General features: G+C 73.7%; 50 protein-coding genes, 1 tRNA gene, 1 pseudogene and 1 riboswitch (1 of these 53 running past the window's edge). Of the genes and pseudogenes, 23 read left to right on the forward strand and 29 right to left on the reverse strand.

The annotated features are described in order from the left end of the window. The 4 genes and pseudogenes from ABZ312_RS09035 to ABZ312_RS09050 form a co-directional block, all read right to left on the reverse strand. A pseudogene (locus tag ABZ312_RS09035) lies at positions 1-190 on the reverse strand (ATP-binding protein); the annotation flags it as partial. Next, positions 171-533 (reverse strand): DUF742 domain-containing protein, encoded by a 363-nt coding sequence (locus ABZ312_RS09040; RefSeq protein WP_500322680.1) that lies wholly within the window; start codon positions 531-533, stop codon positions 171-173. The gene ABZ312_RS09040 and the pseudogene ABZ312_RS09035, both read right to left, overlap by 20 nt. Beyond that, positions 530-916, reverse strand: coding sequence for a roadblock/LC7 domain-containing protein (locus ABZ312_RS09045; protein ID WP_499600269.1), 387 nt, complete (start codon positions 914-916; stop codon positions 530-532). The genes ABZ312_RS09040 and ABZ312_RS09045 overlap by 4 nt, the downstream gene beginning before the upstream one ends. A gap of 23 nt (positions 917-939) precedes the next feature. Continuing rightward, a complete protein-coding gene (locus tag ABZ312_RS09050) occupies positions 940-2,511 on the reverse strand; it encodes a sensor histidine kinase (RefSeq protein ID WP_500322762.1) in 1,572 nt (523 codons plus the stop codon). A gap of 746 nt (positions 2,512-3,257) precedes the next feature. On the opposite strand from ABZ312_RS09050, the gene ABZ312_RS09055 reads away from it, so the two are divergent. Further along, positions 3,258-4,037: an SDR family NAD(P)-dependent oxidoreductase gene (locus ABZ312_RS09055; RefSeq protein ID WP_500322679.1), complete on the forward strand. Its 780-nt coding sequence runs from the start codon at positions 3,258-3,260 to the stop codon at positions 4,035-4,037. A 122-nt stretch (positions 4,038-4,159) separates the two neighbouring features. Further along, positions 4,160-6,607, forward strand: coding sequence for a SpoIIE family protein phosphatase (locus ABZ312_RS09060; protein WP_500322678.1), 2,448 nt, complete (start codon positions 4,160-4,162; stop codon positions 6,605-6,607). Between the two features lie 12 nt (positions 6,608-6,619). Here the strand turns inward: ABZ312_RS09060 and ABZ312_RS09065 are convergent, their stop codons facing one another. Further along, positions 6,620-7,024, reverse strand: a complete 405-nt coding sequence (locus tag ABZ312_RS09065) for a VOC family protein (RefSeq protein ID WP_500322677.1) — start codon at positions 7,022-7,024, stop codon at positions 6,620-6,622. 95 nt (positions 7,025-7,119) lie between these two features. Here ABZ312_RS09065 and ABZ312_RS09070 point away from each other — a divergent pair, with 95 nt between their 5' ends. Beyond that, entirely contained in the window at positions 7,120-8,106 is a 987-nt protein-coding gene (locus ABZ312_RS09070; protein WP_500322676.1) for a sigma-70 family RNA polymerase sigma factor, read from the forward strand. Here the strand turns inward: ABZ312_RS09070 and ABZ312_RS09075 are convergent. The 3 genes from ABZ312_RS09075 to rho all read right to left on the reverse strand — a co-directional run bounded on the left by ABZ312_RS09075 (position 8,008) and on the right by rho (position 10,349). Next, positions 8,008-8,415 (reverse strand): STAS domain-containing protein, encoded by a 408-nt coding sequence (locus ABZ312_RS09075; protein ID WP_500436916.1) that lies wholly within the window; start codon positions 8,413-8,415, stop codon positions 8,008-8,010. The two genes, ABZ312_RS09070 and ABZ312_RS09075, sit on opposite strands and share 99 nt — an antisense overlap. Positions 8,416-8,502: 87 nt before the next feature. Further along, positions 8,503-9,168, reverse strand: coding sequence for a histone deacetylase (locus tag ABZ312_RS09080; RefSeq protein ID WP_500436918.1), 666 nt, complete (start codon positions 9,166-9,168; stop codon positions 8,503-8,505). A 26-nt stretch (positions 9,169-9,194) separates the two neighbouring features. Beyond that, on the reverse strand, positions 9,195-10,349 hold the full coding sequence (gene rho / locus ABZ312_RS09085; protein WP_500322672.1) for a transcription termination factor Rho: 1,155 nt from the start codon (positions 10,347-10,349) through the stop codon (positions 9,195-9,197). A gap of 319 nt (positions 10,350-10,668) precedes the next feature. Between rho and ABZ312_RS09090 the strand changes: the two genes are divergently transcribed. Further along, on the forward strand, positions 10,669-11,466 hold the full coding sequence (locus tag ABZ312_RS09090) for a hypothetical protein (RefSeq protein ID WP_500436920.1): 798 nt from the start codon (positions 10,669-10,671) through the stop codon (positions 11,464-11,466). A 16-nt stretch (positions 11,467-11,482) separates the two neighbouring features. Next, positions 11,483-11,827 (forward strand): hypothetical protein, encoded by a 345-nt coding sequence (locus ABZ312_RS09095; protein WP_500322670.1) that lies wholly within the window; start codon positions 11,483-11,485, stop codon positions 11,825-11,827. 317 nt (positions 11,828-12,144) lie between these two features. Here the strand turns inward: ABZ312_RS09095 and ABZ312_RS09100 are convergent, their stop codons facing one another. The 3 genes from ABZ312_RS09100 to ABZ312_RS09110 form a co-directional block, all read right to left on the reverse strand. Next, positions 12,145-12,291, reverse strand: coding sequence for a hypothetical protein (locus ABZ312_RS09100; protein ID WP_500436922.1), 147 nt, complete (start codon positions 12,289-12,291; stop codon positions 12,145-12,147). Between the two features lie 203 nt (positions 12,292-12,494). After that, complete coding sequence (locus tag ABZ312_RS09105) at positions 12,495-13,337, reverse strand: hypothetical protein (protein ID WP_500359259.1); 843 nt, start codon at positions 13,335-13,337, stop codon at positions 12,495-12,497. After that, complete coding sequence (locus ABZ312_RS09110) at positions 13,330-13,851, reverse strand: SigE family RNA polymerase sigma factor (RefSeq protein WP_499512566.1); 522 nt, start codon at positions 13,849-13,851, stop codon at positions 13,330-13,332. The genes ABZ312_RS09105 and ABZ312_RS09110 overlap by 8 nt, the downstream gene beginning before the upstream one ends. A gap of 230 nt (positions 13,852-14,081) precedes the next feature. Here ABZ312_RS09110 and ABZ312_RS09115 point away from each other — a divergent pair, with 230 nt between their 5' ends. After that, positions 14,082-14,612 carry a TerD family protein gene (locus ABZ312_RS09115; RefSeq protein ID WP_499512567.1) on the forward strand — a complete coding sequence of 177 codons (531 nt, stop codon included), beginning with the start codon at positions 14,082-14,084 and terminating at the stop codon, positions 14,610-14,612. A 70-nt stretch (positions 14,613-14,682) separates the two neighbouring features. Here ABZ312_RS09115 and gdhA read toward each other — a convergent pair whose 3' ends face one another. The 3 genes from gdhA to ABZ312_RS09130 all read right to left on the reverse strand — a co-directional run bounded on the left by gdhA (position 14,683) and on the right by ABZ312_RS09130 (position 17,268). Then, the gene (gene gdhA, locus ABZ312_RS09120) at positions 14,683-16,029 is read right to left on the reverse strand and encodes an NADP-specific glutamate dehydrogenase (protein ID WP_500436924.1); all 1,347 of its coding nucleotides are present in this window, start codon (positions 16,027-16,029) and stop codon (positions 14,683-14,685) included. A 190-nt stretch (positions 16,030-16,219) separates the two neighbouring features. After that, positions 16,220-16,729 carry a hypothetical protein gene (locus ABZ312_RS09125; RefSeq protein ID WP_499512569.1) on the reverse strand — a complete coding sequence of 170 codons (510 nt, stop codon included), beginning with the start codon at positions 16,727-16,729 and terminating at the stop codon, positions 16,220-16,222. Next, positions 16,726-17,268, reverse strand: a complete 543-nt coding sequence (locus ABZ312_RS09130; protein WP_500436926.1) for an RNA polymerase sigma factor — start codon at positions 17,266-17,268, stop codon at positions 16,726-16,728. The genes ABZ312_RS09125 and ABZ312_RS09130 overlap by 4 nt, the downstream gene beginning before the upstream one ends. A 214-nt stretch (positions 17,269-17,482) precedes the next feature. Between ABZ312_RS09130 and ABZ312_RS09135 the strand changes: the two genes are divergently transcribed. After that, the gene (locus ABZ312_RS09135; protein WP_500436928.1) at positions 17,483-18,049 is read left to right on the forward strand and encodes an FxLYD domain-containing protein; all 567 of its coding nucleotides are present in this window, start codon (positions 17,483-17,485) and stop codon (positions 18,047-18,049) included. A gap of 210 nt (positions 18,050-18,259) precedes the next feature. Here the strand turns inward: ABZ312_RS09135 and ABZ312_RS09140 are convergent, their stop codons facing one another. From ABZ312_RS09140 to ABZ312_RS09170, 7 genes are all read right to left on the reverse strand, one after another. Continuing rightward, the gene (locus ABZ312_RS09140) at positions 18,260-20,665 is read right to left on the reverse strand and encodes a PA14 domain-containing protein (protein WP_500436930.1); all 2,406 of its coding nucleotides are present in this window, start codon (positions 20,663-20,665) and stop codon (positions 18,260-18,262) included. Positions 20,666-20,950: 285 nt separating this feature from the next. Continuing rightward, positions 20,951-21,027 (reverse strand) — tRNA-Thr (locus ABZ312_RS09145). A 113-nt stretch (positions 21,028-21,140) separates the two neighbouring features. Further along, positions 21,141-22,712 (reverse strand): alpha/beta hydrolase, encoded by a 1,572-nt coding sequence (locus tag ABZ312_RS09150; protein WP_500322662.1) that lies wholly within the window; start codon positions 22,710-22,712, stop codon positions 21,141-21,143. Positions 22,713-22,813: 101 nt separating this feature from the next. Then, positions 22,814-23,836, reverse strand: a complete 1,023-nt coding sequence (locus tag ABZ312_RS09155; protein ID WP_500322660.1) for an alpha/beta hydrolase — start codon at positions 23,834-23,836, stop codon at positions 22,814-22,816. Positions 23,837-24,092: 256 nt separating this feature from the next. Then, a complete protein-coding gene (locus tag ABZ312_RS09160) occupies positions 24,093-25,304 on the reverse strand; it encodes a DNA polymerase III subunit delta' (RefSeq protein ID WP_500360661.1) in 1,212 nt (403 codons plus the stop codon). Positions 25,305-25,442: 138 nt separating this feature from the next. After that, a complete protein-coding gene (locus tag ABZ312_RS09165; RefSeq protein ID WP_500322657.1) occupies positions 25,443-26,105 on the reverse strand; it encodes a hypothetical protein in 663 nt (220 codons plus the stop codon). A 145-nt stretch (positions 26,106-26,250) separates the two neighbouring features. Further along, positions 26,251-28,287, reverse strand: coding sequence for an asparagine synthase-related protein (locus tag ABZ312_RS09170; protein WP_500360663.1), 2,037 nt, complete (start codon positions 28,285-28,287; stop codon positions 26,251-26,253). Positions 28,288-29,059: 772 nt separating this feature from the next. On the opposite strand from ABZ312_RS09170, the gene ABZ312_RS09175 reads away from it, so the two are divergent. The 7 genes from ABZ312_RS09175 to ABZ312_RS09205 all read left to right on the forward strand — a co-directional run bounded on the left by ABZ312_RS09175 (position 29,060) and on the right by ABZ312_RS09205 (position 38,151). Further along, positions 29,060-30,472 (forward strand): NsdA family TPR-like regulatory protein, encoded by a 1,413-nt coding sequence (locus ABZ312_RS09175; protein ID WP_500436932.1) that lies wholly within the window; start codon positions 29,060-29,062, stop codon positions 30,470-30,472. A 595-nt stretch (positions 30,473-31,067) separates the two neighbouring features. Next, positions 31,068-32,288, forward strand: coding sequence for an L-2-hydroxyglutarate dehydrogenase (gene lhgD / locus ABZ312_RS09180; protein ID WP_500322653.1), 1,221 nt, complete (start codon positions 31,068-31,070; stop codon positions 32,286-32,288). A 12-nt stretch (positions 32,289-32,300) separates the two neighbouring features. Next, positions 32,301-33,059, forward strand: coding sequence for a tRNA (guanosine(46)-N7)-methyltransferase TrmB (gene trmB / locus ABZ312_RS09185; RefSeq protein WP_500322651.1), 759 nt, complete (start codon positions 32,301-32,303; stop codon positions 33,057-33,059). A 79-nt stretch (positions 33,060-33,138) separates the two neighbouring features. After that, positions 33,139-34,725, forward strand: coding sequence for a PrsW family intramembrane metalloprotease (locus tag ABZ312_RS09190; protein WP_500322650.1), 1,587 nt, complete (start codon positions 33,139-33,141; stop codon positions 34,723-34,725). 41 nt (positions 34,726-34,766) lie between these two features. Then, positions 34,767-35,417 (forward strand): DUF6230 family protein, encoded by a 651-nt coding sequence (locus tag ABZ312_RS09195; protein ID WP_500436934.1) that lies wholly within the window; start codon positions 34,767-34,769, stop codon positions 35,415-35,417. An 86-nt stretch (positions 35,418-35,503) separates the two neighbouring features. Beyond that, a complete protein-coding gene (locus ABZ312_RS09200; protein WP_500322647.1) occupies positions 35,504-36,160 on the forward strand; it encodes a DUF6230 family protein in 657 nt (218 codons plus the stop codon). Between the two features lie 20 nt (positions 36,161-36,180). Next, positions 36,181-38,151 (forward strand): DUF6114 domain-containing protein, encoded by a 1,971-nt coding sequence (locus ABZ312_RS09205; protein ID WP_500437186.1) that lies wholly within the window; start codon positions 36,181-36,183, stop codon positions 38,149-38,151. Positions 38,152-38,329: 178 nt separating this feature from the next. Here ABZ312_RS09205 and ABZ312_RS09210 read toward each other — a convergent pair whose 3' ends face one another. After that, positions 38,330-38,548, reverse strand: a complete 219-nt coding sequence (locus ABZ312_RS09210; protein ID WP_499512588.1) for a DUF2277 domain-containing protein — start codon at positions 38,546-38,548, stop codon at positions 38,330-38,332. A gap of 25 nt (positions 38,549-38,573) precedes the next feature. Further along, positions 38,574-38,957 (reverse strand): hypothetical protein, encoded by a 384-nt coding sequence (locus ABZ312_RS09215; protein WP_500322645.1) that lies wholly within the window; start codon positions 38,955-38,957, stop codon positions 38,574-38,576. A 107-nt stretch (positions 38,958-39,064) separates the two neighbouring features. Here ABZ312_RS09215 and ABZ312_RS09220 point away from each other — a divergent pair, with 107 nt between their 5' ends. The 3 genes from ABZ312_RS09220 (at position 39,065) to ABZ312_RS09230 (ending at position 43,116) form a co-directional block, all read left to right on the forward strand. Continuing rightward, positions 39,065-42,205: a DEAD/DEAH box helicase gene (locus ABZ312_RS09220; protein ID WP_500436936.1), complete on the forward strand. Its 3,141-nt coding sequence runs from the start codon at positions 39,065-39,067 to the stop codon at positions 42,203-42,205. A 238-nt stretch (positions 42,206-42,443) separates the two neighbouring features. Beyond that, positions 42,444-42,869, forward strand: a complete 426-nt coding sequence (locus ABZ312_RS09225) for a hypothetical protein (protein ID WP_500436938.1) — start codon at positions 42,444-42,446, stop codon at positions 42,867-42,869. Positions 42,870-42,885: 16 nt separating this feature from the next. After that, positions 42,886-43,116, forward strand: a complete 231-nt coding sequence (locus ABZ312_RS09230; RefSeq protein ID WP_500436940.1) for a hypothetical protein — start codon at positions 42,886-42,888, stop codon at positions 43,114-43,116. Between the two features lie 25 nt (positions 43,117-43,141). Here ABZ312_RS09230 and ABZ312_RS09235 read toward each other — a convergent pair whose 3' ends face one another. Continuing rightward, positions 43,142-44,011: a PfkB family carbohydrate kinase gene (locus ABZ312_RS09235; protein WP_500436942.1), complete on the reverse strand. Its 870-nt coding sequence runs from the start codon at positions 44,009-44,011 to the stop codon at positions 43,142-43,144. A 161-nt stretch (positions 44,012-44,172) separates the two neighbouring features. Here ABZ312_RS09235 and ABZ312_RS09240 point away from each other — a divergent pair, with 161 nt between their 5' ends. Both ABZ312_RS09240 and ABZ312_RS09245 read left to right on the forward strand, forming a co-directional pair. Beyond that, positions 44,173-44,937: a DUF6227 family protein gene (locus ABZ312_RS09240; protein WP_500322638.1), complete on the forward strand. Its 765-nt coding sequence runs from the start codon at positions 44,173-44,175 to the stop codon at positions 44,935-44,937. 110 nt (positions 44,938-45,047) lie between these two features. After that, positions 45,048-45,329 (forward strand): hypothetical protein, encoded by a 282-nt coding sequence (locus ABZ312_RS09245; RefSeq protein ID WP_499512596.1) that lies wholly within the window; start codon positions 45,048-45,050, stop codon positions 45,327-45,329. A 123-nt stretch (positions 45,330-45,452) separates the two neighbouring features. Here ABZ312_RS09245 and ABZ312_RS09250 read toward each other — a convergent pair whose 3' ends face one another. From ABZ312_RS09250 to ABZ312_RS09265, 4 genes are all read right to left on the reverse strand, one after another. Beyond that, positions 45,453-46,409, reverse strand: a complete 957-nt coding sequence (locus ABZ312_RS09250) for a M23 family metallopeptidase (protein WP_500322760.1) — start codon at positions 46,407-46,409, stop codon at positions 45,453-45,455. Positions 46,410-46,732: 323 nt separating this feature from the next. Then, positions 46,733-46,872, reverse strand: a riboswitch (cyclic di-AMP (ydaO/yuaA leader). 217 nt (positions 46,873-47,089) lie between these two features. Beyond that, positions 47,090-48,490 (reverse strand): extracellular solute-binding protein, encoded by a 1,401-nt coding sequence (locus ABZ312_RS09255; RefSeq protein ID WP_500322636.1) that lies wholly within the window; start codon positions 48,488-48,490, stop codon positions 47,090-47,092. After that, the gene (locus ABZ312_RS09260; RefSeq protein WP_500436944.1) at positions 48,487-50,964 is read right to left on the reverse strand and encodes a caspase family protein; all 2,478 of its coding nucleotides are present in this window, start codon (positions 50,962-50,964) and stop codon (positions 48,487-48,489) included. The genes ABZ312_RS09255 and ABZ312_RS09260 overlap by 4 nt, the downstream gene beginning before the upstream one ends. Positions 50,965-51,017: 53 nt before the next feature. After that, the gene (locus tag ABZ312_RS09265) at positions 51,018-51,386 is read right to left on the reverse strand and encodes an effector-associated constant component EACC1 (protein ID WP_500359181.1); all 369 of its coding nucleotides are present in this window, start codon (positions 51,384-51,386) and stop codon (positions 51,018-51,020) included. 191 nt (positions 51,387-51,577) lie between these two features. Here ABZ312_RS09265 and ABZ312_RS09270 point away from each other — a divergent pair, with 191 nt between their 5' ends. The 3 genes from ABZ312_RS09270 to ABZ312_RS09280 are packed head-to-tail and all read left to right on the forward strand — an operon-like array spanning position 51,578 to position 53,360. Further along, entirely contained in the window at positions 51,578-51,727 is a 150-nt protein-coding gene (locus tag ABZ312_RS09270; RefSeq protein ID WP_500322632.1) for a hypothetical protein, read from the forward strand. A 35-nt stretch (positions 51,728-51,762) separates the two neighbouring features. Continuing rightward, on the forward strand, positions 51,763-52,416 hold the full coding sequence (locus tag ABZ312_RS09275) for a hypothetical protein (RefSeq protein WP_500322631.1): 654 nt from the start codon (positions 51,763-51,765) through the stop codon (positions 52,414-52,416). Between the two features lie 59 nt (positions 52,417-52,475). Further along, entirely contained in the window at positions 52,476-53,360 is an 885-nt protein-coding gene (locus ABZ312_RS09280; protein WP_500322630.1) for a helix-turn-helix transcriptional regulator, read from the forward strand. Positions 53,361-53,445: 85 nt separating this feature from the next. Here ABZ312_RS09280 and ABZ312_RS09285 read toward each other — a convergent pair whose 3' ends face one another. Further along, the gene (locus ABZ312_RS09285) at positions 53,446-55,824 is read right to left on the reverse strand and encodes a DUF8508 domain-containing protein (RefSeq protein WP_500437188.1); all 2,379 of its coding nucleotides are present in this window, start codon (positions 55,822-55,824) and stop codon (positions 53,446-53,448) included. A 345-nt stretch (positions 55,825-56,169) separates the two neighbouring features. Between ABZ312_RS09285 and ABZ312_RS09290 the strand changes: the two genes are divergently transcribed. Beyond that, positions 56,170-56,750 carry the 5' portion of an Ig-like domain-containing protein gene (locus tag ABZ312_RS09290; RefSeq protein ID WP_500436946.1) on the forward strand. It continues 547 nt past the right edge of the window, so only the first 581 of its 1,128 coding nucleotides appear in the window; it begins with the start codon at positions 56,170-56,172; its stop codon lies beyond the right edge, outside the window.

The following is a 56,750-nucleotide window of genomic DNA, read 5'->3' on the forward strand; positions in this document are numbered from 1 at the left end:
CACCGGCCTGGGTCATCGTCTCCTCGGTGGACAGCGGCCGGATCTCACTGACCGATCCGACCAGGGTCGTCTTGCCGACCCCGAAGCCCCCCACGATCACTATCTTGACCGCGGCGGCTGCCGATTCCGGCAGAGCGTCCTCACTCCGCGGCCCCCTGACGCCGAGCGCGTCAGAGCCTTTCAAGTCCATGCATCACCGCCTCAATCAGTGCAGCGTCGGGAAGAAGTGCGGGCGCGATCGGCGGTCGTGCCTCCACCCGCTTGTCGGCCAGCAGATCCGCGAGAAGTACGGTCACCACGCTGACCGGGAGGTTCAGGTACGCGGAGATCTCGGCGACGGACAGGGGAGAGGTGCACAGCCGCAGGATCGCGGCCTGTTCGGGCGCCATGCCCGGGGGCGGCCCCGAGCGGGCCCGTACCAGGGTGACCAGGTCGATGGCGGTCTCTTCCGAGGATCCGCTGCGCCCTCCCGTCACCACGTAGAGCCGCTCGGGGTTTCCGTTGTCCCACTCCTCCGCAGGACCGTCGCTCATACGGCCTGCCCGTCCCGGCGCGGAGGACTGGTCAGATGCGCGCCGATCCGTGCGACCAGGTCCCGCATCCGATTGCCCATGAGCCCGGCGTCGACGCCCTCGTCGGCGAGGACCGCGAGGTACGCACCCGCGCCCGCCGCCATGAGGTAGAAGAAGCCGCCGTCCACCTCGATGACGACCAGCCGCATCCGCCCGTCGCCGTGCGGGAACTCACCGGCGATGGCCGCCGCCAGGCTCTGCAGGCCCGCGCAGGCCGCGGCCAGGCGGTCGGCCGCGTCCGTGTCGCCGCCGTACTGGGCCATGCGCAGGCCGTCCGAGGACAGCACCACGACGTGCCGGGTCTCGGGGACGCCCGTCGCCAGGTCCTTGAGCATCCAGTCCATGTTGGCCCGCTGCTGAATCACGGCTACTCACCCTTATCTAACGTTTCGTCACTGTTGCTGTCAGAGGAGGTGGCAGTGCTCTCACCGGACACGGCGCTGGTGAAGGCCGCCAGCCACATGCCCGGTTGCACGGGCTCCTTGCCCGGCTTCGGGTCCGACGCGGCAGTGACCGAGCCGTCGGCGGGCACGGTGCCCATCCGCGCACCGGGGGCGGGAATCGGGGCCGCAGCGCGACGCCGCCGCTGGGGAAGTCCGTTCGCGGTCCTCTCGTGCACGACCGGCACGTCGTCCTCCGCCCAGGCGTGGGCGGCGGGCGGGGAGGGCCGGGGACCCGTGGCGGGGGCCGGGGCGGGCACGGGTGCCGTCCCGGAGTCGGACGCGCGCTGGTCCGGCACCACGGGCCGGGGGCCCGAGACGGAGCCGATGCCGTGCGCCAGACCGGTGGCGTTCGCCACCGTGGTGATGACGTCCTGCGGGACGATCACCACGGCGCGCACCCCGCCGTAGGCGGAGGAGCGCAGGGACACCTGGAAGTTCCACGTCGCCGCGAGGCGCCCGACGACGGCGAGGCCGAGGCGGGGGGTCTCGCCCAGGTCACCCAGGTCGAAGCCGGCCTGGGCCTCCGCCAGGGCGCGCTCGGCGCGGGTCCGGGACTCCTCGCTGAGGCCGACGCCGCCGTCCTCGATCTCGATGGCGATGCCGGACTGCACCTCGACGGCGGTGAGGTGGACCCTCGTGTGCGGCGGGGAGTAGCGGGTGGCGTTGTCCAGCAGCTCGGCGACCGCGTGGATCAGCGGCTCGACCGCGGGTCCGACGACGGCCACCTCCGTCACGGAGTGCAGTTCCACGCGGGTGTAGTCGGTGATGCGCGACATGGCGCCACGGAGCACGCTGAACAGGGGGACGGCCCGGCGCCACTGGCGTCCGGGGCGGGCGCCGCCGAGGACGGCGATGCTGTCCGCGAGCCGGCCGATGAGGGCGGTGCCGTGGTCGAGCTTGAGCAGGTCCCCGAAGACGTCGGGGGTGCGGCCGTGCCGGTCCTCCATCTCCCGCAGGTCACTGGCCTGCTGGTGGACGATGGCCTGCACGCGCCGGGCGATGTTGACGAAGGCACGCTGCGAGGACTCGCGGACGTCCTCCTCCGCGGACACGGCTTCCAGCACCGAGCGCAGCATCCGCTGATGGGCCCGCTGGAATCCGGGGGTGACGCCCTCGGCGTCCTCTTCGATGTCCTTGAGCACGTCGGCGACGAACTCGCCGCGCTGCAACCGCGCCACCGCGTTCGGCAGCTGCTCCCGTGCCAGCCGTTCGGTCTCCGCCTCCTGGCGGGAGAGCCGGAACTGCAGTTCTTCCTCGCGCCGTACGAGCTGCTCGCGCAGCGCCCGTACGGCAGTGCCCCGGCGGGCGGTCTCGGCGCCGAGGACGGCCACGGCCACCGTGGCGGTCACCCCGCACCACAGCACCGCCTCCCGGGCGGCCGACGGGACGGTCCATACGGCGACGGCGGTCACCGCCGCGACTATGCCGACCGGCAATAACCACGCGGACGTGGCGGTAGGCCGGCGGTCTCCGGGGGACGATCCAGCACGAACCATCAGCATCCTCAGGTGATCGCTAGTCATGGAACGAACACGACACGAGCAGGCGGAGTCCGGCCGCAGCGACCTGGGCAATCGGCACTCGGTCGGCATATCCGCCTGACCTGGCGTAATTGCTACAACACGCTGAGCCGCAAGTAGCATAGCCGCTTCCATTCCCTGGCTGATGCCGCCTCACGATGCCTTTGGCACATGCCGTTTGACGTATGGTTATCGGTTCTTCACCGTCGGCGCAAACCCCTCCCGGGCGCTCCCTCACCATCTGTGCGCCCACGATTCGATCATGAGCAATGACCGATATAAACTGTTTGACCACGGATGGCTCGATCGACGGCGACGCCGGTCCCCGCGCCCCGGGAGGCCCTCATGGGCGAGCAGGAACACGCCGGGCCGAACCCCCCAGCGAGCACCCCGGAACGCCGCTTCCCCACGTCACGCGCCCCCCGCGGGCTGCGCACCGGGCCGGGCCGCGGACGCTGGCGGGCGGTACGCGCGGGCGCCGCGGAGGGCGGCGGGGCCGAACCGGAGCGACCGGCTCCACGGCATGCGCCCGGGCGGTACGGCGGACCCCCAGGCGGCACGGCGGGAAAGCCCCGGCGTGCGCCGTCCGGCCGCGCGCGGTGCGCCCGCGCCGCGGGACCCCGGAGGGGCGCGAAAATTGGCTTCACTCTTAAGAGTGATGGGTACTTGCGCCCGGCCCGTTCGGGGAGCAATGTCACGCGCGCGGAGACCGGGGCCGGCCGATGACCGCCGGGGAACTGCAGGGGCTCGCCGCGATCGTCACCGGCGGCGCCACCGGGATCGGGCTCGCCACGGCGGAGACCCTGGCGGCGCGCGGCGCACGGGTGGCCGTACTGGACCAGGCCCCCGGCCGGGCACCGGCACACCTGCACGCGCTCGCCGCCGACATGGCCGACGACGCCTCCGTGCGGTGGGCGGTCGGCCGTGCCGTGGAGGACCTGGGCGGGCTGGACATCCTGGTCAACAACGCGGGCACCGGGGCCGTCGGAACCGTGGAGGAGAACCCGGACGGCGAGTGGCGCCGGGTGCTGGAGGTCAACCTCCTCGGCGTGGTCCGGGCGAGCCGGGCGGCGCTGCCGTACCTGCGCCGCTCCCGCTACGCGTCGATCGTCAACATCTCCTCGGTCACGGCCACGGCCGGACTCCCGCGCCAGGCGCTGTACGCGGCGAGCGAGGGCGCCGTCCTCGCGCTCACCCTGGCCATGGCCGCCGACCACCTGCCCGAGGGCGTCCGGGTCAACTGCGTCACCCCCGGCACCGTCGACACGCCCTGGGTGGAGCGGCTGATCGCGGCCGCCCCCGATCCGACGGCCGAGCGGGCCGCGCTCCAGGCCCGCCAGCCCAGCGGGCGCCTGGTCACCGCCCAGCAGGTCGCCGACGCCGTCGCCTACCTCGCCGGACCCTCGGCCGCGGCGGTCACCGGCACCGCGCTCCCCGTGGACGGCGGCCTGCACGCACTGCGCCCCACGCCTCCGCCCCTTCCCCCGGGGCCACCGCCCTGAGCGGTGCCGGACCGGGCCGGGACCGGTCCGGGGCCCGTCCGAAGCCGGTCCGCGCGAGGAGCCCCCGCGGACGGGACGTCCTAGCATGAAAGACACGGATCAGCGGAAATGGGACGCCCCTGATGGTCATGCCGGAGGGAAGCGCGGCGGCGCCGGCGAAGGCGCCGTTCGACCTTGCCTACGCCGCGTCGGCGCTGATCGACGGCGAGGGGACGATCATCGGCTGGACGGCCGCCGCGGAGCACCTGCTGGGCTACCCGGCCGCGGAGGCGCTGCACCGCCCCGCCGCGCAGCTGCTCGCCTCCCCCGGCCAGGCCGCCAGGGCCGCGGAGGTCGCCGCCCAGTGGCACGACCAGGACATCTGGGGCGGCCTGGTGGCCGCCCGGCACCGCGACGGACGCCGGATCGAGCTGGGCCTTCGGGTGTCCGCGCTGGCGTCGCCCGACGGGCACGAGCGCTGGCTGGTGTCCGCGATCGACCTGGCCAGGACCCCGTCGTGGGCGGTGAGCAGCGCCATCCTGGAGGGCTTCCTCAGCCGGTCCCCGATCGGCATGGCCGTGCTCACCCCCGACCTGCGGTACGTGTGGGTCAACGACACCCTGGAGCGTTTGGCCGGCGTGCCGCGCGAGCACCGCATCGGGATGCGCATGAGCGACTCCCTGCCCGGTCTGGACACCGAGGCGCTGGAGAACATCATGCGCGAGGTGCTGCTGACCGGTGAGCCGGTGATCGACCACGAATACCAGGGCTGGACGCTGGCCGCCCCCTACCGGGAGCGGTCCTTCTCCACCTCCTTCTACCGCCTGGACGACGCCGAGGGCCGGGTGATGGGCGTCTGCTACATGGGCATGGACGTCACCGACCGCTGGCGCGCACGGGGCCGGCTCGCGCTGCTCAACGAGGCCGGGGCCTGCATCGGCAGCACCCTGGACGTCACCCGCACCGCCCAGGAACTGGCGGACGTGTCGGTCCCGCGGCTCGCCGACTTCGTCACCGTCGACCTGCTGGAGCCGGTGCTGCGCGGCGACGAGCCGCCGGCCGGCGGCGGGCTGGGCCGCGTGCCGCTGCGCCGCGCCGGGATGCGCTCGGTGCACCCGGGCACCCCGGAGTCGATCGTCGCGCTCGGTGAGCGGATCAACGCCGGCGAGACCTCGCCGCACGTGCGCTGCATGACCTCCGGCCGGCCCGAGATCGAGGCCGACATCGCCATCGACCGCGCGTCGTGGCTCACCGACGACCCGGCCCGCGCGGCCAAGATCCGCGAGTTCGGGATGCGGTCGGTGATGTGGGTGCCGCTGCGGGCCCGGGGCACGGTCCTCGGCGTGGTGACCTTCATCCGGCACCGCAGGCCCGGCGCCTTCGAGCCGGACGACCTGCTGCTCGCCGAGGAGCTCGTGGCCCGCGCCGCGGTGTGCGTGGACAACGCCCGGCGCTGGACCCGCGAGCACGAGGCGGCGCTCACCCTGCAGCGCAGCCTGCTGCCGCAGACCCTGACCGGTGGCACGGCGCTGGAGGTCGCCTCCCGCTACCTGCCCACCGACATCCAGGACGGCGTGGGCGGCGACTGGTTCGACGTCATCCCGCTGTCCGGGGCGCGGATCGCGCTGGTGGTCGGGGACGTCGTCGGGCACGGGCTCACCGCGGCGGCGACGATGGGACGGCTGCGGACGGCCGTCCACACCCTCGCCGACATGGACCTCCCGCCCGACGAACTGCTGGCGCACCTGGACGACCTCATCATGCGGCTCACCGAGGAGGAGAGCGCCGACGCGTCGGTGGCCACCACCGTCACCGGCGCCACCTGCCTCTACGCCGTCTACGACCCGGTGACCCGGCGGCTGACGATGGCCCGCGCCGGGCACCCGCCGCCCGCGGTCGTCGACCCCTCCGGCCGCGTCACCTTCGCCGAACTGCCCGCCGGCCCGCCGCTCGGCCTGGGCGCCATGCCCTTCGAGTCCGCCGAGCTCGAACTGGCCGAGGGCAGCATCATCGCCCTCTACACCGACGGCCTGATCGACACCTTCGGCGAGGACGTCGACGTGGGCCTGGAGCGGCTCGCGCACGCCCTGGCCCACCCCGAACTGCCGCTGCAGGACCTGTGCTCGGCCGTGCTGGAGCGTCTGCTGCCCGGTCCGCCCGCCGACGACGTCGCCCTGCTCGTGGCCCGTACGCACGCGCTCACCACGGACCGGTTCGTCGCCTGGGACCTGCCGGTCGACCCGGCGGTCGTCAGCCGGGCCCGGGCGCTGGCCGCGCGCCAACTCGCCGAGTGGGGGCTGGAGGAGCTGCGGACGACCACCGAACTGGTCGTCAGCGAGCTGGTCACCAACGCCATCCGGCACGCCTCGGGCCCGATCCGGCTGCGGCTGATCCGGCAGTCGGTCTTCATCTGCGAGGTCTACGACGGCAGCAACACCGTGCCGCGGCTGCGGCACGCCCGGACCACCGACGAGGGCGGCCGCGGGCTCTTCCTCGTCGCCCAGCTGACCCGCCGGTGGGGCACCCGCTACACCGCGGACGGCAAGCTGATCTGGGCGGAGCAGGAGATCCCGGACGTCCACCCGGGCTGAGCGCGCGGCGCGTCAGTCCTGGAGGGCGGCCGGGTCCATGTGCACGACCTCCCACAGGTGGCCGTCCGGGTCCTGGAAGCTGCGGCCGTACATCGGCCCCTGGTCCATGGGCTCGTTCGAGGGCGACCCGCCCGAGGCCAGGGCCGCGTCGGCCAGCTCGTCCACGCGCTCCCGCGACTCGACGCCCAGGCAGAGGATGGACTCGGTGGTCTTCGTGGCGTCCGCGACCTCCTTCTTGGTGAACTGCCGGAAGAAGGGCTCGACGAGCAGCATCGCGAAGATGCCCTCGCCGATCACCATGCACGCGGCGTTGTCGTCGGTGAACCGGGGGTCGAAGGAGAAGCCGAGGCCGCCGAAGAAGGCCTTCGACCTGGGCAGGTCCTGCACGGGGAGGTTGACGAAGATCTGGGTCGGCATGGTCCGCCTCGTTCCGTTCCGGGGTTTGTGTCAGTGGTCTGTGCTGAAGTAGACCCGTGGACGCTCCGGAACTCATCGGAAGGCGGAGGAGAACCATGAGCGATCTCGCTGCACCCCCGGACGTGGCGCAGGAGCTGGAGCGCTACCGCGCGGAGCTGACCGGCTACTGCTACCGGATGCTGGGCTCGGCCTTCGAGGCGGAGGACGCCGTCCAGGAGACGATGGTGCGGGCCTGGCGGGCGTACGACCGCTTCGAGGGCCGCTCCAGCCTGCGTTCCTGGCTGTACCGCATCGCCACCAACGCGTGCCTGGACATCCTGGGCGGCACGGGGCGCCGGGCCCGCCCGATGGACCTGGCCTCCCCCGGCAGCGCCGACGGCCCGCTGCCCGGCACCCTGCCGGAGAGCACCTGGATCTCCCCCGCCCCCGACGGCCGCGTCCTGCCCGAGACGGGCGACCCCGCCGACCTCGCCGACCAGCGCGAGAGCGTGCGCCTGGCGTTCGTCGCCGCCCTGCAGCACCTCGCGCCGCGCCAGCGGGCCGTGCTCATCCTGCGGGAGGTGCTGGCCTGGAAGGCGGCCGAGGTCGCCGAATTGCTCGACACCACCGTCGCCTCGGTCAACAGCGCGCTGCAGCGGGCCCGCGCCGCCCTCGCCGCGGCCGGCCCCGCCACGACCGACCCGGCCCGTCCGCTCGACGAGGAGCAGCGCGCCCTGCTCGGCCGCTACGTCGCCGCCTTCGAGTCCTACGACCTCGACGCCCTCACCTCACTGCTCCACGAGGACGCCACGCTGTCCATGCCGCCCTTCGGCCTGTGGCTGCGCGGATCCGCGGACATCAAGGCCTGGATGCTCGGGCTCGGCTCCGGCTGCCGCGGTTCGCGGCTCGTCCCGGTCACGGCCAACGGCACACCGGGCTTCGGGCAGTACCGGCCCAGCCCCGACGGGGGTCACGAGCCGTGGGCGCTGCAGGTCATCGAGATATCAGAGGGCCGGATCACCGGGCTCAACTCCTTCCTCGACACCGAGCGGCTCTTCCCGCTGTTCGGCCTCCCCGCGCGCCTCGCACCCGAGGCCCGCTAGCCCGCCCAGCCCGGTGAGCACCAGCAGTTCCCGCAGCGCGCCCCCGGCGCCCCGCAGCCTGATCCGGCCGCCGTGGCGCCGGGCGGTCAGCTGCAACCGCGCTATGGCGTCGACCAGCACGACGTCCGGAGCGCCGTCGAGCCCGCCCACGTCGCACAGCACCGTCCCGCCGCCCCGCTCGGCCAGCAGCGCGCGCAGCCGCTCGACCAGCGGCGGGATCCCCGCGCGGTCGAGCCTGCCGGTCAGGACGAGCACGGCGGGCCCACCGCCCGGTCGGGACGCGGGCGGGGGCGGCGCGGGCCGGGCCATGGGCGACCTCCTGGGGCGGATGCGGGGATGCGTACCGCGTACGTCCCTAGGACCGGCGGCGGCGCCGTAATCCATCGGCGCCGCGCGTCACCGTCCGAGCAGCGCCGTGATCTCCCGCGGGTCCCAGGCCCCGTCGGCGCACTCCGCGAGGTAGGCCGCGATGCCGGGCAGGTCCCAGGCGCCCGTCTCGGCCAGGCCCTCGGCGATGTGCCGCAGGTAGGTCCCGGACGGCCTGACGTGCTCGGCCCCGCCGGAGCCCCAGGGGGCGGTGAAGGTGAGCACCGGGTGCCCGTCCACGTCCCCGGGGTACAGCAGCGTCTCGTACCGCCCGTCGCCCAGCCGGGCCCTGCCGCAGCGGAGCACCTCGGCGAGGTCGAGGTCGGAGCCCGGCGACCGGTACATCTCCTGGGCGGCGATGTCCGAGAACTGACCGACCGTCAGCAGGTGGGCCCTGGCGCGCACCCCGCCGCCCGGCACGTCGCCGTCGTAGAAGGCCCGGCCGCCCGACCAGACCGGCGACCGCGTCGCGAAGTACATCCGCCCCGGCAGTTCCAGCGGCACCGACCGCAGCGGCGGGCGCGCGTCCCGGCAGCCCGGGTACTCCCGGCAGCCGCCGGGGGGCACCCCGCCGGCGAGGTAGCTGTTGAGGCGCACGAGGTGGGTGTTGGAGCCGTAGGCCGCGTACCAGACGAAACCGGGCGGCCGGTCCGGCCGCACGGCACCCCGGGGCCCCACGCGCTGCGGTGTCGTCACCGCTCCATGATGCGGGCGCCGCGGGATCAGGCGGCCGGCACCGTGCCGCGGATCTGCCGCAGGAAGGCCGCGTTGTCCGGGGTCGCCCGCATCCGCTCCAGCAGCGTCTCGAAACTCCCCGCGCCACGCAGCACCCGCCGCAGACCGCGCGCGGCCGCCAGCTCCACAGGGCTGAGGAGCAGTTCCTCACGCCGGGTCCCCGACGGGCCGACGTCCACCGCCGGGAAGACCCGCCGGTCGGCCAGCCCCCGGTCCAGCCGCAACTCCATGTTGCCGGTGCTCTTCATCTCCTCGAAGAAGTAGTCGTCGGCGCGCGATCCGGTGTCGACCAGCGCGGTGGCGAGGATGGTCAGCGAACCGCCCTCCTCCGCGAGGCGCGCCGAGCCGAACAGCCGCTTCGGGCCGAGCAGCGCCGCCGCGTCGACACCGCCGGACAGCGTCCGTCCGCCCGAGGACGCCGCGTTGTTGTGCGCCCGGCACAGCCGGGTGAGGGAGTCCAGCAGCACGACCACGTCCCGGCCGGTCTCGACCAGGCGCTTGGCCCGCTCGACGGCCAGTTCGGCGACGGCGATGTGCTGCTTGGGCGTGCGGTCGAAGGTCGAGGCGACGACCTCACCCCGCACCGCCCGCCGCATGTCGGTGACCTCCTCCGGTCGTTCGTCCAGGAGCACCACCATCAGGTGGCACTCGGGGTGGTTGTCCGCGACGGCGTCGGCCAGCCGCCGCAGCAGCATCGTCTTGCCGGCCTTCGGCGGCGCCACGATCAGCCCGCGCTGACCCTTGCCGACGGGGGCCAGCAGGTCCACGACACGGGTGGTCAGGCCGCCCTGCGGGCACTCCAGGCGCAGCCGCTCGGACGGGTGGAGCGGGGTCAGGTCCGCGAAGTGCCGCCGCCCGCGGGCCAGGCCGGCGGGCAGCCCGCCGACCTGGTCGGCCCGTACGAGGGCGCGGGAGCGACCGGCCGTGGCCACGCCTTCGACGGCGTCGCCCTTGCGCAACCCGTGCCGCCTGATGACCTCCGGCGGCACCGGGACGTCGTGCGGGCCCTGCGCGTAACCGGCGGTGCGCAGGAAGCCGCGCCCGCCCTCGACGTCGAGGACCCCGGCGACGGCGACGAGCCGTTCGCCCGAGGGGGAGGAAGCAGGAGCGGGGGTGGGGGTGGTGGTGGGAGCTGTGGACATACGTGGTCCTCGGGGGAAGGGCGCGTACGGCGGCGGAATCGGCCGGCCGCCGGGACACGCGGCGCAAGAGGCGGAGCCTCGGGGAGATCGCCGACGCGGGGCGCGGGCGAGGGGGAACACCGCAGTGACTGCGGGAGCGGACCGCCGGGCGGTCACGCGGGGAGCACCGGCGCCGAAGAGGGGCGCACAGCCGTGCTCCTCGCACTGTAGCACCACGACCCCGGGCGGGGGACCGCCGCGATGTCGCGAACCTGTCACACCCCGGTCCGGATACGGCACGGCCAACCGCCCCGGCCCCGGGGGCGGTTACGGTCGCCGGGTGAAGTCCGTGCCGATCGCCGCCGTCGCCGTGGCCGCGCTGCTGGCCGTCCCCGCGTGCACGGCGCCCTCCGGCGGACGACCCTCCCCCGCGACCGCCTCCGCCGACGGACAGGAGGTCAGGGCGGTCATGCCCACCTGGATCCACGGGCTGCGGGTCATCGGCGCCCGGGGCTCCGGCGGCGCCTGCCGCTGGTCGACGAGCTACCCGTCCGTGCCGGGCGCACGGCCGCTGACCCGGACGCTCGACCGCGAGGTGCGGCGCGGGCTGCGGGACTTCCTGGCCGCGCACGGCCACGGTGCCGGCTGCGCGGGCGAGTTCACCATCTCGTACACGTTCCTGGCCGCCTCCGGGGACGTGCTCGGCGTCCAGCTGACGACGGCCGAGGGCACCGCCGCCGGGGACGGCACCACCTCCGGGAGCGGCACCACGACGGCCACGTACTGGTACGACGGCCGCTCCGGCGAGGTGCTGCCCGCCCTCGCCATGGTCGCCCCGGACGCGGCCGGCGACCTCGCCGGGCACCTGGTCCGGGTGCTCGCCGCCCGCGCCGGCCACGACCCGCGCGGGCTCCGCGCGCTGCAGGACCCGGCGGCCCGCCGCGCCGTCCTGGACGACCTGGCCTTCACCGGCTGCGGGAACCTGGTCGTGACGTTCGACCGGGGCGAGGTGGCGGCCCCGCCCACGGGCCGGCAGAAGGTCGTGCTCCCGCGCGCCGCCGTGGAGCCGCTGCTGTCCGCGTTCGGGCGGCGCGTCCAGCGGCAGGCGATGCGTCCCCGCCACGAGCAGGACGGCTGACACCGATACTGGAGGCGTGCGCCGGACCTTCGCCCACGACGCGGTCGTGACCCTCGCCCCCGGCGGCGACGAGCGCGCCCCAGGTGCCGCGGTCACCGTCGCCCTGTGCGGTCACTGGGAGCACGATCCGCCGTGCCCCCTCGCGCCCCACCACACCGCCGTCACGGCCGGGCCCGGCGGCGCACTGCGGCTGCGCGTGCTGTTCGCGTCCGCGCCCGGCGACGAGGCCGAGGTCCGCCGCCGGATCGACGCCGCCCTGGCGGCGGGCGGACTCGGCGCCACCCACTGGGAGTTCGGCGGCTCCCGGCCGGGCGAGCCACGGCCCGACGAGGCCGCGCACGCGGCACGTCTCAGCGCGTGAGCGAGGCCGCGTCCCCCATCACGACGACCGGGTTGCAGGGCCGGGTCCAGCGTCCGCAGCAACTGCCGCATGTGGGCCTCGGACAACGCGACGCACCCCTGCGTGGGCCCCTCGTGGTCGACGTGGAACCAGATGCCACCGCCCATGTCCGCGCCCATCGGCCGGGTCCGGTCCTGCGGCGACGTGCCGGGCTCGCGGCTGTAGTTGATGGACACGCCGTAGTCGAACGAACCCGTCAGTGGTTCCCCTCCAGGCCGGTGCCCCTGATGAAGACCCACCGGAGTGGTCGTACGGGAGCCGGGTGCCCGGGTCGGCCATCAGGCCCCGGCGTCGGTGAGGCCGAACACCCCGATCGGCGAGCGCTCGTCGCCGCTGCGGTGGTCGTCGGTCCACCCGCGCTGCCCGTTGCGCGCGGGCCATCTCGCGCCGCCGCGCCAGCCGTCGGGGGTCCCCTCGTAGACCACGACCCGCGACCGGGACGCGTTCCGGCCACGCCGGTCACCACGACGACCTGGCGCGCGTCGTCCGGGGGTGACCGCGGCGGACGAATTCGGGCATGAAGGCGCCTTTCGTCTCGTCCACGGGAGAGCGCGATCAAGGAGAAGCGCCAGGCCGGAGGGACTCCGTGGAGCGGACGGCCCGGTCCCCGGCCGGTCAGCCCAGTGGGTCAGCCCGTGCCCGTACCGGTCGGACGGTCCGGACCGGTCGGCCCGCCGGGGGACGCCGAGGTGTAGCTCGCGGCCTTGAGGCCGGCCGTGACCGCGGCGATGGTGTCCTTCGCCGTACGGTTGAAACAGGCGCTGACCACGAGCCCGACGGAGGACGCGGGGTCCGGGTCCTCCCCCCAGGCCGTGAGCTCCCACTGGCCGCCGAGCGCGCGGCAGCCCTCGCCCGCGGACGCCACGCCCTTCACCACGAACCGGCCGGACCCCGTGCCGTCGCCCACGGGCGCCCCCACCTGTTCGAAGGCGATCAGCACCCCGCCCTCGGCGACCTGGTCCACGGGCGGGCAGACCGGGTAGCGGATCATCTCCTGCTTCGTGCACCCGCTGCGCTCGTGGAGCGGTCCGGAGCCGACGAACCCGACCACCAGGCCCCGCGGGTCGGTGGTCACGAGGGACCGCCAGCCCTCGCCGGGCAGTTTCAGCGTCAGCCCGGACAGCGCGTCCAGGCTGACCAGCGCGTAGTCGGCGTGCGTGCTCCCCGTCGACGTCGGCAGGGGGGACCCCGGGGCGGGCACCGCGCGGGACGGGGACGCGGCGGGGAGGACCTGCTGCCCCCGGGGCGTCACGGGACCCGCGGGCTGCAGCAACGCGGCGGCCACCACCGCCGCCGCCGTGACGCCGCCGACCGCGGCCAGCGCCCCGGCGGCCACCCGGCGCCGCCTGCGCCTCCGTACCCGCCGCCTGATCTGCGCCATCCGGTCGTGGGGCGCGGTCGGCTGCGGCACGGCGCGCTCCAGCAGCACGCTCAGCTCCCACTCCTCCTCCGGCTCTGGCTCCTCATCCACACCGCTCACCACCCTTCGCCAGGCTCGGCACCGCCGCGACCTGCCCCCGCAGCATGGCCAGCGCCTTGGCGGCCTGGCTCTTCACCGTGCCCGGCCGGCAGCCCAGCACCTCGGCGGTCTCCTCGACGCTCAGGTCCTCGAAGTAGCGCAGCACGACCACCGCCCGCTGCCGCGCGGGCAGCCGGCGTATCAGCACCGCGAGCGACTGCTCCAGGTCGACCGAGGCGAAGGGGTCCGCCACCGCCGTCACCGTGTCCGGCACCTCGCCGTGCGGCACCTCGCCCCGCCAGCGGCGCTGCCACCACGACGAGGCCGTGTTCACCAGGGCCCTGCGCACGTACGCTTCCGGGTTCTCCGCGGCTATGCCCCGCCACTTCGGCCACACCTTGGCCAGGACCGTCTGCAGCAGGTCCTCCGCCAGGTGCGTGTCCCCGGTCAGCAGCCAGGCGACCCGCAGCAACCGCGGCCCGCGCGCGGCGACGAACTCCTCGAAGTCCGTCTCCGCATCCCTCACCGTGGTGTCCTTGCCATCGTGTTCCTGTCCGTGCTCCCAGCAGCCTCACACCCGCATGAACCGTCTGGGACCCCGGACCGGTTGCCAGGAATCCGGGATCGCCCTCGTTCGTTGCCGCCTCGGACGGACGCGCGGCACGCGCTCGTCCCCCAACTGACGGCAGATGAAAGGGCGTTCCCTGTGACAGCCGCCTCCGCACCCGACCAGCCGGAAGCAAGGAGAGCCAGCCAGTGAGCAATGTCACCAAAGGCCTCGGCAAGGTCGAGGTCCGGCTCAAGTGGGACCCCAGCCCGCTCGGCGCACCCGCCAGCGACCTGGACATCGTCGCGGCCACCTACAGCGCCGCCGACCCGCACGGCGTCCCGGCGTACCTCGTCCACTTCGACAGCCGCTCCCCGGACGGCACCATCACGCTCAACCGCGACAGCAAAACCGGCAAGGGGCTGGGCTTCGACGAGATCATGACCCTCGAACTCGACCGGCTCGGTGCCGCCTACCACCGGGTCGTCGTCGGTGTCGTCGTGCAGCAGCGCGACGGCCGGATGACCTTCGGCGACGTCGCGGGCACCGGCGTGCACGTGGTCGAGGGCCACACCGACCTCGCCGCCTCCGACCTCGGCGAGGTCGCGGCCGCCACGGCCGCCACCGTCGGCGAATTCCGCCGGGGCGACTCCGGCGAGTGGCGCTTCCGCTCCGGCGTCCGCGGGTACGACGCCGATCCGGTGGCCTTCGCCCGTGTGATGGGCGGCGACGCCTCCTGATCGCCGCCGGGAACGCCCGTGCCCTCCCGCGCGCGTCGCGGGAGGGCACGGGCACCACTGGGGGCGGGCTCTAGACGACGCCCTGCGCCGTCATGGCCTCGGCCACGCGCAGGAAGCCCGTGACGTTGGCGCCGAGGACGTAGTCGTCCGGCGTGCCGCCGTACGCCGCGGCGGTGGCCCGGCAGTGGGTGTGGACGTCGCGCATCACCTGCGCGAGCCGGGCCTCGGTCCGCTCGAAGGTCCACAGCTCGCGGGAGGCGTTCTGCTGCATCTCCAGCGCCGAGGTCGCCACACCGCCCGCGTTGGCCGCCTTGCCCGGGCCGAAGAGCACGTCCGCCTCCCGGAACACCTCGATCGCCTCCGGGGTGCACGGCATGTTCGCGCCCTCGGCGACCGCCAGCACGCCGTTCTTCACCAGCGTCCCGGCGTCCTCACCGTCCAGCTCGTTCTGCGTGGCGCAGGGCAGCACGACGTCGCACGGCACGTCGAAGACCGAGCCGCGCTCGGAGTACCGCGCCGAGGGCTTGGCCTCCGCGTACGCCGACAGCCGCGCCCTGCGCACCTCCTTGATCTCCTTCAGCAGCTCCAGGTCGATGCCGGCCTCGTCGACGACGTAGCCGCCGGAGTCCGAGCAGGCCACCACCGAGCCGCCCAGCGCGCGCACCTTCTCGATCGCGTAGACGGCGACGTTGCCCGCCCCGGAGACCACCGCCCTGCGCCCCTCGAAGCCCTGCCCGCGCGTGGCCAGCATCTCGGCCGCGAAGTACACCGCCCCGTACCCCGTCGCCTCGGTCCGCGCGTGCGAGCCGCCCCAGGCGACGCCCTTGCCGGTCAGCACGCCCGCCTCGAAGCGGTTGGTGATCCGCTTGTACTGCCCGAAGAGGTAGCCGATCTCCCGGCCGCCCACGCCGATGTCCCCGGCCGGCACATCGGTGTGCTCGCCCAGGTGCCGGTGGAGCTCGGTCATGAACGACTGGCAGAAGCGCATGACCTCGCCGTCGGAACGGCCCTTGGGGTCGAAGTCGGAGCCGCCCTTGCCGCCGCCGATCGCCAGCCCGGTCAGCGCGTTCTTGAAGATCTGCTCGAAGCCGAGGAACTTCACGATGCCGAGGTCCACGCTCGGGTGGAAGCGCAGACCTCCCTTGTACGGGCCGAGCGCGCTGCTGAACTCCACCCGGAAGCCCCGGTTGACCTGCACCCGTCCCTGATCGTCCACCCACGGCACCCGGAAGATCACCTGCCGCTCCGGCTCGCACATCCGCTCCGCGATCCGGGTCCCCAGGTACTCGGGGTGCCGTTCCAGCGCCGGCGCCAGCGAGCGCAGCACCTCCCCCACCGCCTGGTGGAACTCCGTCTCGCCGGCATTGCGCCGGCAGACGTCCGCGTAGACGGCCTCGATGTGAGCACTGACGTTCATGCGCGCCTTCCCTCGTCCGATGTCCCGGACGCGCTCGCCGTGGCGCCGCGTCCGGCCGTTGCCGTGTCAACGAGTACGGATGGAAGAAAGCAAGGTGTCACCCGGAGCAACTCCGCACACCGAAAGCCACCGGGTCACCCGTACGGGCCGCGCCCTTTTGGTATGGGCGCGGCCCCGCGACGCGGACGGGCTACCCGACGGGAATCGGCCGGGCCCCGATGCGGGCGCAGGCCTGGTCCTGGTCGAGGCCGTCGGCGGGCCAGACGACCTTGCCGGCGGCGCCGGGGTGGTAGCAGGCCGCGAAGGACGTGGGGACGGGCTCGGACGGCCCCCACATCTGCTCCCAGCGCCCGGCGCAGGCCTTGCCCGGGTCCCTGGGGTCGAAGGCCTTGATCGCGTCGGACGGCAGACCCGAGAGGTCCGCGTCGCGCGACAGCGTCCGGGCGCACATCACCTGCGCCCCGGCGTCCTTCCCCCACGGCAGTCCCCCGGCGACGGCGACCACCCCGCCGCCGGCCAGCGCGGCGACGACCGCGCCGCCGGCCACGGCGACCCGCAGCGACCGCCGCCGCGTGCTCCGCGGCGCCGCCCGGTCCAGCACGGACCGCAGCGTCTCCCGCCCGTCCGCCGACCGCGCCCAGCCGTCGGCACCCTGCGGGCGCAGCTCCCGGACGGCGTCCAGGACAGGGTCGTTCGTCATGCGTGTACCTCCGAATCGAGCGGGGTGAAGGATGCGGGTCGCGGCTCCAGGGCCGCGCGGAACCTCTTGCGGGCCCGGTGCAGCCGCAGCGCGTAGGCCGCCCTGCTGCAACCCAGGGCCTTGGCCGCCTGCTGCGCGCTCAGGTCGTACCAGCCCGTGAGCAGCAGCACTTCGCGGTCGCTCTCGGACAGCGACATCAGCACCCGGAACACGCGCTCACGGTCGCCTATGCGGTCCTCGAACACCTCCTGCGGCGCGCGGTCCATCACCGCGGCCATCCGTGCCGCGAGCGCCTGCCTCCGCAGGTCCGACCGCACGCGGTTGGCGAGCAGCCGGCGCGCCGCCGCCAGCAGCCAGGGCAACGCGTCCTCCGGTGCGGACCGCTGCTTCCGCCAGGCCAGCAGGAAGGTCTCCGAGAGCACGTCCTGCGCGGTCTCGCGATCCGTACGGTGCATCAGGTAACCCATCACCTTGTCGGCATGGGCCTCGAACCACTCCTCCACGATCCCGTGCCCTCGCGGACCCTCACGTGCCGTCATGCGCACCCTTCCCTCCCAGAACAGGCTGTCACTGGGGAATGTCCGGCACGGCCCCGCCGATTACAGCGCCACCCCGGCGGCGCGTCGGCACGTCCGACGAGTACCGATCCGTCCCGGTTCGGTCACGACGACGTCACAGACCGCGATCGCGCCCGTGCGGACCGTGATGTTCTGGCACGGTTTCCCCCACACCTACACGACTCAGGGGGACGCCATGTCGACGCCTCAGCACCCGCAGCCACCCGGACCACCCGCGGGACCGCCGCAGCCGCCCGGCGGCTGGCAGGGCCCGGGATGGACGGGGCCGCCGCCGCAGCCGCGCAAGTCCAGCACGGGGAAGATCATCGGGTTCGGGTGTCTCGGCGTCGTCGTCCTGGTGATCGTCGTCGCCGTCCTCGCGACGGTGGCGAGCAGCGGCGGCGGCAGCAGCGACCCGAAGCCCGGTGCGTCGAAGGCATCGACCGACAGGGGCGGGAAGAGCGGCGGCGAGGGCCGCCAGGCCGGCCCCACCGGCGACGTGCGGATCGACTCATGCGAGGTCGACGACGTCATGCACTGGCCGAGCGCGAAGCTGACCATCACCAACCGCAGCTCGAAGACGTCCAACTACGCGGTCCAGGTCGAGTTCGTGGACGCCGGCGGCACACGCATCGGCGAGGGCTTCGCGGCGACGAACAACCTCGGCCCGGGCAAGGTCGCGAAGGAGACCGCGCAGGGCACCGGCGACGTGAAGGGGAAGGTCACCTGCCGCGTCACCGAGGTGACGCGCTACGCCTCCTGAGCACGGGTACAGCAGGGGGCACCGACGAAATGCGCTGATCGGGAGCTCGCTCCGAGCCGACGGAGATCGTTTCCCGTGAACGTCGCTGAGCAGCGACTCCCCCAGGTTCCAGCCGCGCAAGCACGCCACGAGGCAGCCGGAAGCAGCAGTCGCTGACGCTCACGTGCGAGAGGGGCCAGGAGAACGGCCCCTCTCATGTCACGCGTCCGGTCAGAGCCAGTCGTTCCAGATGCCGCACGCCACCGACCGGGTCAGGGCCTCGGCGCCGGAAGCGTCCTGGCGTACGACGCGGTAGTAGTACAGGCCGAGCCGGTCCTCGTGCACCGTGGTGTCCACGAAGAACGCCGTGTCACCCATCGTGCCCTCGGCCAGGGTGACGTAAGCGGCCGTGGCCGGGTCCCAGCGCTCCACACGGTAGCTCGCGAACCGGGAGCAGTCCCCGAAGCCGGAGCTCTCGGAGCAGCCGACGTACAGGTTCGGGTACTGCCCCTCACCGACCTCGGTCTGGGTCCAGCCCGGCGGCCGCGTGTCGGGCAGGGTGACCGAGACCTCGGCGGGGTGGAGGACGTCGAGCGGCTCGTCGTCGTACAGAAGCCGGTCGTCCGTGGCGGCCACCTTGTAGACGTGGGTGGCGCCGTCGGGGACCGTCGGGCAGAGGATCTCGGTCCCGGCCAGGGAGCTGCCCCTCCAGCAGTTCTCCTTCCAGACCGTCTCGCCGCTGTCCGGGTCCGTGATGCCCTGCCACACGTGGTAGCCGCGGACGTCGGCATCGGCGGGCGGCGTCCAGGTCAGGCGGACACCGAGCGGGACGCGTTCCGCGGTCAGGTTCTGCACCGGGGCGGGACGCTCGGTGTCCGGGGTGGTCTCCGTGGCGGCCGGGCCCGGCTGGGAGACGTGCCCGTACCGGTCGGTCGTGAGGACCCGGTACTCGTACGTCGTCTCCGACGCGCCCTGGACGTCCCAGCAACTGCCGTTGACCTGCTTGTCAGCCGACAAGGGGGCGTCGCCGCCCGTCCAGGTCCAGTACGTCTTCGGGTCCTGCGACGGCTCGTCCCACGAGGTGGTCGGCTTGCACTTGTCCACGATGCGGGTCTCGCCGGTCGCGGTGTCGGTCCGCACGATCTTGTACGAGGGAAGGGGCGTTTCGTCGACGGTCCACGGGTCGACGCTGCTCCACGAGACGATCACGCCCTCGTCGAACCTGCGGGCGGTGGTCTGGAACGCGGCGATCGCCTCCGGCCGGTCGGCCATCTTCAGCGTGATCTCCATCGGCGCGGCGGCGTTGCCCACGGCGTCCAGCGCGCGCACCGCGTACCGGTAGCTGTCGGCGACGGCGACCGACTGGCGGGGCAGCACGTCGGTCTGCGTGGTGGTGCTCGCGGCCAGGGCGTCGACGTAGCCGCCGCTCGCCGGGTCGTACTGGACGACCTGGTACGAAGCGGCTCCGGCCACGGGCGACCACACCAGATGCGGAACACCCGACCGGTACTCCACGCGCACCTTCTCGACAGCGGGCGGCGGGGTCCGGTCGGGGGTGGTGAACGTCGCGGCGGCCGAGTAGGCCGACCAGTTCCCGGCGGCGTCCCGGGCCCGGCCCCGGTAGGTGACCTTGCTCCCGTCGGCCCGGTACCCGGTGTCGCAGATCGCACCCTTGGCGCCGGCGTAGATGGTGCTCCAGCTGTTCGTGGCGGCGTCGAGCCGCTGCATCTCGTACCAGGCGATGTCGGCGGCGTTCGCCGCGGTGGTGACCAGCTCCGGGCCTGCGTAGGGCTGGTCGGCCGGGCACGAGTCCAACTCGACGAACGGCGCGGCGGGCGGCGTCTTGTCGACGGTGGTGACGAGCCGGTCGGCACTGCCGCCGGAGACGTTGCCCGTCTTGTCGACGGCCCGCACCTCGTAGTAGTAGGCCGCGCCGGTCTTCAGCAGGGTCCTGTCGGTGTACGACGTCGCGGTGGTCGTCGCGAGTGGCTTGGCGCCGTACGACGCGCCCTTCAGCCGCCGGTAGACCCGGTAGTTCGCGAGGTCCATCTCCCTGTTCCTGGACCAGGTGAGCTTGGCCGCGCCGGTGGTCGTGTCATAGGAGACGGCGGCACCCGTCGGGGCGAGCGGCTTGACCTTGTCGGTGTCGACGGAGGTGCGCGGCGTGTAGGCGTACTTGACGTTCGCGGCGCCCGTCCAGTTGACGAAGTCGACGCGAAGCGCGTGCTTGCCGCTGGGGATCGTCACGTTGACCGTCTTCTTGACGGTGGCGGAGACGTTCTTCCACACGTCGATCTTGCGGACACCGTCGAGGTAGACCCGTATGCCGTCCCGGGCGGACACCGTGAACGTGAAGGGGCCACCGGAGCCGAAATCGCGCGTCACCGACCAGCGCACGCCGAAGTTGTTGGACGGTACGCCGGAGACGGGTGCGCCCGTGCCCCAGTCCTGGTCGATCACGGAGTCGCAGTCCGTCTTCTTCGGTGTGCCCGAGAACGTCGTGTTCGCGAAGAACTGCCGTTTGAAGACGGGGGAGTCGCAGATCACCGCCGCGGAGGCGGGCGCGGCCGTGGCGGTGAGCCCGCCGCCCGCCGCGGCCAGAACCAGGGCGGTGGCGGTGATGCGTCGGGGCTTCATCGAGTCCTTCAGGCCTGTTCGGCGACAGACGTCGATCAGACGTCGCGGAACAGGACCGACAAGAGCGTCGATTGGTTGTACGAACCTCAGCCGTACACCGGAGCGATGACGGCCCGGTTCTTCGGTGCAAGGTCTCGTGCCGCCCGGGTGGCACGCCCCGGCACACACGGAAGGGCTGCCGGCCCGCCCGACGAGGACCTCAGGGACGACGGACTCGCCTCAGCCATGCGAAGTGCAGGAATGTCGAAGGGCCCAGCTCACCGAGGTGACCTGGGCCCTTCTTCGTGGAGCCGCCTAAGGGAATCGAACCCTTGACCTACGCATTACGAGTGCGTCGCTCTGGCCGACTGAGCTAAGGCGGCAGGCTGCCGAGACAGCTTCGCATCGGCAGCGGGCACAAGTCTACACAGTTCTTGAGGGGCCCCTGACCAGGGTGCCGTCGGGTCGGGGCGGGGCGACGGGGCCCCTCACGGGGTCAGCAGGTCTTGCCGTCCGCCGGGGGCGTGCCCTCGAGGAGGTAGCGGTTGACGGCGGAGTCGATGCAGCTGCTGCCGCGGGCGTACGCCGTGTGGCCGTCGCCGTTGTAGGTGAGCAGGACGCCGGAGTCGAGCTGGCCGGCGAGGGACTTGGCCCAGGCGTACGGCGTGGCGGGGTCGCGGGTGGTGCCGACGACCAGGATGGGGTCGGCGCCGGTGGCCTCGATGCGGTGCGGCTTGCCGGTCGGCGCGACGGGCCAGTAGGCGCAGATCAGGCTGGACCACGCGAGGTTCTTGCCGAAGTGCGGGGACTCGGCGGTGAACGCGGAGACGGACTGCTCGGCGGCCGGCGGGCCGGACAGGGCCGGCGGCAGGTCGAGGCAGTTCACGGCGGCGTTGGCGTACATGAGGTTGTCGTAGCGGCCGCGGTCGTCGCGCTCGTAGTACGTGTCGGACAGCGCGAGCAGACCGCTTCCGTCGCCCTTGTTCGCCTTGGTGAGGGCGGTGCGCAGGGTGGGCCACATCGACTCGTCGTACATCGCGGCGATCACGCCGGTGGTGCCGAGCGCCTCGGTCAGCTTGCGGTCGCTGCCGGTGTTCAGGGGCTTGGCGTCCAGCTGCTTGAAGAAGGCGTCGAGGCGGTGCCCGGCGTCGGCGGAGCTCTTGGTGCCGAGCGGGCAGTCGCGGTGGCCGACGCAGTCCCGGGCGAAGGCGTCGAAGGCGGTCTCGAAGCCGGAGGCCTGGCCGCGGCTCGCGTCGAGGGCCGAGATCGACGGGTCGACGGCGCCGTCGAGGACGAGCCGACCGGCCTTGTCGGGGAACAGTTCGGCGTAGGTGGCGCCCAGGAAGGTGCCGTAGGACTTGCCGACGTAGTTGAGCTTGCGGTCGCCGACCAGGGCGCGGAAGACGTCCATGTCGCGGGCGGAGTCCACCGTGCTGATGTGCTTGAGCAGTTTGGCGGAGCGCTGCTCGCAGCCGCCGGCGAACTCCTTGTCGGCGGCGACGAGGGCGTTGACCTCGGCGCCGTCGTCCGGGGTGACGTCGGTCGCCGTGAAGGCGTCCATCTGGCGGTCGCTGAGGCACTCGACGGGCTCGCTGCGGGCCACACCGCGCGGGTCGATGGCGGCCATGTCGTAGCGGGAGGTGACCGCCGACGGGTAGCCGAAGGCCGCGTACTGCAGATAGTCGATCGCGGAGCCGCCGGGGCCGCCCGGGTTGACCAGCAGGGTGCCGAGCCGCTTGCCGCCGTCCTCGGCCCGCTTCCGGGTGACGGCGAGCTTGAGGTCGCTCGCGGCGGACGGGTGGGCGTAGTCGAGGGGGACCCGCATGGTGGCGCACTGCATGCCCGGCATGTCCTTGCACTCGCGCCAGGACAGACGCTGCTCGTAGTACGGCCGGAGGTTGCCGTAGGCGTCCGCGGCAGCGCCCGAGGGCGGCGGCCCGCCGAGCGAGCCCGCCGGGGACGAGGCGGCGGCACTGTGCGTGCTGCCACCCGTCGTGCACGCGGACAGCATCAGCCCGGCGACCGCGAGGACGGTGCCGGAGGTACGGAGCAGGCGCGGGGTGTGCATCGGAGCCTCGGTTCCTCGTGGTGGTCATCTGGAGCGTATCCGGAGGGCCGGTGGCGAACCGTCCTCCACAGTCCTCATACGGGTGATTCGGGCCCGCGCCGTCAGGGACGGTCCGGACCGTCGAGCTTCTCGGTCGCGTACCCGGCGACGAGGGCGAAGAGCCGCCGCCGCGGGGCGATGCCGTCCAGCACCCGGACCCCGGCGGACACGCCACGCACCCGTTCCCGCAGGGCGAGGGCAGAGCGCCGCGCGTCCTCCTCTCCGGAGGGTACGGCGAGCAGCAGCGCGGGGCGCGGCATGTCACCCCCGGGGTATCCGCGGTCGGTGGAGGAGTAGTACGGCGGCGGGCCGGACCGGTCGATCCCGTCGTAGCCGCCCGAGACGCCGATCGCCGCGGTGTACCCCTCGGGGTCGGTCAGCTGCTGCCGTACGACGCAGGCCGCGTTCCCGTCGGCGCCCAGCAACGCCCGCGCGGGGCGGCCGGGCAGGACACGGTAGAGCCGGGCGACCGCGACCGGGACGGCCGCGGGACGGGCGCCCGGGCCGGTGTCGCAGTGGGCGGGCAGCACGACCACGAAGGGGTCCGCGATGCCCCGCAGCGACTGGGCGGCGAAGCCGGCGAACAGATCCGGGTCGGCGGGGTCGATGTGGGCCACGACCAGGGGGAAGTACACCCCGACGGAGTCCGGGTAGTCGTACTGCGGGGGCAGCCAGACCCGCGTGCCGTCGGACAATTCCTGGAGCGTGCCCCCGGCCGGGTGACCGAGGGTGCGCGGCGGCTCCAGCCCGGCGTCCACGGGGTCGGACGGCACCGGCCGCGGGGGTGGCGCGGACGGCGGCCGGGACAGCGGGGGCGCGGCGGCGGTGACCGGGCGGGGCGGCGGGAGCGACGGATCCGCCGGGCCGGACGGCGACCAGACGGCCAGCGTGACCGCCCCCGCGGCGGCCAGCACGGACCCTGCGCCGCGCAGCACCGTGCCGGTGCGCTCGACGGGCAGTTCGTACGCGCGGCCCGCGCGCTGCTCCCACCAGTGCCGCAGCGCCGAGCGGGCGAGCGCCACCGCCACGGCCCCGGCCGCGGTCAGCAGCGCGTACAGAACGACGACCTCGGCCACCTCGGGCACGTGCGGCACCACCTCGGCAGGTCCCCCACGGCGCTTCGGGCACGGGCGCGGCACCCGCGCCGGAGGCAGGGGGGAGCGCACCCCGTGCGCTGGGATCACCCCCGCGGGGACAGCGGCCGGGGGCACCGCACAGCAGCCTGCGGCAAGGCCGGGCGCACCGGGGAGCGGCGACGCGCGAGCGCCGCAAACGATCACCCGTCCGCCGGATGATCAAGGCGCGGGGGCGGTCCGCGCGGCCCGTCCCGCGCGCCGGCGGTCAGCCCGCGCGCAGGGCCAGCGTCATCGCCTCGACGGCCAGCAACGGCGCGACGTTCCTGTCCAGGGCCCCACGGCAGGCGAGCACGGCCTCGATGCGGCGCAGCGTGTTCTCCGGCCGCGAAGCCGCCGCGATCCGCTCGACGGCGTCCCGCGCCTCGACGTTCGCGATGGCGACGGACGTGCCGACCTGCACCGCCAGCACGTCCCGGTAGAAGCCCGCCAGGTCGGTGAGGGCCAGGTCGAGGGTGTCGCGCTGGGTACGGGTGGACCGGCGCTTCTGCCGGTCGGCGAGCTCCTTCATCACGCCCGCCGTGCCGCGCGGCATCCGGCTGCCCGCCCCCGCGGCCGCGCCGAGCGCCGTGCGCAGCTCCTCGGTCTCCTTGGCGTCCATCTCCTCGGAGACCTGCTTGGCGTCCTCGGTCGCCGCGTCCACCAGCTCCTGCGCGGCCTTGAGGCAGCCCCCCACGTCGTCCACGCGCAGCGGCAGCCTCAGCACGGCCGCGCGGCGGGTGCGCGCCCCCTCGTCGGTGGCGAGCCGGCGGGCGCGGTCGATGTGCCCCTGCGTGGCACGGGCGGCGGCCTCGGCGATCACGGGGTCGATGCCGTCGCGCCGGACCAGCACATCGGCGACGGCGTCCACGGGCGGGGTGCGCAGCACCAGGTGCCGGCAGCGCGAGCGGATCGTCGGCAGCACGTCCTCGATGGAGGGCGCGCACAGCAGCCACACCGTCCGGGGCGCGGGCTCCTCCACCGCCTTGAGCAGCACGTTGCCGGCGCCCTCGGTGAGGCGGTCGGCGTCCTCCAGCACGATCACCTGCCAGCGGCCGGAGGCGGGCGACAGCGTGGAGCGGCGGACGAGGTCGCGGGTGTCCTTGACGCCGATGGAGAGCAGGTCGGTGCGGACCACCTCGACGTCGGCGTGCGTACCGACCAGGGTCGTGTGGCAGCCGTCGCAGAAGCCGCAGCCCGGCGCCCCGCCCAGCGCCCGGTCCGGGCTCACGCACTGCAGCGCGGCGGCGAAGGCGCGGGCGGCCGTGTCACGGCCCGCGCCGGGCGGGCCGGTGAACAGCCAGGCGTGCGTCATCTTCGACGCCGTCGGCAGCGCGCTGCGCGCGGCAGCCGCCGTCACGAAGGCGTCGGCGTCCCGTGCGGCGGCGGCCAACTGCTCCGTCACCCGGTCCTGGCCGACCAGGTCGTCCCATACCGCCATCTGCCCGCCCGTCCTGTGGTGCCGCTGCCCTTGCGTTGTCCGGCCCCACCATTGTCGGGTACGCCACGGACACCCTGCGGGGCGGGCGGGGGGTGCGTGCCCCTTGCGGCCCGTTGTTGTGTGCGGGCCGCCGACAGGTCAGCCGGAGGCGCGCCGGTGGCGGCGGGGCGCGGCAGGGGCCCGGACGGGCTTGCGGCGGAGCATCACAAGTGCCGCCACCGAGGCGATGCCCAGGGCAACCAGTACGGAGGCCACGCCCGCGGTGACGTCGGACGGGCCGGTGGAGGTCGACGCGGAGGTGAGCCCCGCGGCGGGCAGGCCCGTGCCCGGGCCGGTGGACGCCGCCGCCGTCACCCCGGGCACGGCACCCGCGGGGACGGAGGGGGCGGTCGCGGCGGTGCCCGGCGACGGGGTCGCCGTCCCGGCCGGGCAAGCCACCGTGAAGCGCTGCGGGTCCGCGTCGGAACCGGCCCACCGGAACCGGTAGTCGCCGTCGGCGAGGACGACGCGGCCGGTGCTCCCGGTGCCCCGGGCGCCGGTGACCAGGGTGCCGACGACCGCGTCCTCGCCCCGGGCGTACGAGACCGTCCAGTTGACCGGCTGGTCGGGGCCGAAGCCCTCGGCCTTGAAGTAGAAGGTGCACACCGTGGCGCCGTCTTCGCGCGTCCTGCCCAGTGCCTCGTCGTAGAGGCGGACCCCGGACCGGTCTGCGGGCGCGCCGGAGGCGTGTGCGGCCAGGCCCAGGAGGGCCGCGGCGGCGGCAGCGGCGGCGAGGGCCGCCGCCGTGGTACGGATGCGCATGTTCCGAGTGTCCCGGAGACTCGCGCGGAGGGCTGCGCCGGGGTCCTTTTCCGGCCAGTGACATATGTGGAGCAACGGCGTCCATATCCCCCCGGGCGGCGCATCCGTGGGGCGCACGTCCCGTCAGATGACCGCCGGCGCCGGCCTACAGCGACAGCCGCTGCACCCCGCTGGCGACCGCGCGCTGTTCCGGCACCTCCGTGCCCGTCCAGCAGGAGCCGCGCCGGGCCAGCAGCCGGCGCAGCCACACCTCCGTGGCGACCAGGTCGGTGAGGCCGTCGACGGGCACCGGTTCGCCGTCCGCCGCGGCACGCAGGGCGGCCCGTACGACGCGGGCCTCGACGAGCCCGGCGTCCGCGAGCAGCGGGGCCTCGAAGAGGTCGAGCAGGTCGTCGACGGCGGCCCGCAGGCCTGCGCGGACGGCGACGGCCGTGGAGACGTGGGAGTTGGCGCCCCAGCCGGGCGGCAGTTCGCGGATGCCCGCGCCCGCCAGGACGGAGCGCAGGATCGTGGTGCGGGCGCCCGGCTGGACGCGCAGCGTCTCGGGCAGCGCCCGGCAGGCCCGCACCACCTGGTTGTCCAGGAAGGGCGCGTGGAGCCGCTGGCTGCGCACCTCGGCGGCCTGCTCGAAGACCCGGTGGTCGGCGGCGTGCCGGGCGAGCGCGGCGCGCGCCCGGCGCTCTCCGGGGCGCTCCACCGTCGTGCCCGGCCGGGAAGCCGCCTCCTGCAGGCGAACCGATACTTCGGCGAGCGCCTCGCCGGTCAGCCAGCGCGCCGCGGGGCCCGGCCGGCACCAGGCGAGGGCCGCGAGCGACGCGGCCAGGGCGTCCCCGTGCTCCTCGAAGCGCCGGGCCAGCAGGCGTGCCGCGGCGTCCTCCACGCCCTGCCGGTAACTGGTGCGGGCCAGCCGCCGCGCCGCCCGGTACACCGTGAACGGCACGAACACCGAGCGCCCCGAGGGCCCGTCCGCCCGCGCCAGGGCCGTGACGGGACGCAGCAGGCCGCGCCGCCGACGGTCCATCAGCAGGTCCGCCAGGCGGGCCGGATGGGCGTCCAGCACCTGCCGGGCGCCGTGCCCCACGAAGTGGTCGGCGCCGCCGGCCGCCAGGCGCCGCCGGTGCCGTTCCGCGGTGACCAGCGAGGGGCCCGGCTCGTCGGTGAGCGGCCCGCTGTCCAGGAGGTCGGCGTACGGCAGGGATTCCGGCCCGCCCGGTACGACGACGTGGTGCAGCCGCGGGTCGGCGGCCATGCTGCGGGCGCGCTCCAGCTCGGCCTCGCGCCCGTGGACCCCGCCCGTGGCCAGGTCGTTGAAGGTCACCGCCAGCAGGCGCTGCCCCGCGGCGGCGCCGTGCCCGAGCGGTGTGCCCGGCATCCCCGGCAGGCCCGCGGCGAGCAGGGCGAGCGTGGAGGAGGCGCTGCCCCCGGACAGGTCGGCGCCGATGCCCGGCGCGGGGGCCTCGCCGGCGTCCGGTACGAAGCGGGGCTGTGCGAGCCGCGTCCGGACGGCGTCGACCAGGGCGTCCCGTATGCCGGCGAGCGCCCGGTCCGGGTCGGCGGAGGCCGCGGGGGTGCCGGCGACGGCGAGCGAGGCGGTGGGCTCGTAGCCGCTGACCTCGGGCACCCCGTCGCGCATGATGAGCGCGTGCCCGGGCGGCACCCGGCGCACCCCGGCGTACGGGGTGCCCTCGCCGAGCGCCTCGGGCGAGTCCGGGCAGGCCAGCAGCGCCGCCAGGTAGGTCACGTCCAGGGCGGCCTCGGTGAGGTCGGCCAGCGGCAGCGCGGCCGTGCCGTACGCCGTGCCCCGCGCCCACTGGGTGTGGAACACCGGCCGGGCGCCCGCGAGGTCGCCCAGCACCGTGACGCGGCGGCCGATCTGCAGGACGCAGGTGTAGCTGCCGGCCCAGGCCGTCAGATGGCGCAGCGCCCCGCCGCGCGCCGCGAACAGCCCCACCCGCAGGTCGGCGTCGGAGGCGGCGCAGCGGCCCAGCACGGCCAGCCGCGCCACGGAACCGTTCTCGGCGTGGACGATCCGCACCTCGTCGGGGCGCCAGTCACCCACCATCCACAGCGGATCGGGGTCGCCCCACAGGAGTTGTGCGCCGACGGGCTGCAGGGTGCGGCCGGCGCGCGTGCCGGGAACCTGTCCCACGGCAGCGCTGCTCCACCCCACCAACCACCGCATCGCCGCCTCCACAGGTCGTGGATTACGTGGGCCACCGTGGCCAACCGGCCCCGCGGCAAGCCGAACTGCCGCCCCGTCCGAGGAACATGCTGCCACGGAGCGGCGCACAAAGAGGCGCATGAGGACATGGTTGAGCGCCGGACCGCGCGTCACGCGCGGTCCGGCGCGGGCCGGTTCGGCCCAACTCCCCCTTGATCATGGTCACTTGGAACGGGCCACCGGATTTCAAACGTCATCTTCCGGTCAATGTCCGGGCAGCCCGCATTCGTCCGTTCTGCGACGCGTGGGGGTCGCGGTCCGGGAGGCGTGGCGCACCTCCCGGACCGGTCCGCCACCCGCGGGGATTGTGGTGGCGGAGCCCCCTGACCCGCCACAACCCCCCATAGCCGCACATGAGAGCCGCGGGCCAACCCACCCCACCATGGAACCCCTACCGCCCGAACCGGCACAGAGCGCGCGGATGGGCGCACAGCCGCATACGCCGGTAGCACGCGCCACCAGCAGGAGTCGCCAGGCCGCATTCAGGGCAGGAATCTCGCCATCCGGGACAACAGCTCTTAACGGGCGGGATACGGCGAACTACGCTGGGTTCACCCGAGAAGCGATGGTCCCGGCAGCTCGGGGTCCGGCGCATGCCCGGTGGCGGGCTGCGGCGGACCCGGCACGCCTCCACAAGGGGCGCCGGGCCAGCCGTTGTTGTGCGTCGAGAGGGTGTGACAGGCGTGGCAGGCGTACGCGGCCCTCGCGCTTACGGCGAGAGGTGGTAGTGGTCATGACCAAAGAACCCCGAGGGCCCAACGAGAAACTCGGCACCCTTCTCGCCCTGGCCGGCATCAGCAACGCGGGACTCGCCCGCAGGGTCAACGACCTCGGCGCCCAGCGCGGTCTGACCCTGCGGTACGACAAGACCTCCGTCGCCCGCTGGGTCACCAAGGGCATGGTGCCGCAGGGCGCCGCCCCGCACCTCATCGCGGCGGCCATCGGCAGCAAGCTCGGCCGTCCCGTGCCGCTGCACGAGATCGGCCTCGCCGACGCCGACCCCGCGCCCGAGGTGGGCCTCGCCTTCCCCCGCGACGTCGGGGAGGCCGTCAAGTCCGCCACCGACCTGTGGAAGCTCGACCCCGGCCGGCGCGGCCCGGGCGGCGGCGGCATCTGGCAGAGCCTCGCCGGCTCCTTCGCGGTCAGCGCGTACGTCACGCCGGCCTCCCGCTGGCTGATAACCCCGGCCGACGCCCGCGTCGCCCGCGAGGACCCCGCCCCGGGCACGCACCACGTCGGCCACTCCGACGTCGCCAAGCTCCGCGAGGCCGCGGAGGACGCCCGGCGCTGGGACTCCAAGTACGGCGGCGGCGACTGGCGTTCCGGCATGGTCCCCGAGTGCCTGCGGGTCGAGGCGTCCCCGCTGCTGCTCGGCTCGTACAGCGACGAGGTCGGCCGCTCCCTCTTCGGCGCCACCGCCGAACTCACCCGGCTCGCCGGGTGGATGGCCTTCGACACCGGTCAGCAGGAGGCCGCCCAGCGCTACTACATCCAGGCCCTGCGGCTCGCGCGCGCCGCCGCCGACGTCCCCCTCGGGGGCTACGTGCTGGCGTCGATGTCGCTCCAGGCCACGTACCGCGGCTTCGCCGACGAGGGCGTGGACCTGGCCCAGGCCGCCCTCGAACGCAACCGCGGCCTCGCCACGGCGCGCACGATGTCCTTCTTCCACCTCGTCGAGGCCCGCGCCCACGCCAAGGCCGGCGAGAGCGCCGCGTGCGCCACGGCCCTGGCCGCCGCCGAGTCCTGGCTCGACCGCGCCCGCGACGGGGACGCCGACCCGCCCTGGCTCGGCTTCTACTCCTACGACCGCCTCGCGGCGGACGCCGCCGAGTGCTACCGCGACCTGCGCGTGCCCGGGCAGGTGCGCCGCTTCACGGAGACGGCCCTCGCCCGGCCCACGGAGGAGTTCGTGCGCTCGCACGGGCTGCGGCTCGTCGTCTCGGCGGTCGCGGAGCTGGAGTCCGGCAACCTGGACGCGGCCTGCGCGGCCGGGGTCAAGGCGGTGGAGGTGGCCGGGCGGATCTCGTCGGCCCGGACCACGGAGTACGTGCGGGACCTCCTGCACCGGCTGGAGCCGTACGGGAACGAGCCCCGCGTCGCGGAGCTGCGCGAGCGGGCCCGCCCCCTGCTGGCGGCCCCCGCGTAGCCCTCCGGGGTGCGGGGGGTGCCCGCTTGCGGCCGGTTGTTGTGTGCGGGTTGTTTGCGCCTGCGGCGGGCATCCCCCGCCCTCCCGCCCGGATTGCCCGGCGCGAGCAGCGCGGGCCTGCGCAACGTATGCCTGGGGGTCGGGGCCGCGTCGGCGCACGTCCTCAGCGCTCGCGGTTTACGTCCACATCATTCGGCGCCCGGGTCCGCCGCTCGTCGCTTCCGGGCGCACCCCGCCACACCCCCTCCGGTTGTCAGGGCGCATGACGGCCGGTGGGGGTTCAGAAAGGCACTTGCGGCAACCCCGGACCGCCTCCTCACCCCATCCGGCCGTTAGTCGCCCAAGCCGGCAGAAGGGGGTGTGGCGGGGTGCGCCCATGGGGGTCCCCCCGGCCGAAGGCTGGGGGAGGCGGAGGGCGGGAGAACCGCCCGCCGCAGGCGCAACGCACCCGCACGCAGTCACCGGGCAGCCCGGCGCAGCCGCCCGCAGGCGCAAACGACCCGCACGCAACGACCTGGCGCGAACGACACGCCCCGCCGACAGGTTTGCACGCGGCGCGGACGGGCCAAGCCTTACGGGGGAGGTGACCGCGCGCATGGACACCACGGACGTCGTCGTCATCGGCGCCGGAATCGTCGGCCTCGCGACCGCGTACGCGCTCACGCGCACCGCCCCCGGCACGTCCGTCCTGGTCCTGGACAAGGAGGACGGCCCCGCCCGCCACCAGACCGGCCACAACAGCGGCGTGATCCACAGCGGCATCTACTACCGCCCCGGCTCCCTCAAGGCGCGGTACGCGACGCAGGGCGCCGCCGAGATGGTGAAGTTCTGCGCCGGCAACGACATCCCGCACGACGTGACGGGCAAGCTGATCGTCGCCACGGAGCGGGACGAGCTCCCCCGGCTGCACGCCCTCGTCCAGCGGGGGCGGCAGAACGACATCCCGGTGCAGGAGCTGGGCCCGGCCCGGATCGCGGAGCGGGAGCCGCACGTACGCGGCCTGGCGGCGATCCACGTCGGCACGACGGGGGTCTGCGACTTCACCGCGGTCGCCGCGGCCATGGCCCGCCTCACGACCGAGGGCGGCCGCGCCGACGCGCGCATCGCGTACGGCACGGAGGTCCGCGCGATCCACCGCGACGGGCCGAGCGTGATCGTCGAGCCCCACGACGGCCCGCCCGTCCGGGCCAGGGCGCTGGTGAACTGCGCCGGCCTGCACTGCGACCGCATCGCGCGCATGGCCGGGGAGGACACCTCCGGCGTCCGCATCGTGCCGTTCCGCGGCGAGTACTACGAGCTGCGCCCGGACCGCGCCGACCTCGTCCGCGGACTGGTCTACCCCGTCCCCGACCCCGCGTTCCCGTTCCTCGGCGTGCATCTGACCCGCGGCTTCGACGGCTCGGTGCACGTCGGCCCGAACGCCGTCCCCGCCCTGGCCCGCGAGGGCTACCGGCGGCGCACCGTGCGCCCGCGCGACCTCGTCGAGACGGCCACGTTCCCCGGCACCTGGCGGATCGCCCGCCGCCATTGGCGCTACGAGGCCGGCGAGATCCGCCGGTCGCTGTCGAAGCGGGCCTTCGTGGAGTCCGTGCGGCGGCTGCTGCCCGCGGTGACCGCCGACGACATGGTGCCGGCCGAGGCCGGGGTGCGGGCGCAGGCCGTGCTGCGCGACGGGACGCTCGTCGACGACTTCCTCATCACGGGCGACGGGCCCTTCGTCCACGTGCTGAACGCCCCCTCGCCCGCCGCGACGGCCTCGCTGCCGATCGGCCGGGAGATCGCCCGCAGGGCACTGGCGGTGCTGGGGCGTACGTAAAATCGACGCATCATGTCGAAGCCCCGCACCCCCCACTTCCCGGGCGGCCCCGCCTCCCACCCGCATCCGGACGCGCACACCGAGCAGCGCATCCGCACCTTCCACCCGCGCCGCGGCCGGGTCACCCACGGCCAGCGGGCGGCGCTCGAGCGGCGCTGGGCGGACTGGGGCGTCGACCTCGACGGCACGCCGCTGGACCTGGACAAGCTCTTCGCCGACGCGGACCTCGCCCCGGACCGCCCGGTGGTCCTGGAGATCGGCTTCGGCATGGGCGACGCCACCGCCGCGATGGCCGCCGCCGACCCGGGCACCGGCATCCTCGCCGCGGACGTGCACACCCCCGGCCAGGGCAACCTCGTCCACCTCGCCGAGCGCGAGGGCCTGCGCAACGTCCGGGTCGCCAACGGCGACGCCGTCGTCCTGCTGCGCGACATGCTCGCCCCGGGTTCGCTGGCCGGCCTGCGGGTCTACTTCCCCGACCCCTGGCCCAAGGCCCGGCACCACAAGCGCCGCATGATCCAGCCGGAGTTCGTGGCGCTCGCCGTGTCACGGCTGCGGCCCGGCGCGACCGTGCACTGCGCGACCGACTGGGAGCCGTACGCCGAGCAGATGCTCGAGGTGCTGACGGCGGAGCCCGGCCTGGCGAACGCCTACCCCACCGGCAGCGGCTACGCCGAGCCGCGTCCGGCCTTCCGCCCGATGACCAAGTTCGAGCGCCAGGGGATCGCCAAGGGCCACGTCGTCCACGACCTGCTCTTCGAGCGCCGCTGAACGTCCGGCCGGGCGGTACGCAGGGCGGTTATCCGTAACACCATCGCGCCACGCGGCCACCGCCCCGTAAGGTCATTGGGTGTCCTCGTACTCGCATTCGCCAGACTCGCCCCTCCCGAGCCCGGCGGCCCGGCCGGCCGTACCCGAGTATCCGGATCACCAGCAGCAACCGCAGTTCGCACTGCCCGCGCCCGGGCAGTGGCACTACAAGCCGCGCCGGCACTTCTGGGAGAACCGGACGTTCCGGCTGGTGGTGCTCTTCTCCGTCCTGGCGCTGTGCGGGGTGATCATCCTCGCGCTGGTGCGCCGGCAGACCGGCACGGAGGGCCTCCTGGTCGGCCTCCTCCTGGCGGTCCTGCCGGTCCCGCTCCTCGGCGGGGCCTTCCTGTGGCTGGACCGGGTGGAGCCGACCCCGCTGCGCGACGCGGTCTTCGCCTTCGCCTGGGGCGCGTGCGCCGCCACGCTGGTCGCCATCCTCGCCAACGAGTACGCGACCGAGCTGCTCGCCACGACCTTCACGGCCAGCGACTCGCAGAGCGACATCTGGGGCGCCACCTTCGTCGCCCCCGTCGTGGAGGAGAGCGCCAAGGGCGCCGCCGTCCTGCTGCTCTTCCTCTTCCGCCGCCGTGACTTCACCGGGATCGTCGACGGCGTCGTCATAGCCGGACTCACCGCCACCGGCTTCGCGTTCACCGAGAACATCCTCTACCTGGGCTCCGGCTTCGCCGAGGACCAGGCGTACGGGACCGACGGCGGGCTGGGCACGACCGCGGCGATGTTCGTCGTCCGGATCGTCATGACGCCCTTCGCGCACCCGCTGTTCACCTCGCTCACCGGCATCGGCTTCGCCATCGCCGCCACCTCACGCCCCGGCCAGGCCCGCCGCTGGCTCGCCCCGCTGGGCGGCTGGCTGCTCGCGATGGTCCTGCACGGCACCTGGAACGGCTCCGCCTCGCTCAGCCCGCTCGGCTTCCTCGCCGTCTACGCGACGCTGATGATCCCGCTCTTCGGCCTGCTGGTCTGGCTCGCGATCTGGTCCCGCTCGAACGAGCTGAAAACCATCCGCACCCAGCTGCCGCTGTACGCGGTGGCCGGCTGGCTCAGCCTGCCCGAGCCCGCCGCCATCGGCTCCATGAAGGGCCGCAGCCTCGCCCGCTCCGCCGCCCGCGGCGCACAGGGCAAGGACGCCGCCCGCACCGTCCGCGAGTACGTGTCCTTCGCGACCTCGCTCGCCTTCCTGCGCGCCCGCGCCAACCGCGGGGCCGCCGGCGCCGACTTCCAGGCCCGGGAGCAGGAACTGCTCCACCACCTGTGGGAGCGCAAGGCCGTCGCCCAGCCCGCGCTCACCCACGCGGCCCACGCCATCCGCCCCGCGTTCCCGCCCCTGTACCCCTGGGCGGCGCTCCCGCCCGGAGCGCCGTACGGGCCGTACCCGCAGGTGCAGCCGTACACGCAGCCGTACACGCAGCCCTACGGGCCGCAGCCGTACGGCCGGCCCTGGCCGCAGCAGCCCCAGGGCCCCCACGCGTGGCCGCAGCAGCCCGCGCAGCCGGGGGCGCACCCGCAGCGGTGGGGCCCGCGCCAACCGCAGGTGCCGCCGCAACAGGGGTGGCACCCGCAGGCCGCGGCCCCCTACCAGGACCCCCGGGGCGGACAGCACCGCTGACTCCGGTTGCCGGGCCCCGTGGCCGGGGTTGCAATGACCGTGTGAGCCCGCTGATACGACGCACGAGCCGCATCGGCCGTCCGTCCGGCCGCACCAGCTGGACGCGGACGGCCGTCGTCCTGATACCGACCCTCGCCGTCTCCACCGCCGTGGCCGTCGGCGCGGGCGCCGGGGTGGTGCCCGTCTCCCTCGCGATCTCACCGACCACGACCGCCCTGTCCGGCCAGAACATCCAGATCGCCGCCGACCGCCTGACCGGCACCGGCTTCACGCAGTACGTAACCGTCGACCACACCGCCGAGGGCGACTTCCCCCAGGCGGTCTCCGCCATCAGCTCCGCCGAACTGCACAACATGTGCCAGTCCGTGGTCGGCACCGTCCCCGGCTTCGGCCAGGTCACCCTGCTGATCACCGCGGGCGGCGGCGACCAGCCCGTCCACGCGGACCAGCTGATCGTCGACACCGACGACCTGGCGGGCGACGCCGAGTTCCACGACATCCAGATCGGTGTGGACGCCTCCACGACGGACACCGAGGGCAGGGCCAAGGGCCCAGCCGGCGCCCTGGGGCAGCAGGCCGAGAGCGTCACCATCGACCACCTGCGGCAGACCACGAAGTCCGTGAGCGCGGCGACCTTCCGGCTGAACGGCCTGCACATGACGGTCAAGAAGGGCGCCGACCCCTGCTTCTGACCCGAATGGGCGAGTGCGTACGACCATCGGGGTGATTACGTACCGCCCCCGAGCGACCGATCAGACTGTCCCACGGTTGACGGGACGTGCTGACCACCGAGCCCACCGGGTACCGGCCCGCCACGTCCCAGGCCGCCGTCGCCGTCTCCGGCCGCACCAGCTGGAAGCGGCTCGCCCTCGTCATGGTGCCGACCGTCGCGGCCGCGGGCGCCGTCGTCGCGAGCCTGGCCACCGGCGCGCTCGCCGCCTCCTTCGGGGTCTCGGCCAACTCCTTCACCGTCGCCGGAGAGAGCTTCCAGATCTCCTCCTCCCTCCTTGAGGGCGACGGCTTCGTCCAGTTCGGCGTCCTCGACCGGGGGCGTGACGCGGTCTACCCGGAGGCGCTGTCCGCCATCCGCCGGGCCACCCTGCACGACCTGTGCCAGTCCGTCGTCCAGCAGGTGCCGGTCATCGGCCCGGTCACGCTGCGGCTGACCGCGGACCCGGCGAGCGCCGACCGGCTGATCGCCGACGCCCACGACATCAAGGGCGACGCCGTCTTCGAGAACATCCACATCGGACAGGACGCCTCGACGGTGGACCAGGTCCCCGGCGTGCGGGGCCCGGCCGGGGCCTTCGCCCAGCAGGCGACCTCCATCCGCGTCCGCGACCTGCGGCAGACGAACCGGTCGGTCAGCGCGGCCACGTTCAGACTGCCGGACCTGCACGTGCAGGTGCTGCGCGGCGACCACTCCTGCTTCTAGGAAAGGCCGCCGTGACCCGCATGCTGAGCCGTGCCGGAGCCCTCCGGTCCCGCTTCCGCGCCTGGCGCCGCAGCCGTCCCTTCTGGGCCGGCGTGTGGACCCTGCTCGCCGGTGTGGAGATCCTCTCCATCCCGCTCGCCCCGCTCGCGCTCATGATCCACGAGGGCATCGCCGGTGTCTCCGGCCTGCTCATGGGCGTCTTCCTGGTCATCCTGGGCCTCACCTTGTGGCTCGCCCCGCACTACCGCGCCTTCGCCGGCATCGCGACCCTGATCTTCTCCGTCGCCTCGCTCGTGCTGTCCAACTTCGGCGGCTTCCTGATCGGTTTCCTGCTGGGCGTCATCGGCGGGGCCATGGCCGTCAGCTGGGTGCCGGACGGGGACGGCGACGGAGGCCGCGGCAGGCGCGCCCGGCCGGTGCCCGACTGGGGCGGCGGGCACGGCGGCACCACGGGGCCCGGCGCGGGCGCACCGCAGGGCGGCACCCCGGACGTCGCCCCGCCCCCGGCGGCCCCGCCCGCCGCCCCCGCGGCCGGTACGGAGCCGGCGCCGCCCACGGCCACGGGCCCCGCCTCAGGTCAGGACGCCCCAGGTCAGGACCGTGCGGGTACCCCGGCGGTCCGCTCGGCCGTCCGCAACCGGGCCGTACGGCTGCGGGCCATCGGCGCCCTCCCGGTCGGCGGGGCGCTGCTCGCCGGCGGACTGCAGCCGATGGCACCCATGGCCATGGCCCACGACGCCGGCGCCCCCAAGGGCGACGGCACCGCGAAGTCCGCCGAGGGCTACCGCAGCGCGGGCGAGGCCGTGTGCGACGTACTGGACGGCCTCTACCAGGCCCGCAACCCCACCGTGCACGGCACCGGCACCGCGACCGGCAAGGCCAGGAACCGCGACCGGGGCGGCCTCCACGCCGGCGTCGAGACGCAAGGCCCGCTCCCGGTCCGCGGCTCGCTCGATCTCTCGCCCGGCGGCACCCCGAAGGGCGCCGGCCCGAGCCCCGTACCGTCCCAGCGCGCGGCCCCGCAGCAGCCGTCGGGCGGACTGCTCGGCGCGGTGGGCGACCTGCTGGGCCTGCGCGGCAAGCAGCCGTCGACACGGGCACCGGCGCCGCGGCGGCCGGGCGCCACCCCGTACGCGCCGCCCGTACCCCGCGCGGGCGGGTCCGCCCGCCGTACCCGGCCCGAGGTCCCCGCGCCGTCCGCGGGCGCACCGCCCACCGGCATCCTGTCCGGCAACAAGATCGGCCCCGACTCGCTGCTGGACCTGGTCGTCCCCCGCCACCCCTCCGACGGCGGCATGGACGAACCGCTCTCCCTGCTCCCCGCCCGCATCCGCCTGGGCAGCCCCAACTCGCCCTGGTGCCTGCCGAAGGTCTCCCTGGAGCTGTCGATCGGCGCGGCCCGCTACCGCGACCGCGTCATCACCGCCGAGCAGCCGTTCCGCGTGCGCACCCCGCTGCTGGTCCTGACCGGGCTGACGTACCACGGCATCACCGCCGTCCCCACCCGCGCCGGGGCGGAGCGGGTCCTGGTCTTCACCGCCTGGCGCGCCGACATCGCGAGCCTCCGCCAGACCGCGGGCCTGCTCTCCCCCGCCTGCGCCCGGCACCACGCCCGCGACTGGACCCCGCCCTTCCACGGCCTGCCCGGGATCGGCCTGCCGCTGCTGGACATGGGGCTGCCCGGCATCGGCCGCGTCTCCCCCGAGCCGCCGCCGTGGGCCCCGTGCCAGGGCGAACTCGAGTCCGACGCCCGGCCCTGGAGCACCACGACCGCCACCGGACGCCCGGTCGTCCTGCTCACCCGCGTCCTCAGCGGCAACCTCCTCGGCCTGCTCCCGGTCACCTTCACCCCGGACACGCCGCCCCCGCTGCCGCCCGGGCTGACGATCCCCATCCCGGTCTTCTTCACGCAGGTCGTGGCGTACAACCAGCTGCTGACCGCGCAGCGGCTCACGATCCCCGGCCTGCACCAGCAGGCATCACTCCGCTGACTGGCACACGACGGCGCTGGCCAGCAGCACGGCGGTGAGAGCGGTGACGACGAGGGCCCTACGGACAACGGACATGGCACACCTCAGTGCAGCGGCGGACTGTTTCGAGCAGGCCACAACCTACCGTCACCAACCCGCCACTCACCGTCACGCCGCTGCAGGGAACCACCCGCAGGGACTAGGAGGCCCTCTGGCCCCTCACCTGGATCCCGTCCAGCAACTCCCGCGTGGCCGCCGCCACCGCGTCCACCGCCTCCTCGAACGCCTCCCGGTTGTGCGCCGCCGGTGCCCGGAACCCGGAGATCTTCCGCACGTACTGCAGGGCCGCGGCCCGGATGTCCTCTTCGCCGACCTCGGGCGTCATCGGCGGGCGCAGGGTCTTGATGCTTCGGCACATGGCTCCAGTGTGCCCGCACCCACTGTCACGCCCACCCTGCGCGCGGCCGCCGCCCCCACCACCAGCCGCCTTCACCGCCGGGCGCGGCCGCGTCCTCCACCGTCAGCTCGATGTACCGGCCGTCCACCTCCCCCAGCGACTCCCCGCACAACTCCGCCACCGGCCCCGGCAACCTCCGCACCAGCCCGGCCACCCCGTCCCGGCACACCAGCTCCCCCCGCGCCACCCCCCGCCCCGCCTCCAGCCCCCGCACCACCCGCTCCCACGCCTCCAAATGCCCCCGCACCTCCCGCAACACGCTCCCCTCCACCTCCCACAACGCCTCGTCCACCGCCCCGTACGGCGCCCTCCGCAACGCCTCCATCGCCTGCTCGAACCCATCCGTGACCGGCGTCTCGCTCTGCCTCATGGCCCCATGCTCCGCCCGCGGCGCGTGCGCGTCGCGCACTGGGCGCCACACGTGTCAGTCGCTCCTGTTAGAACTGGATCACGCCGATTCGCCTCAGGGGGGCCTACGTGACGAATCCGAACCACGACCTCGATCCCGTCTCCGGGCTGTACGAAAGGCTCATCACCGACAGCCTCGAAGAAAGCATCAAGGCGCTCGGGGCCGACGGATGGAGCGCCGTCGACGAGGTCGTCGGCAGTGAGTCGGCGCCGCATGTGCTGTCCCGGCACATCGCGAGCAGGGTGGAGCGCGTCCTCACGGGGCTGACGCCGGCCGAGCAGGTGGTCGCCGCCAACCTCATCCTCGAGTCGATGAGCTCCCTCGAGGGCGCCCGGCAGGTGACGGACCTCATCTCTGACGGGCCGCGGCAGCTTCTGGCGCTGGCCGAGCGGGAGGCCGAGGGCGTCTACGCGATCCGCCCGGCGACCCCCCTCTCCGAGACCGCACTGATCACGAACTCCCCCGAGGACCCCAGCCTCGGTTACGAACTCCGCGCCGAGCTGGCGACCGCGGACCGCGTCGACCTGCTCTGCGCCTTCGTCAAATGGCACGGCCTGCGGGTCCTGGAGCAGTCCCTCCGGGCAGCGCACGAGCGCGGCGTACCGATCCGCGTCATCACGACGACGTACGTCGGCGCCACCGAGCGCCGCGCCCTCGACCGCCTCGTCCGGGAGTTCGACGCCGAGGTGAAGGTCAACTACGAGCTGCGCTCCACCCGACTGCACGCCAAGGCGTGGCTCTTCCGGCGCAACACCGGCTACGACACGGCGTACGTGGGAAGTTCCAACCTCTCCAAGGCCGCACTGCTGGACGGCCTGGAGTGGAACGTGCGGCTGTCGTCGGTCGCCACGCCCAGCGTGCTGCGGAAGTTCGAGGCGACCTTCGACTCCTACTGGAGCGAGCCGGCGTTCGAGTCGTACGACCCCGACCGGGACGCCGTGCGGCTCGACGAGGCACTCGCCACCGCGGGTGGCGGCAGCGCACCGGGCATCCTGGGACGCAGGCTCAGCCTCTCGGGTCTCGAGGTCCGCCCCTACCCGCACCAGCGCGACATGCTGGAGCGGCTCGAAGTGGAGCGCGAGGTCCACGATCGGCATCGGAACCTCCTGGTGGCCGCCACGGGGACGGGCAAGACCGTCATGGCCGCCCTCGACTACAAGCACCTGCGGCAGAAGCTCGGCCGGGACCTGAAGCTCCTCTTCGTCGCTCACCGCAAGGAGATCCTCGAGCAGTCCCTGCGCACCTACCAGGACGTGCTCGTCGACGCGAACTTCGGGGAACTCCTGGTCGGCGGCGAGATCCCGAACAACTGGACGCACGTCTTCGCGAGCGTCCAGTCCCTCAACGCCCAGTCGCTCGACCGCTTCGCGCCCGACCACTTCGACGTCGTCGTGATCGACGAGTTCCACCACGGCGTCTCCCTCACCTACCGGAAGATCATCGACCACTTCGCCCCGCGCGAACTGCTGGCACTCACGGCGACCCCGGAGCGCATGGACGGGCACAAGGTCCAGGACGACTTCTTCGACGGACGCATCGCGGCCGAGATGCGGCTGTGGGAAGCCCTCGAAAACGATCTCCTGAGCCCCTTCCACTACTTCGGCATCACCGACAACACCGACATGAGCGCCGTCGCGTGGAAGGCAGGCGCCTACGACCGCAACGGCCTGGACAACCTCTTCACCGGCAACGACGCTCGCGCACGCCTCGTCGTCCAGGCCGTCCGCGACAAGGTCACCGACCCCGGCTCCATGCGGGCCCTGGGCTTCTGCGTGTCCGTTGCGCACGCCGAGTTCATGGCCGGCTTCTTCTGCCGGGCCGGCCTCAAGGCCAAGGCCCTGTCAGGAGAGACGCCCCGGGACGATCGGAAGGCCGCCCTGGAGGAGCTGAGGGCCGGGTCGCTGCAGATCCTGTTCTCCGTCGACCTCTTCAACGAGGGGCTGGACATCCCCGACGTCGACACGCTGCTGCTCCTGCGTCCCACGTCCAGCGCCACGGTGTTCCTGCAGCAGCTGGGACGCGGCCTGCGCCGCAGCGAAGGCAAGGCCGTCCTCACCGTCCTCGACTTCATCGGCCAGCACCGCAAGGAGTTCCGCTTCGAGGAGCAGTTCCGCGCGCTCACCAACTTCACGCGCAACCGGCTGCTGAGCAACATCGAGCACGACTTCCCCCAGCTCCCCTCCGGCTGCCAGATCATCCTTGAGCCCAAGGCCAAGGAACTCGTCATCGACAACATCCGCAGCCAGATCAACGTCAACGTCACCCAGTTGGCGCGTGAGGTCGCCACGTACGCGAGCCCCACACTGGCGGAGTACCTCGCGGAGAGCCGCCGCGAGGTCAAGGAGATCTACCGCGGCGGCAACTCCTGGACCGGCCTCCTCCGCCGGGCCAGGCTCCTGCCCGCCACCCACCCCGAGGGCGAGGCCTCGCTCCTCAAGCGCGTTCCCGCGTTCCTCCACGTCGACGACCCGGCCCGGATCGCCGCCTACCAGCAGGTGCTGGCCGACGACGCCCCCACGTACGACGAACTCGACCCGTGCGTGCAGGACTACGCCCGCATGCTTTTCTTCTCCCTATGGCCCCTGGGCAACGGCTTCTCCACCTACCAGGACGGCCTGGACGCCCTCCACGCCCAGCCCCACGTCCGCGACGAACTCCGCCAGGTCCTCGCCCACGGCCTGGACCGCACCGACCACGTCCCCATCCCCCTCGGCGGGACACTCGGCGAACTGCCCCTGACCATCCACGCCTCCTACAGCCGCGAGGAGATCCTCCCGGGCTTGAGGCAGTCCGCACTGGGCGGCTTCCTGCCCGGGCATTTCCGGGAGGGCGTGAAGTGGTGCGAGTCGATTGGGACCGACGCGCTCTTCATCACGCTGGAGAAGGACGAGAAGGACTTCTCCCCGCAGACGCGCTATCACGACTACGCACGCAACGAGACCGAGTTCCACTGGGAGTCCCAGAACCAGACCTCCAGCACGTCCCCGACGGGTCTCCGCTACCAGCAGCACCGCGCCCGCGGCAGTCACGTCCTGCTCTTCGTCCGCCGCTACAAGAAGACGGACATCGGCGGCCCCCAGCCCTGGATGCTCCTCGGCCCGGCCGAATACGCCGAACACAAGGGCAGCAACCCCATGGGCATCGTCTGGCGCCTCCAGCACGAACTGCCCGCGGACGTCTGGACGTACTCCGCCATCGCCGCAGGCTGACGCCCCAACTCCTGTTGCGGAACTGATGCTTTAAGGTTCCTGCACCACTCCCTCGAGCGACCTTGTGTCACCGGCACGCAACACCACGTATCGCGCCGCGGGAGGGCGGCGTTTCCGATGCGTACGTAGGCAGCAAGCATCGGAGTGTCAAATGAGCCGTAATGAAGACCGCACCCTGCCGGTTCGGCGCGTTTTCGGGGGACGGGCCAGGCAGTGGGTCGCTTTGACGTCGACGGCCGTGACCGCTCTGGTGGCCGCGGCTTCGCCAGCATCGGCCACCGCTGTCGGATACGGCAAGGTGGGGAGCTTCTGCTTTGACGTGAAGGGTGTGCAGCTCTGCGCGCCGGGCGCCACGATCGGTCACATCATCAAGGGCCAGGGCCTGAGCATCACAAGGGAAGAAGCCTCCGTACAGGACATCTTCGGCGCGGACTCCGCAGGTGGAAAGTGGTGCAACTGGCGGATCGACTGGCGCTACGCGGACACCGACGGCAAGACATACCTCATTCGGCGGGGTCCCATGCACCACTCGTGCACTTTCATGAAGTCCGTAGGGCGTGTCGACGACTCTAGGCGGACGTTGAAGCACTACGGGAAAGCATGCGCAGACTTCTTCGCTAGCGGGGAGAAGCGCGGAACCCAGTGCCACAACATCGTCAAATGAGCGAGGCGGAACCCCGATGACCGATAAGTCGCCGAACGTACGAACAAGCCGGCTGCTGCGTTGGCTGCTGATGGCCGGGCTCAGCTACATGTTCGCGATGTTCATGGTCCTCGGCGGCTTGTCACTGCTGCCGAAACGCACCCAGATGACCGTGTCCGAGTCGGCGGTCGGCTGGCTCGTGCTCGGTGTCAGCGGGGTCCTGTTCGCGCTGATCGCCAACAAAACGAAGGACCGCGGGCGGTCCTGAACGCCGGTCCCGGGTACGGACGGGCTCACGCCCGCATCCACGCACGCGTGCCGAACGAGGCGCAGGAGCGGGAGGCGATGTCGGCCGCGCGGGCGAGGGCGGTGTCGAAGGCGGGTGGGGTGAGGCGGGGGGTGATGTGGGCGGCGAGGTGGTGGGCGAGGGCGCCGTGGAGGACGTCGCCGGCGCCGAGGGTGTCGACGACGGGGGTGACGGCGGGGACGGGGATCTGCCCCTCGGGCCGGAGGATGGGGGACGGGCCCTGGGTGACGGCGGTCCAGCGGACGCCGGCGTCGTGGAGGTAGGCGAGGACCTCGGCCGGGGTCGAGGTGCCCGGGGGGTGGAAGTCGGCGGAGCAGACGGCGACGTCGACGTAGGGGAGCAGGGTGGGCGTGGCGGGGCGCCAGCTGCCCGCGTCCAGGAGGGTGGGGACCCCGGCGGCGCGGGCGAGGCGGGCGGCGGGGACGGCGAGGGCGGGGTGGTGGGCGTCGACGAGCACGACGTCGGCGTCGCCGACGAGGACGGAGAGGTCTCCGGGCGGGGACACGGAGGTCCCTGAGGCCACGTTGGTGGAGGCGACGGCGCGGTCGCCGGTGGCGGCGGTGACCAGGATGGTGGAGACCGCGGGGGGTTCGGGGGAGTCCGCGGTGAGGTTGATGACGTCGACGCCGAGGGCCGCGAGGTCGGCGTCGATGGCGCCGGCGAGGGCGTGGCCGCCGAAGGCGGTGAGCAGGACGGCCTCGCCGCCGAGATGGGCGAAGGTGGCGGCGGCGCCGGTCGCGGGGCCGCCGGCGGCGACGGTCTGGGTGCGGGCGGTGAGTTTCTCGTTCGGGGCCGGGACGTGGTCGACGAGGGTGATGACATCGAGGGTGCAGAGGCCTACGAAGAGTGCGCGCATGGGCGCATAGTGGCAGCAGGGAGCGTGCGTTTCGCGTCTTACGCGCCTCCTACGGGTGGGGGTGCACCATTTTTCCGGGAGACCCGACGCGCAGAGCGTCGATGCCACTACGCTGAGTGCTCGCAATGGTGCGCGGGGAATGCCGTGAGCAGGAGGACCGCATGGGGAACGCGCGACCAGGTGGGGCGGGTCCGGCGGACGTCGAGGTGGTGCTGGCCAGAGCGCAGAACTCCTTCGACGTCGACGACCGCGTGCTGGGGCGGCTGGCCACCGCGCTGATGGGCTGCACGGAGCTGGCGTCCTTCCGCCAGCGCAAGGGCCCGCCGCGCAGGCTGAGCCGCAGGACGTTGCGGCACACGTTCCTGCTGGCCGACGGCAGTACGCAGCTGCTGTGGGAGATCGAGCACAACACCGGCCCGGGCGACGACGAACCGCTGTACGAGGTGTACTCCGACCCGGACGAGCTGGCCGCCGCCCAGCACGCGATCGACGCCCGCTTCGGCGAGCCCTCTCCGGAGGAGCTGGAGGCGGAGGCCGCGGACTGGCTGGCGCGGCTGCCGCAGATGGCGATGGACCTGACGCCCGGGCCCCGGCAGTACACGGCGGACCACTCCGCGGAGCACGCGTGGCGGGTGCTCCGGCGGGCCGAGAACACCGACGTACCGGGCGAGGAGCTGCGCAGCCGGCTGGGTTCGGCGGTGGGCCACGACATCGCGTACGTCACCGGCCGGCACATACGGATCGGCACCGGCCGGGTCGCCGGCTGGACGCTGTACGAGCACGCCTTCCTGCTCGAGACCGGCGAGGAGATCAGCCTCTGGGAGGTCGAGCACACGATGACCCCCGACGGACGTCCGGTGTGCGAGGTGTACTCCGACGAGACGGCGGCGTGCGACTCGGCGGACGTCCGGCTGGAGGCTCTCTAGCCTCGCCGGCCTCGTCGCCGGACCCCGGGCGGACCCCGGCCGGATTGCGGCCGGGGTGCAGCCGGAGGAAATTGGGGCGTAGGCGTGTCGGTGGGAAGCGGGAGGTCCCCATGCCGGTCCTGGCGGAGGTCGAGTTCCCCGGTGTGACGGCCCTGCAGTACGAGGAGGCGAACCACCGCGCGGGGTTCGGGCCCGAGCATCCTCCCGCGGGGCTGCTCTCGCATGCCGCCGTGATCACCAACGAGGGTCTGCGGCTGGTGAACGTCTGGCAGTCCGCGCAGGCGCTCGAAGCCTTCATGGAGATCATGTTGCCCGCCGCCAAGGAGTCCGGTTTCCCCGAACCGAGCGGACCGCCGAGGATCGCGGAGCTCTACAACTTCGTCGTCCCGTAAGCGTCCGCAGGCGTCCCGTAGGCATCCCGTGTAGGCGTCTCGTGGGCGTCCCGCGAAACGGACCGGCGGCCCTGGGTGACGGGGGGTGTCACCAGGGCCGCCGGAGTCCGTGGGGCCGGTCGCTCAGACGGACAGGCCCTTACTGCGCAGCCAGCCCATCGGGCCGATCGGGTCGCCGCCACCGGGGCGCACCTCGAGGTGCAGGTGCGGGCCCGTGACGTTGCCCGTGGCGCCGACACGGCCGATGGTGTCACCGGTGTTGACCTTGCCGGAGGTGACGATCATCGACGAGAGGTGGCAGTACCAGAGCTCGGTGCCGTCGTCGAGGGTCAGGATGATGCGGTAGCCGTACGAACCGGCCCAGCCGGCCTCGGTGATGGTGCCGCTGTGGATGGCCTTGACCGGGGTGCCGGTGGGGGCGGCGAAGTCCTGGCCGGTGTGGGTGTTGGCCCACAGCGAGCTGGACTCGCCGAAGCCGGCGGTCAGCGTGTACGAGGTGACCGGCTTGACGAAGCTCTTGGCGAGCTCGGCCAGGCGGGCGGCCTCGAGCTTCTTCGCGGCCTCCGCCACGGCCTTCTTCTTGGCGGCGGCCTCGGCGCGGACCCGTTCCGCCGCCGCGGACTTGGCGGCCTTGGCCACCGCCTCCTGCTGTGCGGCGTTCCTGGCGGACCGGTCGGCGGCGTTCCGCTGCTGCTGGGCCTGGTCGAGGATGCGGTTGCGCAGGGCCTCACCCGCGTCGGGGCTGAGTGCCTCGGCGACCTGCTTGGCCTCGGGGGCGCTGTCGTCGCCCACGAGGGCTCCGATGCCGGGCAGGTGGGACACCTCGGGCAAGGAGACGGGGAGCGGGTTCTTGCCCTCGGCGGTGGCGACCCCTCCGACGCCCAGCACGGCCACGGCCGCGACCCCGAAGACAGCCGAACCGCGGCCCATGGAGCGCTGTTTGGCGACGCGGTGCCGCGCGCGACGGGGGCCGGCGGACTCCTCGGTGGGGTTCCACGGCTCGGCCTGCGGGCCCTCGTAGGGCGCGCTCTCGAAGGTGTCGGGGTCCTCGAGGTCCCCCGTGCCGTCGAAGGCCTCGATGTGCTCGGGGAGGGGCTGGGCGGGGGCGGGGGCAGCGGCCTCGGGTGCCTCGTACCCCGCGGCCTCGTAGCCCACGGACGTGGTGTCGTGGGAGGTCGTCGCCTCGGCGGCCGGCGCGTCGAACCAGCCGGCGGCCATGTTCCACTGGCCGGTGTCCCAGCCGTCGATCGCGTTCTTCGTCGGCGGTGCCTGCTCGGCGGCCGGGGGATTCCAGCCGGCGGCGATGTTCCACTCGGCGGTGTCCCACTCGGAGTACGCGGTTGCGGACCCCTGTTGCTGTCCGGGTATCAGGGCAGGCTCGTTCGACGCCACGCGGGCGCGCTCCTTTCCTTCCTTCTCGCCTACCGGGTTAGCTGACGGGTTCGGAGCAGGAAGGTCTCCTACGAGGACCGCGGAGGGCCCCCGATTCACCCCAGGAAGTGGTTCCCCGGTTCCCGCGGACGGGATTCGGCAAGCGCACGGCGCCGCCCTGTCGGCGGCGGGATGACCGCGCTGCGTTATCGAACGTTAATAGAGGCGCCCGCCAATTCCAAGCCACTCAAGCGAGTTCATGACGGGAATCTATGGGGATGGACAGGACATACATGGACATTGGGCCGTGACTGCCGTGACCTACGGGAAATGTGAGTGTGCATCAGTCGTTATGCGGAAGGGAGTGCCGCGCTCACGAGGAGTGATGGTCACCCCGGACCCCGGCCGCCGAGCGCGCGCCCCAGACGGCCGCCCAGACGCTCCGCCGTGGCGTCGGCACTGCGGTGCGCCGCGAGCATTCCGTGCACTTCACGCTGCAGGACCCGGGTGAAGGTGACGTAGTGCGCGGTCGCCGGACGGGCCCTGGCGGCCTGCAACGCGCACCACAGCACGGTCGTGTAACCGGGGGTCGCGACGGACGGCGAGGGCGAGGGCTCCGAGCCGCGCCCCGCGGGACGGTCGTGGAACCACGCACGGGGGTCGTGAGGATCGTCACAGTTGACATCCCCGGCTCCGTATGCCGACCTCCGCGCGGGGGCGAAACCCGCCCCGAGCAGGGCATGTTGGGCGCCGCGTCCGGTCAGGAAGCGGATCAGGTCCGCGGCGTCGTCCGGGCGGTCGCTGGTCGCCGCCACGCCCAGGCTCTGGCCGCCGAGAGCGGCGACGCCGGGGAGCCGGGCCACGCCGAAGCGGACACCGGGGGCGAGAGTGGCGTCGAGCCGGTTGTAGGCGTAGGGCCAGTTGCGCATCAGCACGCTCTGGCCCTCGGTGAACTGGGCGAGCGTGACCGACTCGTCGGCCTCCAGGGACTCCGGGTTGAGGTTGTTGGCGGCGCCCAGCCGACCGAGCTCGTCCAGGCCCTCGCGCAGCCCGTCCTCGGTGCCGATGTAGCGGCCGTCGCCGTCGACGAGTGCGACGCCCGCGGTCCAGAAGGCTTCCAGGGTGTTGACGGTCAGCCCCTCGTACGCGCGCAGCTGGGTGGTGTAGGCGGGGTGGCCGAGCGGGCGGACGTCGGCGAGCAGGTCGCTGATCTTGGCGTAGCCGCGCAGGTCGGCGGGGCGGCGACCGGCCTTGGCGAGGTCGTCGGTGCGGTAGTAGAGCAGGCCGACGTCGGTGTTGAAGGGCACCGCGTACGTGCGGCCCTTCCAGCGGCCCGCGTCCGCGGCCTGGGGCAGGAAGTCCCCGTCGACAAGGGCGGGGTCGAGCGGGCGCAGCAGCCCGCTGTCGGCGAACTCGGGGATCCAGCTGATGTCGAGGTTGACCACGTCGTACGCGGCGGTGCCGGACTGGAAGGCGCCGATCAGCTCGCTGCGCTGCTCGTCGGAGGCGGAGGGGAGCTCGACGAGCCGGGCGGGCCGGTCCGGGTTGCGCCGGTTCCACGCGTCGATCAGGGCACGGCGGACGCCGGGCTGCCCGCCGGCGGTGAGATCGGCGTCGCTGGCGACGATCAGCGGCCGGGAGCGGTCGGGTGCCGGGCCCGGCGCCGCGGCGGGGCCGCTGCAGGCCACGGCGGCCAGCAGGAGCAGGACGCCCAGGGCTCGGCGCCGGCGGCGGACGGAGCGCGGGGGCGGGAGGGTGCCGCCCGTGCTCCTGGGGCCCGAGGCTGTCATGACCCTCCCGAGGTGAGGCGGGTGATCGTCTCCGCGACCCGGTCCGGAAGGTCCTGCGTGGCCGCCAGGCAGGCGCCGCCGCCCTCCGTCACCGCCTTGTTGAAGCGCAGCGAGCAGCCGTAGCTCTCCAGGGAGACCACCAGTACGGGGACGTCCACGTCCGGCGGCTCCGCTCGGGCACTGTCCTCGTCGTCGGTGATGAGGACGATCAGGGCGCCGGGGGAGCCGGCGAGCGCGCGGGACCACCGGCGCAGGGCGGCGGCCACGGGCGCGTCCCGCTCGACCGGTGCCAGCGCGCGGATCGCGGCGTCCCGCGCGGCCGCGTCGTTCGGCCCCGGCGCCAGCAACGTGCGGCCGGGCACCGCGGCGATGCCGTACCGGTAGCCGGACGCGCGGGCCAGGACGGAGCGCACGACGGAGACGTTCGCCCCGGAGTAGGAGGAGCTGGAGACGTCGATGGCGAAGAGGACGTCGCGCCGGGTGCCGGTGGCCTCGCCGTGGTCCCGCAGGGCGGCCTCGATGGCCCTCCTGGTGGGCGGTGCGCCGCCCGTCGGCGGATCGGCGACGAAGATCGCGCTGTCCAGCGGGGTGTCGCCGGCCGCGGCCGTCCCGGTGACGTCCGTGCGGAAGCCCTGTGCGGCCAGGGCCCGTTGTCCCGGACCGGAGCGCAGCCAGACGGCGAGCCGGTGCACCGCCTCGGCACGTACGGCGCGGTCGGCCCGGCCGGTCTCCCAGGTCACCGGCACGAGGGTGAGGTCCAGGGGTGGCACGTCGGCGGGGTAGTAGGCGGTGTAGGGGTCGGACTGGTTGCCCAGGCACGGGGGACGGGACTCCAGGGCCGGGGTGACGAGGCCGGCGAGGGTGGACTCGGCGATGACAAGGGCCTGTTGGGTGCCTCGCCGTTCGACCAGCCAGGTGCGGGCGGAACAGGCCAGGGCCCGGTCGTCCGCAGGGGGCACGGCATCGGTGGTGACCCGGGTGCCCGGCGTCAGGTGCAGCAGCTGGTCCAGGGCGGCGTCCGAGGAGTGCGGTTCGGCGCTGCGGACGACCACGTCCTGCGCGTGGGCGGCGTCGACCAGTTGCTGCGCGGTGCTGCCGGTGCGCCCGACGCCCTCCAGGGAGGTGGTCGCGGCGAGGACGGCCGGGGAGTGCGCGAGGGTGACCGGCCGGCCGAGGGCGACGACGCTCTCCGGACGCCGGGTCTCGGCCAGCACCTGGGTGGGGGCGGTGCCGGCCGCCGGTATCCACACGTCCGGGTGCGGCCCGACGTCCCGCAGCGGCAGCGCGCAGTCCCCGCCGTCCTCGCAGGCGCGTTCCGGTTCGGCCCAGGCGGCGGAGGCGCGGAAGGCGGCGAGGGTGCGGTCGGTGGGGGCCGCGTACACGGTGGTGTTGATCTGGCCGCAGCCCTCGGGCCGGCCGCCAAGGGCTGCGGTGGTGCCGGCGGCGTCGCTGTCCTGGAAGGCGTCGAGCACGGAGGTGAGCGCGGCGCGGGTCTCCGGCGAGGTGAGCACCCGCAGTTCGAGCGGGGCGGGGCACAGCGGTGCCGGGCGGTGCGCCCACGTCCAGCCGGTGACGGCGCCCGCGAGCAGGGCCAGGGCGGTGCCGGCGCCCACGGCCCGGTGCCAGAGCGGCTGGTGGGGTCCCGCCGTCCACGTCCAGGTGAAGCCGGCGTACTGGGCGAGCCGGCGCAAGGGCGTCAGCCAGCGGGTCCCGCGGGCGGGGCGCGGGGTCAGCCGGGCCTGCGACAGGACGGTGTCGCCGGCGCTGTTGCTGGAGCGCTCGGTCGGGAACCAGGGGTCGTAGTCCACCCGCTCGTCGAGCGTGGCGGCGTACTCCCCGGCCAGTTCGTGCAGCCGGACCCCGAGACGCTGCACGGTGACCGGGTCGTACGGGTCGGTGCCCTCGGTCAGCACCCGGACCAGGGCCCCGGTGAAGGGCGTCGGGTCGATGCCGTCGCCCTTGTGGATGCGGGAGCCGACGGCCGACGAGGTGATCAGGGAGAACGGCCGCTCGGGCAGCGGCACCAGGCCGGCGTTGCCGGAGTAGCAGCAGTCCAGGACGAGGACGACACGCTCGGCCCGCGAGGAGGCGAGCAGCCTCAGCAGGTCCCGGTACGGGATGCCGTCGAGGCGGGCGCCGTCCTTGGTGGACTCCCGGGTCATCAGGTACAGCTCGGGCTCCCCGGTGCCGAGGTCGACGTAGCCGTGCCCGGTGAAGTGGACCAGCAGCAGGTCCTGGGCCTGGGCGGCGGCGGTGCCGATCAGCCGCAGCGCGCGGTCGCGGGTGCGCGGCTCGGCGAGGGTCTCCACGGTCCGCGGGATGAACCGGCCGTGCGCGCCGGAGACGAGCGCGGCCCGCAGCCGCGCCACGTTGGCCCTGGCGGAGGGGATGTTGGAGAAGTCACGGGCGTGCTCGTACTGGGACACCCCGATCAGGACCGCCCGCGACCGGGACGCGAACGGTTCGTACGGCATGCCCGCCGGACCTCCCCAGGGCCGTCTTCCTCCGGATCGGGTTCTCCCCGGATCTAGTTCTCCAGCGTCTGGCGGATGCGGGCCGCCATCGCCTCCAGTTCGCCGCGCGTCAGGGCGTCCCGGCCGGTCAGGACGCACTCCACGTCCCCGGCGCGGACGGTGACGCTGAGCGAGTCGCCGGGCTGGTTGCGCAGGTGGTTGCGCAGGGCGCGGAGCAGTGTGAGCGCGGTGGCCTGCAGCGTCTCCTGGAGGATCATGAGGAGCAGGTCGTAGGCGACGCCCATGCTCTCGTCCGCGGGCCGCTCCCTGCGGACGACCAGCGGCGCCAGTTCCTCCTCGGCCCGCAGCCAGACCTCCAGTCTGCGCAGGTCCTCGGCCGGGTCCTTGCCGCCCTCCAGCTCGATGGTCACGTACGTGTCCATGACGCCTCCCCTCATTCCCAGCCTACGCTGACGTACCGTCATTCACACCGGTCGTGCGGGGAGTTGTGTGTAACGGACAGGAAATCGGGGCGGGCCGGGCGCCGAGGCGCCCTACCCCGGCGGCGGCCCGGTGCGTCATGATGCCCGAGTACCCCCCCGTACGGGGGATTCGCCCGATCTTGGAGGCCGCAATGAAGCTGGGCAGGGCACTGGCGAACGGCTACGCGGAGGAGACGGACGAGGAGCTCCCGGGCCGGGAGCGGCTCGCGGACGAGGAGAAGGCCCCCGCCGGCCGCGCCCCGGACGCCGCAGCGGAGCCCGCCGAGGCCGCGGCACGGTGAGGTTCGCCCGCCGGTTGCCCGAGGAACGGCCGGCGGTGCCCCCCACGGGGTACAAGCTGGCCTTCCCGATGCTGGCGCACGACGGCGCCCGCGTGGGCTTCCGGGGCGTGTCGCTGGGCGGGCGGATCGTGTACGGCGCCCTCGACGACGCCGTGTGCGGCTACGGGCGGCGGCACCGCAGCCCGGCCCGGGGTTGCGACTGCGGGTTCTACTGCCTGCACACGGCCGCCGAGGCACAGGCCCTGACCTGCGCGACGGACTGCCGGGACGCGGTGGTGCTCCAGGTGAGCGTGCTGGGCGCGTACACCCGGTACGAGCGCGGGACGCGCTACGCCCGGCAGCGGGTGCGCACCGTGCGCATGGGCGCCTGCCGGTGCGGGCGGGCCGCCCGGGTGTTCGTGCGCGACGGCACCGGGCTGCCGGGCTGGCGTGCGCTGACGGCGTCCTGCCGGCGCTGCGCCGCGGGGCTGTGGGTGCTGCGGCCGGCGCAGTTCGCGCGGCTGGCCGGGCCCTGGGTGAACGTGACCGGCGAACCGCCCGGACCGGGCGCCGCCGAGGAAGCGCTGCTCGAGGAACCGCTGCACGAGGAGCTGCTGGTGGAGGCGGAACGGCTCAGGGAGGTGCTGGACCGCTTCCAGGAGCGGCTGGAACGGCTGGACCGCCTGGAGGAGAGGCCTCCGTCCGGGTAGCCGCCGGCGGGTCCGGCCGCGCCGGGCCGCCTCATGATCGGCCGCCCATACTGGAACACATGGAGCACAACGCCGAGCTCAGGGACTTCCTGCGGGCCCGCAGGAACCGGCTGAGCCCGCAGGACGCCGGCATCACCGTCAGCGGTGCGCCGCGCCGTGTGCCGGGGTTGCGGCGGGAGGAGCTGGCGCGGCTGGCCGGGGTGAGCACCGATTACTACACCCGTTTGGAGCAGGGCAGGCACCTGAATGTCTCGGAGGCGGTGCTGGACGCCGTCGCCCGCGCCCTGCGACTGGACGCGGCCGAGCGCGCGTACCTCTTCGAGCTGGCGCGGCACCGCACCCCGCCCCGCCGCAGGCCGCAGCGGCCGCAACGGGTGCGCCCCGAGGTCCACCGCGTGCTGGACCTGCTGGGCGACCGCACCCCCGTGTTCGTCATCGGCCGCCGCACGGACGTGCTGGCCGCGAACCGGCTGGCCCGCACGCTGATCACCGACTTCGACGCGCTGCCGCACCGCGACCGCAACCTCGCCCGCTTCATGTTCCTCGACGACGCGGCCCGCGACCTGTACCGGGAGTGGGACAAGCACGCCGCCGAGGCGGTCGCCGCCCTCCGCCTGGACGCGGCGCGCCACCCCGACGACCCGGGGCTGACCGAGCTGGTCGGCGAGCTGACCATCAAGAGCGCCGAGTTCCGCGCCTGGTGGGCCGACCACAACGTGCGGCAGAGGTTGCACGGGGTGAAGCTCTACCACCACCCCGTCGTCGGCGACCTGACCCTGTCGTACGAGCACGTCCTCTTCCCCGGCGACAGCGACCAGCTCGTGTGCATCCACACGGCCGAGCCCGGCTCCACCTCCGAGGCGGCCCTGCAGCTGCTGGCCGCGTGGACCGGCGCCGACACGCCGGCCAGCGGGTTCGCCGACCCGGAGCCCGACCCCCGGTGACGCGGTGACGCGGTGACGCCGTAACGCCGCGACGCCGCGAGGGCGGCACCGGCGTCGCGCCGGTGCCGCCCTCGGCAGGGGTGGGTCAGCAGCCGTCCGGCTTGATGCGGACGATCTGCGGGTCGTGGTCGCTCGCCTGGTCGGCGAACTCCGCGTTGATGTGCACCACGTCGTAGTCGAAGTCGCGCAGCGCCGGGCTGAGCAGGATGTGGTCCAGCGACTGCGAGTTGCCCTCGTAGACGTAGGTGTAGCGCTCGGACTTGGGCAGCGTGGTCAGCAGGTCCTTCAGCACGCCGCCCGAGGTGAGGGTGGACACCGTGCCGGAGAACTCGTAGTCGTTGAGGTCGCCGAGAACCACGACGTTGGCGTCCCGGTCGGCCGCGAGCAGCGACTTCACGAAGGTGTTGACCTCGGTGGCCTGCAGCTTCCGCTGGGTCTCGGAGCTGCGCACCGGCTGCTGGTTGACGCTGTGCAGCGGCTGGTCGCCGCCCTTGGAGTTGAAGTGGTTGGCGATGACGAAGACCGGCTTCCCGTGGAAGCGGAACTCGCCGACCAGCGGCTTGCGGCTGGCATTCCAGGCCTCGCTGCCCGGGTTGATCCGGCCCGGGGAGACCGACAGCTCCGCGCCCTTGCGGGTCTTGACCGCCTTGACCGCGGTGGTGGCGTCGCCGCCGGCGCGGTCGGTGAACTGCACGCGATGCGGGTTGAAGAGGAAGACCTGGCGGATGTTGCCGCCGGGCTCACCGCCGTCGGTGTCGTTCGTGGGGTCCACGGAGCGCCAGCTGTAGCGGGGGCCGCCGGCCGCGACGATGGCGTCGATGAACTTCTGCACCGTCTGGTCGGCGGCCACCGTGCCGTCGTCGTTGGCGCCGTTGTTGTCCTGGATCTCCTCCAGCGCCACGATGTCGGGCGAGGAGAGGCTGGTGACGACGCCGTCGGCGAGCCGCGCGAACTTGTCCGCGGGGTCGGCGGGGTCGAGGTTCTCCACGTTGTAGGTGGCGACCGCGAGCTCGCCGCCCTTCTGCTTGCGGGTCACCTCGCGCCCCAGGCCGTTGTCGACCAGCGTGCCCAGCTGCGTGGCCTGGAGGTTGTAGCCGCCGAAGCCGTCGTAGTCGATCGCTCCGGTGGTGGTTCCGGCCAGCTTGTCGCCGACGTCGGCGGTCGGGACGTCGGTGCCCGCGCCGATCGACATGACCTTGATCCGGCCGGTGTTGGGCTGGGCGTACGAGCCGTACACCGTGCCGCCGCGGCGGGTGGGGTTCTCGGCCGGCTTCACCGTCACCCAGACCTCGTGGTACGGGGTGGTGCCGCCGACGACGCGGGCGTCGGAGAACCGCGCCAGCTCGCCCTCGTGGGCCTCGTAGAAGTCCAGCGCGTACCCGGCCGGGTCGAGCGGCAGGCCCTCGATGCTGCCGCCGCCGGCGTCGGGCGCGTACGCCGCCGGGACGGTGGAGGCGTCCAGCGTGACGGGCGCGGGCAGGGCGTTGCCGGCCGAGAGCACGGTGGCGGTCGGGCCGGTGACCTCGGTGACCGACTGGCTGCCGGTGCCCGGGTAGTACTCGGAGACCTTGCCGGTCACCAGCACCTTGTCGCCGACGGCGACGGTGGGCGTGACGGAGCCGGTGTAGACGAACACGGCCTCGCTGGTGCGGGCGTCGGTGTCGGCCTCGGGGTCCTGGATCCAGTAGCCCTTGGAGCCGGTGGTCCGCACGCCGGTCACGATGCCGGGGACCCGGGTGACGGTCTGGCCCTTGAGCGGGGAGACCCGGGTGGTGCCCTGGATGTCGTGGATCCGGGTGGTACCGGGCTCGGTCGGCTCGGGGGTGGGCGTCGGGTCCGGGGTGCCGCCGCCCGGGGTCTGCCCGGCGGCGTTGACCGGGGTCGGCGCGCCGGCGGTGAGGTCGGCGGCGTTGTCGTCGGTGTCGGCCAGGGACGCGCCGCGGGCGACGGCAGCGGTGTTGCTCGCGCCGGCCGCCGGGCCGCTGCCCTCGCGCACGACCGCGGTGCCGAAGCCGACGAGGTCGACCACGCGCGGGTCGGCGGTGCAGTCGGCGGCGGTGATGCAGGTCAGCGGGGTGGTGCCGTTGACCAGGGCGATGGTGCCCGAGGTGGCGCTCATGGCGATGGCGCCACTGGCGTCGGCGGCCGGCAGGGGCGTCGTGCCGCCGGTGCCGGCGGACTCCGACACGAGGTAGCGGCCGCCGGGGGCGATCGACCCGGTCAGCGCGGTCGCCTGCCACTTGGAGGAGGCGGACGGCGTACCGGGCAGGTACTGCACGCTGAAACCGGCCAGGTCGAAGGCGGCCGAACCGGCGTTCGCGAGCTCCACGAAGTCGTTGGTCAGCGTCGCGCCGGAGTTGCCGCCGCCGCCGTACACCTCGGCGACGACCGCCTCGCTGGAGGGGGTCGCGTGGGCGGCGGGCAGCCCGGTCAGCACGACGGACGCGGCGATTCCGGTCGATATGAGCGCGAGCGCCGCGGCGCGGCTGCGGTGTCGGCTCGGTCTGGCGATCGGCACGAGGGTTTCTCCTATCGGGTCCAACAGCCCGTCAACCACGGGCAGCGCACGGCGGACCGGCTCAAGTTACGCGCGTAGAAACGGACATGACAAGGGCAATGAGGTTAATTCTGCGAGTCCGCCGTGGCGTAACCGCGACACCGGACCCACCGGTGGAGGCCCTGGCGCGGACGCGCCACCGTTCGGGCGACCCCCCGATGGGTCACCCGGCGCGCCGGGACCGGCGGTGATTGCCACATTGATGACGTCCCGTCAGTACCGGTCGCCCCACCTCATCCCGCGGAGCCCGACGTGCGCCCACCCCTCGGACGGCCCGGCCGCCGCCACCTGCCCGCCCTCGCCGCCGCCCTGCTCGCGGCCGCCACCGTCCTGCTCACCCCCGGCACCGCCGCCCCGGCCCCGGCCCCGGGCTGCGCCCCGGTCGCCTACGCCGGCACCGGCGCGCCCGGCCACGGCGGGGACGGCGCCGCCGCCACCGCGGCCACCCTGCACGACCCGGCCGGGCTCGCCACCGACACCACGGGCCGCCTCTACATCGCCGACTCCGCCAACCGCGCCGTCCGCCGCGTCACCCCGGGCGCGGCCGGCGCCGCACCCGTCATCACGACCTTCGCGACCACCGACTTCGCCCCGTACGGCCTGGCCGTCGGCCCGGACGGCACGGTCTACGTCTCCGGCGAGGGCAAGGCCGTCTCCGTGGGCGCCGACGGCCACCGCACCACCACGCTGCTCACCGAGGCCGGACGGCACGACGCCATCGCCGTCGGCGGCGACCGCTCCGTGTACGTCTCGGGCGGCGTGGCCGGCGGACTGCGGCGGCTCCCACCCGGCGGCAAGGCACCGGTCCGCTCCTTCCCCGGCGCCACCGTCGA

The sequence above is a fragment of the Streptomyces sp. NPDC006207 genome (genome assembly GCF_040613835.1).
In the GTDB taxonomy this organism is placed as follows: Bacteria; Actinomycetota; Actinomycetes; order Streptomycetales; family Streptomycetaceae; genus Actinacidiphila.

Excerpts from the sequence above, each read along its gene's own strand:
- ABZ312_RS09040 (WP_500322680.1), bottom strand. The coding sequence starts at position 533 with ATGAGCGACGGTCCTGCGGAGGAGTGGGACAACGGAAACCCCGAGCGG.
- ABZ312_RS09045 (WP_499600269.1), bottom strand. The coding sequence starts at position 916 with ATGGACTGGATGCTCAAGGACCTGGCGACGGGCGTCCCCGAGACCCGG.
- ABZ312_RS09050 (WP_500322762.1), bottom strand. The coding sequence starts at position 2,511 with ATGGTTCGTGCTGGATCGTCCCCCGGAGACCGCCGGCCTACCGCCACG.
- ABZ312_RS09055 (WP_500322679.1), top strand. The coding sequence starts at position 3,258 with ATGACCGCCGGGGAACTGCAGGGGCTCGCCGCGATCGTCACCGGCGGC.
- ABZ312_RS09060 (WP_500322678.1), top strand. The coding sequence starts at position 4,160 with ATGGTCATGCCGGAGGGAAGCGCGGCGGCGCCGGCGAAGGCGCCGTTC.
- ABZ312_RS09065 (WP_500322677.1), bottom strand. The coding sequence starts at position 7,024 with ATGCCGACCCAGATCTTCGTCAACCTCCCCGTGCAGGACCTGCCCAGG.
- ABZ312_RS09070 (WP_500322676.1), top strand. The coding sequence starts at position 7,120 with ATGAGCGATCTCGCTGCACCCCCGGACGTGGCGCAGGAGCTGGAGCGC.
- ABZ312_RS09075 (WP_500436916.1), bottom strand. The coding sequence starts at position 8,415 with ATGGCCCGGCCCGCGCCGCCCCCGCCCGCGTCCCGACCGGGCGGTGGG.
- rho (WP_500322672.1), bottom strand. The coding sequence starts at position 10,349 with ATGTCCACAGCTCCCACCACCACCCCCACCCCCGCTCCTGCTTCCTCC.
- gdhA (WP_500436924.1), bottom strand. The coding sequence starts at position 16,029 with ATGAACGTCAGTGCTCACATCGAGGCCGTCTACGCGGACGTCTGCCGG.
- ABZ312_RS09125 (WP_499512569.1), bottom strand. The coding sequence starts at position 16,729 with ATGACGAACGACCCTGTCCTGGACGCCGTCCGGGAGCTGCGCCCGCAG.
- ABZ312_RS09130 (WP_500436926.1), bottom strand. The coding sequence starts at position 17,268 with ATGACGGCACGTGAGGGTCCGCGAGGGCACGGGATCGTGGAGGAGTGG.
- ABZ312_RS09135 (WP_500436928.1), top strand. The coding sequence starts at position 17,483 with ATGTCGACGCCTCAGCACCCGCAGCCACCCGGACCACCCGCGGGACCG.
- ABZ312_RS09140 (WP_500436930.1), bottom strand. The coding sequence starts at position 20,665 with ATGAAGCCCCGACGCATCACCGCCACCGCCCTGGTTCTGGCCGCGGCG.
- ABZ312_RS09150 (WP_500322662.1), bottom strand. The coding sequence starts at position 22,712 with ATGCACACCCCGCGCCTGCTCCGTACCTCCGGCACCGTCCTCGCGGTC.
- ABZ312_RS09160 (WP_500360661.1), bottom strand. The coding sequence starts at position 25,304 with ATGGCGGTATGGGACGACCTGGTCGGCCAGGACCGGGTGACGGAGCAG.
- ABZ312_RS09165 (WP_500322657.1), bottom strand. The coding sequence starts at position 26,105 with ATGCGCATCCGTACCACGGCGGCGGCCCTCGCCGCCGCTGCCGCCGCC.
- ABZ312_RS09170 (WP_500360663.1), bottom strand. The coding sequence starts at position 28,287 with ATGCGGTGGTTGGTGGGGTGGAGCAGCGCTGCCGTGGGACAGGTTCCC.
- ABZ312_RS09175 (WP_500436932.1), top strand. The coding sequence starts at position 29,060 with ATGACCAAAGAACCCCGAGGGCCCAACGAGAAACTCGGCACCCTTCTC.
- lhgD (WP_500322653.1), top strand. The coding sequence starts at position 31,068 with ATGGACACCACGGACGTCGTCGTCATCGGCGCCGGAATCGTCGGCCTC.
- trmB (WP_500322651.1), top strand. The coding sequence starts at position 32,301 with ATGTCGAAGCCCCGCACCCCCCACTTCCCGGGCGGCCCCGCCTCCCAC.
- ABZ312_RS09205 (WP_500437186.1), top strand. The coding sequence starts at position 36,181 with ATGCTGAGCCGTGCCGGAGCCCTCCGGTCCCGCTTCCGCGCCTGGCGC.
- ABZ312_RS09210 (WP_499512588.1), bottom strand. The coding sequence starts at position 38,548 with ATGTGCCGAAGCATCAAGACCCTGCGCCCGCCGATGACGCCCGAGGTC.
- ABZ312_RS09215 (WP_500322645.1), bottom strand. The coding sequence starts at position 38,957 with ATGAGGCAGAGCGAGACGCCGGTCACGGATGGGTTCGAGCAGGCGATG.
- ABZ312_RS09230 (WP_500436940.1), top strand. The coding sequence starts at position 42,886 with ATGACCGATAAGTCGCCGAACGTACGAACAAGCCGGCTGCTGCGTTGG.
- ABZ312_RS09235 (WP_500436942.1), bottom strand. The coding sequence starts at position 44,011 with ATGCGCGCACTCTTCGTAGGCCTCTGCACCCTCGATGTCATCACCCTC.
- ABZ312_RS09240 (WP_500322638.1), top strand. The coding sequence starts at position 44,173 with ATGGGGAACGCGCGACCAGGTGGGGCGGGTCCGGCGGACGTCGAGGTG.
- ABZ312_RS09245 (WP_499512596.1), top strand. The coding sequence starts at position 45,048 with ATGCCGGTCCTGGCGGAGGTCGAGTTCCCCGGTGTGACGGCCCTGCAG.
- ABZ312_RS09255 (WP_500322636.1), bottom strand. The coding sequence starts at position 48,490 with ATGACAGCCTCGGGCCCCAGGAGCACGGGCGGCACCCTCCCGCCCCCG.
- ABZ312_RS09260 (WP_500436944.1), bottom strand. The coding sequence starts at position 50,964 with ATGCCGTACGAACCGTTCGCGTCCCGGTCGCGGGCGGTCCTGATCGGG.
- ABZ312_RS09265 (WP_500359181.1), bottom strand. The coding sequence starts at position 51,386 with ATGGACACGTACGTGACCATCGAGCTGGAGGGCGGCAAGGACCCGGCC.
- ABZ312_RS09270 (WP_500322632.1), top strand. The coding sequence starts at position 51,578 with ATGAAGCTGGGCAGGGCACTGGCGAACGGCTACGCGGAGGAGACGGAC.
- ABZ312_RS09280 (WP_500322630.1), top strand. The coding sequence starts at position 52,476 with ATGGAGCACAACGCCGAGCTCAGGGACTTCCTGCGGGCCCGCAGGAAC.